Source organism: Dyadobacter crusticola DSM 16708 (assembly GCF_000701505.1).
Classification (GTDB): domain Bacteria; phylum Bacteroidota; class Bacteroidia; order Cytophagales; family Spirosomataceae; genus Dyadobacter; species Dyadobacter crusticola.
The window spans coordinates 115344-173014 of sequence record NZ_JNJB01000013.1 but is presented as its reverse complement, the minus strand read 5'-3'; the positions used below and the strand labels follow the sequence as shown (position 1 = coordinate 173014).

Annotated in this window: 50 protein-coding genes (2 of these 50 cut by a window edge); 25 read left to right on the top strand and 25 right to left on the bottom strand. The window is 47.4% G+C overall.

Going from position 1 to position 57671, the window contains the following annotated elements:
- The 7 genes from hslV to Q369_RS0117920 all read right to left on the bottom strand — a co-directional run.
- Positions 1-202, bottom strand: partial view of an ATP-dependent protease subunit HslV gene (gene hslV / locus Q369_RS0117950; protein ID WP_031529165.1) — the beginning only. 338 nt of this gene lie to the left of the window's left edge; only the first 202 of its 540 coding nucleotides appear in the window; it begins with the start codon at positions 200-202; its stop codon lies off the left edge, out of view.
- Between the two features lie 111 nt (positions 203-313).
- Positions 314-2020: a pyruvate dehydrogenase complex dihydrolipoamide acetyltransferase gene (locus Q369_RS0117945; RefSeq protein ID WP_031529164.1), complete on the bottom strand. Its 1707-nt coding sequence runs from the start codon at positions 2018-2020 to the stop codon at positions 314-316.
- Between the two features lie 114 nt (positions 2021-2134).
- The gene (gene lepA, locus Q369_RS0117940) at positions 2135-3922 is read right to left on the bottom strand and encodes a translation elongation factor 4 (protein WP_031529163.1); all 1788 of its coding nucleotides are present in this window, start codon (positions 3920-3922) and stop codon (positions 2135-2137) included.
- Between the two features lie 144 nt (positions 3923-4066).
- On the bottom strand, positions 4067-5080 hold the full coding sequence (locus tag Q369_RS0117935; protein ID WP_031529162.1) for a zinc-binding alcohol dehydrogenase family protein: 1014 nt from the start codon (positions 5078-5080) through the stop codon (positions 4067-4069).
- A gap of 34 nt (positions 5081-5114) precedes the next feature.
- Positions 5115-5903 carry an SDR family oxidoreductase gene (locus Q369_RS0117930; protein ID WP_031529161.1) on the bottom strand — a complete coding sequence of 263 codons (789 nt, stop codon included), beginning with the start codon at positions 5901-5903 and terminating at the stop codon, positions 5115-5117.
- A gap of 36 nt (positions 5904-5939) precedes the next feature.
- Positions 5940-7193, bottom strand: coding sequence for an L-fucose:H+ symporter permease (gene fucP, locus Q369_RS0117925; protein ID WP_031529160.1), 1254 nt, complete (start codon positions 7191-7193; stop codon positions 5940-5942).
- An 87-nt stretch (positions 7194-7280) separates the two neighbouring features.
- Positions 7281-8030, bottom strand: a complete 750-nt coding sequence (locus tag Q369_RS0117920; protein WP_031529159.1) for a LytR/AlgR family response regulator transcription factor — start codon at positions 8028-8030, stop codon at positions 7281-7283.
- Positions 8031-8275: 245 nt separating this feature from the next.
- Here Q369_RS0117920 and Q369_RS28415 point away from each other — a divergent pair, with 245 nt between their 5' ends.
- Positions 8276-9898, top strand: coding sequence for a tail fiber domain-containing protein (locus tag Q369_RS28415; protein ID WP_051664130.1), 1623 nt, complete (start codon positions 8276-8278; stop codon positions 9896-9898).
- 7 nt (positions 9899-9905) lie between these two features.
- On the top strand, positions 9906-10154 hold the full coding sequence (locus tag Q369_RS0117910; RefSeq protein WP_031529157.1) for a hypothetical protein: 249 nt from the start codon (positions 9906-9908) through the stop codon (positions 10152-10154).
- Position 10155: 1 nt separating this feature from the next.
- On the opposite strand, the gene Q369_RS0117905 is transcribed toward Q369_RS0117910, so the two are convergent.
- The 5 genes from Q369_RS0117905 to Q369_RS0117885 all read right to left on the bottom strand — a co-directional run bounded on the left by Q369_RS0117905 (position 10156) and on the right by Q369_RS0117885 (position 15413).
- Complete coding sequence (locus Q369_RS0117905; protein WP_031529156.1) at positions 10156-11169, bottom strand: cytochrome d ubiquinol oxidase subunit II; 1014 nt, start codon at positions 11167-11169, stop codon at positions 10156-10158.
- Positions 11170-11319: 150 nt separating this feature from the next.
- Positions 11320-12630 (bottom strand): cytochrome ubiquinol oxidase subunit I, encoded by a 1311-nt coding sequence (locus Q369_RS0117900; RefSeq protein WP_031529155.1) that lies wholly within the window; start codon positions 12628-12630, stop codon positions 11320-11322.
- 71 nt (positions 12631-12701) lie between these two features.
- Positions 12702-13703, bottom strand: a complete 1002-nt coding sequence (locus Q369_RS0117895) for a 3-hydroxyacyl-CoA dehydrogenase family protein (RefSeq protein WP_031529154.1) — start codon at positions 13701-13703, stop codon at positions 12702-12704.
- 89 nt (positions 13704-13792) lie between these two features.
- Positions 13793-13990 (bottom strand): CsbD family protein, encoded by a 198-nt coding sequence (locus Q369_RS0117890; protein ID WP_031529153.1) that lies wholly within the window; start codon positions 13988-13990, stop codon positions 13793-13795.
- 148 nt (positions 13991-14138) lie between these two features.
- Positions 14139-15413: a beta-1,2-mannosidase gene (locus Q369_RS0117885; RefSeq protein ID WP_031529152.1), complete on the bottom strand. Its 1275-nt coding sequence runs from the start codon at positions 15411-15413 to the stop codon at positions 14139-14141.
- A 233-nt stretch (positions 15414-15646) separates the two neighbouring features.
- Here Q369_RS0117885 and Q369_RS0117880 point away from each other — a divergent pair, with 233 nt between their 5' ends.
- Positions 15647-17371: a DNA polymerase/3'-5' exonuclease PolX gene (locus Q369_RS0117880; RefSeq protein WP_031529151.1), complete on the top strand. Its 1725-nt coding sequence runs from the start codon at positions 15647-15649 to the stop codon at positions 17369-17371.
- 77 nt (positions 17372-17448) lie between these two features.
- Here the strand turns inward: Q369_RS0117880 and Q369_RS0117875 are convergent, their stop codons facing one another.
- The gene (locus tag Q369_RS0117875) at positions 17449-18381 is read right to left on the bottom strand and encodes a hydrogen peroxide-inducible genes activator (protein ID WP_031529150.1); all 933 of its coding nucleotides are present in this window, start codon (positions 18379-18381) and stop codon (positions 17449-17451) included.
- 90 nt (positions 18382-18471) lie between these two features.
- On the opposite strand from Q369_RS0117875, the gene Q369_RS0117870 reads away from it, so the two are divergent.
- The 5 genes from Q369_RS0117870 to Q369_RS0117845 all read left to right on the top strand — a co-directional run bounded on the left by Q369_RS0117870 (position 18472) and on the right by Q369_RS0117845 (position 23485).
- A complete protein-coding gene (locus Q369_RS0117870; RefSeq protein WP_031529149.1) occupies positions 18472-18693 on the top strand; it encodes a hypothetical protein in 222 nt (73 codons plus the stop codon).
- Between the two features lie 103 nt (positions 18694-18796).
- On the top strand, positions 18797-19366 hold the full coding sequence (locus Q369_RS0117865; RefSeq protein WP_031529148.1) for an RNA polymerase sigma-70 factor: 570 nt from the start codon (positions 18797-18799) through the stop codon (positions 19364-19366).
- A 6-nt stretch (positions 19367-19372) separates the two neighbouring features.
- A complete protein-coding gene (locus Q369_RS0117860; RefSeq protein WP_031529147.1) occupies positions 19373-20365 on the top strand; it encodes a FecR family protein in 993 nt (330 codons plus the stop codon).
- 15 nt (positions 20366-20380) lie between these two features.
- Entirely contained in the window at positions 20381-22201 is a 1821-nt protein-coding gene (locus Q369_RS0117855; protein ID WP_051664129.1) for an STN and carboxypeptidase regulatory-like domain-containing protein, read from the top strand.
- Between the two features lie 183 nt (positions 22202-22384).
- Positions 22385-23485 (top strand): hypothetical protein, encoded by a 1101-nt coding sequence (locus tag Q369_RS0117845; RefSeq protein WP_031529144.1) that lies wholly within the window; start codon positions 22385-22387, stop codon positions 23483-23485.
- A 287-nt stretch (positions 23486-23772) separates the two neighbouring features.
- On the opposite strand, the gene alaS is transcribed toward Q369_RS0117845, so the two are convergent.
- From alaS to Q369_RS0117830, 3 genes are all read right to left on the bottom strand, one after another.
- Positions 23773-26433 carry an alanine--tRNA ligase gene (gene alaS, locus Q369_RS0117840; RefSeq protein WP_031529143.1) on the bottom strand — a complete coding sequence of 887 codons (2661 nt, stop codon included), beginning with the start codon at positions 26431-26433 and terminating at the stop codon, positions 23773-23775.
- Between the two features lie 15 nt (positions 26434-26448).
- Positions 26449-27024, bottom strand: coding sequence for an RNA polymerase sigma factor (locus Q369_RS0117835; protein ID WP_031529142.1), 576 nt, complete (start codon positions 27022-27024; stop codon positions 26449-26451).
- 109 nt (positions 27025-27133) lie between these two features.
- Complete coding sequence (locus Q369_RS0117830) at positions 27134-30301, bottom strand: glycoside hydrolase family 9 protein (RefSeq protein WP_051664128.1); 3168 nt, start codon at positions 30299-30301, stop codon at positions 27134-27136.
- A 245-nt stretch (positions 30302-30546) separates the two neighbouring features.
- On the opposite strand from Q369_RS0117830, the gene Q369_RS0117825 reads away from it, so the two are divergent.
- The 11 genes from Q369_RS0117825 to Q369_RS0117770 all read left to right on the top strand — a co-directional run bounded on the left by Q369_RS0117825 (position 30547) and on the right by Q369_RS0117770 (position 44906).
- Positions 30547-30933 carry a hypothetical protein gene (locus tag Q369_RS0117825; RefSeq protein WP_031529140.1) on the top strand — a complete coding sequence of 129 codons (387 nt, stop codon included), beginning with the start codon at positions 30547-30549 and terminating at the stop codon, positions 30931-30933.
- A gap of 503 nt (positions 30934-31436) precedes the next feature.
- Positions 31437-34514, top strand: coding sequence for a SusC/RagA family TonB-linked outer membrane protein (locus tag Q369_RS0117820; RefSeq protein ID WP_229206883.1), 3078 nt, complete (start codon positions 31437-31439; stop codon positions 34512-34514).
- Positions 34515-34551: 37 nt separating this feature from the next.
- Positions 34552-36210, top strand: a complete 1659-nt coding sequence (locus Q369_RS0117815) for a RagB/SusD family nutrient uptake outer membrane protein (protein ID WP_031529138.1) — start codon at positions 34552-34554, stop codon at positions 36208-36210.
- A 124-nt stretch (positions 36211-36334) separates the two neighbouring features.
- Positions 36335-37240, top strand: coding sequence for a sugar phosphate isomerase/epimerase family protein (locus Q369_RS0117810; protein WP_031529137.1), 906 nt, complete (start codon positions 36335-36337; stop codon positions 37238-37240).
- A gap of 166 nt (positions 37241-37406) precedes the next feature.
- On the top strand, positions 37407-38771 hold the full coding sequence (locus Q369_RS0117805; protein WP_031529136.1) for a 3-keto-disaccharide hydrolase: 1365 nt from the start codon (positions 37407-37409) through the stop codon (positions 38769-38771).
- A 112-nt stretch (positions 38772-38883) separates the two neighbouring features.
- Entirely contained in the window at positions 38884-40224 is a 1341-nt protein-coding gene (locus tag Q369_RS0117800; RefSeq protein ID WP_031529135.1) for a Gfo/Idh/MocA family protein, read from the top strand.
- A gap of 42 nt (positions 40225-40266) precedes the next feature.
- Positions 40267-41307 (top strand): DUF6807 domain-containing protein, encoded by a 1041-nt coding sequence (locus Q369_RS0117795; protein WP_035333674.1) that lies wholly within the window; start codon positions 40267-40269, stop codon positions 41305-41307.
- 81 nt (positions 41308-41388) lie between these two features.
- Positions 41389-41859 carry a DUF6934 family protein gene (locus Q369_RS0117790; protein ID WP_051664127.1) on the top strand — a complete coding sequence of 157 codons (471 nt, stop codon included), beginning with the start codon at positions 41389-41391 and terminating at the stop codon, positions 41857-41859.
- A gap of 189 nt (positions 41860-42048) precedes the next feature.
- Positions 42049-42612: a DUF1697 domain-containing protein gene (locus Q369_RS0117780; protein ID WP_031529132.1), complete on the top strand. Its 564-nt coding sequence runs from the start codon at positions 42049-42051 to the stop codon at positions 42610-42612.
- Between the two features lie 74 nt (positions 42613-42686).
- Positions 42687-43100: a Dabb family protein gene (locus tag Q369_RS0117775; RefSeq protein ID WP_031529131.1), complete on the top strand. Its 414-nt coding sequence runs from the start codon at positions 42687-42689 to the stop codon at positions 43098-43100.
- Between the two features lie 81 nt (positions 43101-43181).
- Complete coding sequence (locus tag Q369_RS0117770) at positions 43182-44906, top strand: glycoside hydrolase family 9 protein (protein WP_031529130.1); 1725 nt, start codon at positions 43182-43184, stop codon at positions 44904-44906.
- Here Q369_RS0117770 and Q369_RS0117765 read toward each other — a convergent pair whose 3' ends face one another.
- Positions 44907-45113: a hypothetical protein gene (locus tag Q369_RS0117765; RefSeq protein ID WP_031529129.1), complete on the bottom strand. Its 207-nt coding sequence runs from the start codon at positions 45111-45113 to the stop codon at positions 44907-44909.
- A gap of 143 nt (positions 45114-45256) precedes the next feature.
- Between Q369_RS0117765 and Q369_RS0117755 the strand changes: the two genes are divergently transcribed.
- Positions 45257-46615, top strand: a complete 1359-nt coding sequence (locus Q369_RS0117755; RefSeq protein WP_031529128.1) for an acyl-CoA dehydrogenase family protein — start codon at positions 45257-45259, stop codon at positions 46613-46615.
- A gap of 22 nt (positions 46616-46637) precedes the next feature.
- Here Q369_RS0117755 and Q369_RS0117750 read toward each other — a convergent pair whose 3' ends face one another.
- A complete protein-coding gene (locus tag Q369_RS0117750; protein ID WP_157488234.1) occupies positions 46638-47351 on the bottom strand; it encodes a hypothetical protein in 714 nt (237 codons plus the stop codon).
- A 164-nt stretch (positions 47352-47515) separates the two neighbouring features.
- Here Q369_RS0117750 and Q369_RS0117745 point away from each other — a divergent pair, with 164 nt between their 5' ends.
- Both Q369_RS0117745 and Q369_RS0117740 read left to right on the top strand, forming a co-directional pair.
- Positions 47516-47914, top strand: coding sequence for a DoxX family protein (locus Q369_RS0117745; protein WP_031529126.1), 399 nt, complete (start codon positions 47516-47518; stop codon positions 47912-47914).
- A 22-nt stretch (positions 47915-47936) separates the two neighbouring features.
- The gene (locus Q369_RS0117740) at positions 47937-48695 is read left to right on the top strand and encodes a DNA alkylation repair protein (RefSeq protein ID WP_051664126.1); all 759 of its coding nucleotides are present in this window, start codon (positions 47937-47939) and stop codon (positions 48693-48695) included.
- A 3-nt stretch (positions 48696-48698) separates the two neighbouring features.
- Here Q369_RS0117740 and Q369_RS0117735 read toward each other — a convergent pair whose 3' ends face one another.
- Entirely contained in the window at positions 48699-49655 is a 957-nt protein-coding gene (locus Q369_RS0117735) for a 3-keto-disaccharide hydrolase (protein WP_031529124.1), read from the bottom strand.
- A gap of 290 nt (positions 49656-49945) precedes the next feature.
- Between Q369_RS0117735 and Q369_RS0117730 the strand changes: the two genes are divergently transcribed.
- A complete protein-coding gene (locus Q369_RS0117730; RefSeq protein WP_031529123.1) occupies positions 49946-51202 on the top strand; it encodes a sensor histidine kinase in 1257 nt (418 codons plus the stop codon).
- A 38-nt stretch (positions 51203-51240) separates the two neighbouring features.
- On the opposite strand, the gene Q369_RS0117725 is transcribed toward Q369_RS0117730, so the two are convergent.
- The 5 genes from Q369_RS0117725 to Q369_RS0117700 all read right to left on the bottom strand — a co-directional run bounded on the left by Q369_RS0117725 (position 51241) and on the right by Q369_RS0117700 (position 54059).
- Complete coding sequence (locus Q369_RS0117725) at positions 51241-52194, bottom strand: aldo/keto reductase (RefSeq protein ID WP_031529122.1); 954 nt, start codon at positions 52192-52194, stop codon at positions 51241-51243.
- Positions 52195-52204: 10 nt separating this feature from the next.
- Positions 52205-52612 (bottom strand): DoxX family protein, encoded by a 408-nt coding sequence (locus Q369_RS0117720; RefSeq protein ID WP_031529121.1) that lies wholly within the window; start codon positions 52610-52612, stop codon positions 52205-52207.
- Between the two features lie 25 nt (positions 52613-52637).
- Positions 52638-52892 carry a DUF3072 domain-containing protein gene (locus tag Q369_RS0117715; RefSeq protein ID WP_031529120.1) on the bottom strand — a complete coding sequence of 85 codons (255 nt, stop codon included), beginning with the start codon at positions 52890-52892 and terminating at the stop codon, positions 52638-52640.
- A 98-nt stretch (positions 52893-52990) separates the two neighbouring features.
- Positions 52991-53416 (bottom strand): VOC family protein, encoded by a 426-nt coding sequence (locus Q369_RS0117710; RefSeq protein WP_031529119.1) that lies wholly within the window; start codon positions 53414-53416, stop codon positions 52991-52993.
- Between the two features lie 238 nt (positions 53417-53654).
- A complete protein-coding gene (locus Q369_RS0117700; RefSeq protein WP_031529118.1) occupies positions 53655-54059 on the bottom strand; it encodes a response regulator in 405 nt (134 codons plus the stop codon).
- Positions 54060-54192: 133 nt separating this feature from the next.
- On the opposite strand from Q369_RS0117700, the gene Q369_RS0117695 reads away from it, so the two are divergent.
- A complete protein-coding gene (locus tag Q369_RS0117695; protein WP_031529117.1) occupies positions 54193-54384 on the top strand; it encodes a hypothetical protein in 192 nt (63 codons plus the stop codon).
- 1 nt (position 54385) lies between these two features.
- Here the strand turns inward: Q369_RS0117695 and Q369_RS0117690 are convergent, their stop codons facing one another.
- Positions 54386-56740, bottom strand: coding sequence for an ABC transporter permease (locus tag Q369_RS0117690; RefSeq protein WP_031529116.1), 2355 nt, complete (start codon positions 56738-56740; stop codon positions 54386-54388).
- Positions 56741-57162: 422 nt separating this feature from the next.
- Between Q369_RS0117690 and Q369_RS0117685 the strand changes: the two genes are divergently transcribed.
- A protein-coding gene (locus Q369_RS0117685) for a porin family protein (RefSeq protein WP_031529115.1) crosses the window boundary here: on the top strand, positions 57163-57671 show its 5' portion. The gene runs 67 nt beyond the window's last position; only the first 509 of its 576 coding nucleotides appear in the window; its start codon is at positions 57163-57165; its stop codon lies beyond the right edge, outside the window.

The following is a 57671-nucleotide window of genomic DNA, read 5'->3' as shown; positions in this document are numbered from 1 at the left end:
CTTCAAAGCGCTCGATCAATGTAAATGCGTCGGCTGTGGAGCCTGCAAAGCCGGCCAGGATTTTTCCTCCCATCAAGACTCTGATTTTTTTAACATTGCCTTTGGCAACTGTATTCCCCATTGTCGCCTGCCCGTCTGCTCCCAGCGAAACTGTTCCATTATGTAAAACCCCAAGTACGGTTGTTGCGTGTATTTTCTCCATGAATATTGGCTCTGAGTAATTCGAATTTGGTTAGTACTTCAAAACAAAAGTGCCAGGCCGGTTAGCCTGACACTTTGTGCATTTATTAATATTGATAAACTGATTTTGTCATTAAACCAGCATGCTCATCGGCTCTTCCAGCAACTTTTTAACCGTTAGCAGGAACTGCGCAGCGGTAGCTCCGTCCACTACGCGGTGATCAGCAGAAAGTGTTACTTTCATGACGTTGGTCGGGTAAACCGTCCCATCTTCTTTGAAAGCAGCAACCTTCTTGATTCCGCCTACTGCGAGAATACAAGAATCCGGCGGGTTGATGATCGCAGTAAATTCATCTACTCCGAACATACCCAGGTTGGATACAGAGAATGTGTTTCCTTCCCAGTCTTTCGGCTGCAATTTTTTATCCTTCGCTTTTCCAGCCAGGTCTTTCACTTCTGTTGAAATTGCGGAAAGCGTCTTTTTGTCAGCGTCACGTACCACAGGAACGAGCAAACCTTCGTCTACCGCTACTGCAACACCTACATTGACATAATTATATCTTCTGATTTTATCACCCAGCCAGGCAGAGTTGACAGCAGGATGTTGTTTCAATGCAACCGCACAAGCTTTGATCACCATATCATTAAAGGAGATCTTGGCAGGACTTACCTCATTCAGCTGCGGACGAAGCGACATGGCTTTGTCCATTGTGATTTCCATGGTAACATAGAAGTGCGGCGCAGTGAACAAGCTTTCGCTCAGGCGGCGCGCAATTGTTTTGCGCATTTGCGATACCGGCGTGTCTGTAAAGTCGCCTGTTGCAGGTGCGCTGGTTGCTGCCGGTGCAGTTTGTTCAGCTTGTTTTGGTTTTTCAGCAGGAGCAGCTGAGGCAGTTTCCGGTGCAGCTTGCTTGGCAGCAGGCTTAAACTCATCTACATCCCGTTTCACAATCCTGCCATTATCACCGCTGCCTTCGATCTGACTCAGGTTGATTCCTTTTTCATCCGCCATTCTCTTTGCAAGCGGCGAAGCTTTGATACGGTCACCTGAGTCTGCTACTGAAACGGATTTATCTGCTTCTTTCTCACCAGCAGGTGCAGCAGCATTTCCTTGTGCAGGAGCGCTTTCGGCGGCAGCATGCGCTTCCCCGTTTTCACGGGCGATCAATGCATCTACATTTGCACCTTCTTCACCGATTACTGCAATAATCGCATCCACCGGCACTGATTCACCTTCTTTGATCCCGACGAAAAGCAAAGTCCCGTCTTCATATGCTTCGAGCTCCATAGTGGCTTTGTCGGTTTCGACTTCGGCCAGGATATCACCGGATTTAACTTTATCTCCCACTTTCTTCTGCCAGGAAACCAGAGTTCCCTCTTCCATTGTATCGCTCATTTTAGGCATGCGAACAACAGCGGCATTGATTTTCTCGGCAGGGGCATTTGCAGGGGCAGGAGCGGGTTGTTTAGCTTCCTGCTCCGGAGTTACAGTTTCAATTGCGGCTGCTTCCGGTGCTGGTTTTGTATCCTCTTTGGGTGCGGCGTTTCCGTTGCTTGAAGCGCCATTGCTGCCACCTTCAAGCAGCGATTTATAATCTTCACCTTCGTTTCCTACAACCGCCATAACTCCGTCAACAGGCACGGAATCACCTTTATTAACTCCAATGTAGAGAAGCGTACCGTCATAGTAAGATTCCATCTCCATCGTTGCCTTATCGGTTTCTACCTCAGCCAGGATATCGCCGGATTTTATTTTATCACCTACTTTTTTGTGCCATTCCGCGATAACACCCTCTTCCATGGTGTCGCTCATTTTGGGCATACGAATTACTTCTGCCATATCGCTCGTTAAGGTATTTTAGTTTCTTCGGTCTTAAATTAGATTCAGGTCAAAATTACAATAAAAGGCCAATTCTGCACCCAGTTTTGAGATAATTCTAAAACCCGGAACGTATTAATTGATCTTCAATACAGCCATAAATGCCTCTTGCGGGATCTCTACGCTGCCGACCTGACGCATGCGTTTCTTTCCTTTTTTCTGTTTTTCAAGCAGCTTACGTTTCCTTGAAATATCACCACCATAACACTTGGCCAGTACGTCTTTACGCATTGCCTTCACAGTTTCGCGCGCAATGATTTTCTGACCGATCGCAGCCTGGATTGCAATTTCAAACATCTGCCGCGGGATCAGCTCACGCAGTTTTTCGCAGAGTTTTTTACCCCATTCGTAAGATTTCGACCTGTGTACAATGGCAGATAATGCATCCACCGGCTCGCCATTGAGCATCACGTCCAGTTTCACCATATCCGACTCCTGGTAACCTGCCAGTTCGTAATCAAGTGAAGCGTAGCCGCGGGAAATGGTCTTCAATTTATCGAAAAAGTCAAATACCACTTCTGCCAGCGGGATCAGGAATTGCAGCTCCACACGCTCAGAAGTGAGGTAAACCTGGTTTTTCAGGATCCCCCTTTTATCCATACACAGGTTCAATATCGGGCCGATATAGTCCGACTTCGTGATGATCTGTGCATTGATGTAAGGTTCTTCAATGACCTTGATTTGAGTAGGATCAGGCATCTCGGAAGGTGCGCTGATGTTCAGAAGCTTATCTTTTGTATTGATTACCCGGAACTGCACGGAAGGAACGGTTGTGATCACCGTCATATCAAATTCCCTTTCCAGCCTTTCCTGGACGATTTCCATGTGAAGCATGCCAAGGAAGCCGCAACGGAATCCGAAGCCCAATGCGGCAGAAGTTTCCGGCTCCCATACAAGCGCCGCATCGTTCAGCTGCAATTTTTCCATTGCTTCACGAAGTTCTTCGAATTCACTCGTATCTACCGGGTAAATACCTGCGAAAACCATTGGCTTTACTTCTGAAAACCCAACAATAGCTTCTTTGGCAGGACGGTCGATATGTGTGAAAGTATCACCGACCTTCACTTCTTTGGCTACTTTAATACCTGAAATCAGGTAGCCTACGTCGCCACATTCCACTACCTGCTTTGGAATTTGAGCCAGCCCGAGCGTGCCGATTTCGTCGGCGATATATTCTTTGCCGGTCGCCATGAACTTAACCCGGTCGCCTTTCCTGATACTTCCGTTTTTCACCCGGAAAATAACTTCGATCCCGCGGTAAGAATTGAAAACGGAGTCGAAGATCAGCGCTTGCAAAGGCGCTTCGGGGTCGCCCACGGGAGCTGGGATACGTTCAATAATTGCATTCAGGATATCTTCAATCCCGATCCCTTCTTTTCCGCTTGCAGGAATGATATCTTCCCGTTTGCAGTCAAGCAGGTCCACCATTTCGTCTTTGATCTCTTCGGGCATTGCACCCGGAAGGTCAATCTTGTTAAGGACCGGAATAATGACCAGATCGTGATTGATCGCAAGGTATAAGTTGGATATGGTCTGAGCCTCTGTGCCTTGTGATGCGTCCACAAGCAGCAATGCGCCTTCGCAGGCAGCAATGGAGCGGGATACTTCGTATGAAAAATCGACGTGCCCGGGCGTGTCGATCAGATTGAGGATGTACTCTTCTCCCTTGTAAATGTAGTTCATCTGGATCGCGTGGCTCTTGATCGTGATGCCTCGTTCGCGTTCCAGATCCATATTGTCCAGCAGCTGCGCCTGCATTTCCCGCTGTGTTACTGTTTTGGTAAATTCAAGCAGACGGTCGGCCAGCGTACTTTTGCCGTGGTCAATATGGGCAATAATGCAAAAATTACGGATTTTCTTCATGAAAATAGTTACTATTCAAATGCTTTGCGGTACAAACTCGGTTCAAAGCAATCACAAAATTACGAGGGGATTTAATATTTCAACTGCTTTTCTCCGGTAACTTGAAAGTATTACCGCGGTAAGGTGTTTTTCAGGAAAATTGGCCTAGTCCAGTGCGGCCATCGCCTTGATCACGCCATTCGCAGGATCAAGCCAGCTTTCGAACGTATCTTTCACTTCGCCGAAAGTCACCCGGTGGGTAATGTACGTTTTAGGGTCAACCTGCCCGTTTTTTATGTTTTTAATTACATGCTCGAAATCTTCCCGGGTCGCATTGCGGCTGCTCATTAACGTGGCTTCCCGCCTGTGAAACTCGGGGTGGCTGAATGTAATATCGCCCTTCTGCAAACCTACAAGCACATAACTGCCTCCATGTGCGAGATAAGTAAAGGCAGTGTTAATTGCACGCAGGCTTCCCGTTGCGTCAATGATCACCGTCGGCATTTCGCCGTTTGTAATTTCAGCTAACTGATCAGGTACGTTGTCAGTCAATGCATTGACAGTGTGCGATACACCGATTTTTTCGCGGCAAAATGCAAGTCTGCCATCGTTGATATCTAATGCAATCACATTGCCGCCCGCTATTCTGGCAAATTCCATTGTGCCCAAGCCAATTGGTCCTGCGCCTACTACCAGCACGTTTTCACCTTCCCGTATACGCGCCCGCCGCACTCCGTGGGCACCGATTGCCAGGGGTTCCACCAATGCGAGCTCGTCGAAGCTGAGCCCGTCACCATGCACCAGGGAGTAGGAGGGTACAGGGAGGTACTCGACCATTCCGCCATCGATATGCACACCCGAAACCTTCAAAGTTGTGCAGCAATTTGGCTTACCATTCCGGCAGGCTACGCATTTCTGGCAATTGAAATAAGGAATGAAAGTAACAGCCTCGCCAACCAAAAAGTCGGTGCGGTCTGTACTGACAACTTCCCCGGCGAGTTCGTGACCGAGGATTCTAGGATAGTTAAAAAAAGGTTGTGTTCCTTCAAAAGCATGCAGATCGGTTCCGCATATTCCTATTCTTCTGATGCGGATCAGCGAGTAACCCGGCGGGGTTTCAGGTTCCAAAGCGTCCTGGTACTCGAAGTGACCGGGTGTAGTGCAGACAAGTGTTTTCATTTCGCGAGGTTCCGCTGAGTTTAAATGAGTAAGGTTAAGAATTAGCAAGTGCGCGGTCCAGGTGCACATAGCCGCCATCTACATAGATCAGCTGACCGGTTGTGTGGCTGGAACGTTCAGAAAGCAGGAATACAGTCGTATTTGCAATTTCTTCGGCAGTTGTCATCCTATTTTCGAGCGGAATATTCGCAGTGATGGAAGCCAGTTTTTCAGCAGGGTTTGGTAATGTTTGAATCCAGCGTTCATAAAGCGGCGTCCAGCATTCTGCCACTACCACTGCATTTACCCTGATCCCGTATTTCAGCAGTTCGACGGCCCATTCTCTTGTTAATGCATTCCTCCCACCGTTGGCAGCCGCATAAGCCGAAGTGCCTCCCTGTCCCGTATCGGCAGTTTTTGAGGTAATATTTACGATTGCACCTTTTGATTGCTTCAATGCAGGCAATGCATAGTGCGCCATGAGATAATAGTGAACAACGTTTTTATGCAAAGAAGCGATGAAGCTGTTGTAGTCGCCATTTTCCAGACCTACGCCGTCGTTTACACCTGCATTGTTAACCAAACCATCAATTCGCCCGTATTTTTCAAGAACAGCATTAACTGCGTTTTCGGATTCTTCCGGCTGAGTAAGCTCGGCAGCTACCTGAAAGGAAACAAATCCTTTGGAAGCGAGATCATCTACCACTTTCTGGTTATCCTCTGAATTTCGCCCCACTATCACGGGAATGGCGCCTTCCTTTGCCAAAACCTGGACGATCCCTTCGCCGATTCCTTTGGCGCCGCCTGTTACGATTATGATTTTATCTTGAAGTTGTAAGTCCATATTGTTCAACAAATCAGGTTGATGTTTTTTAGTAAATCAGTGCGAAGTCCCGAGTGTAACTTTTTTGATCGAATTGTTTTTAATGGCAAAATAGAGCACTACCAGAAAGCAAACAGCAGGCACAATGTAGGCAGTTTGGATAGAAGAAATATCCGAAACCTGCCCCATGATCACCGGAAAGAATGCGCCGCCAACGATGGACATAATCACCAGTGAGGAGCCGATTTTAGTCTTTTCACCCAGTCCGCGGATACTTAATGCAAATATCGTCGGGAACATGATTGACATGAAAAATTGCACGCCGACCAATGCATATACCGCCGCCATTCCTGTGGTAGTTACTGCTATTGCCAGCAGGATTACATTCAGGACACTGTACAATGCAAGCAGGCGCGGAGGTGCTACAAAGCGCATCAGGTAAGTGCCGATAAAGCGACCGATCATGAAGCTCAGAAATGCGCCGGAAAGGAGGTAAGCTGCCGTTTTTTCTTCAATTCCGGCCACTTGATCAGAAAAGCGGATAAAGAAACTACTGATACAAACCTGCGCTCCTACATAGAAAAATTGCGCCGTAGCCCCAAGAAGCAGGTTTTTCTCAACCCAGATCGAGCTGCCCGCCACGTTGCCGGTTTCGTCTTCATCTTTGATCTCCGGGAGCGAAGTCCGCCAGATCAGCGCCGCTACCAGCAATACTACCAGACCGATTATGATAAAAGGCACCTGAACGGAAGCCGCTTCCGCATTGAGATACGAGTCGAGTGCTTCTCCCGACATTGCCTGCTGCTCCTGCTCTGACAGCGTTTTACCTGACAATATGAAGGTGCCGCCCACCAATGGCGCCAGAAAAGCAGCAAGCCCATTGAAGGATTGTGCGAAATTCAGGCGCTGTGTCGCTGAATCCGGGTCGCCTAAAACGGTAATATAAGGATTTGCAGCGGTTTCCAGCATGGTCAATCCGCTCGCAATGATGAACAACGCAATCAGGAAAAAGCCGAAGTGGCGCATTTCCGCAGCCGGGTAAAAGAGGAATGTACCAAAAGCAAATAGCAGCAATCCTAATGTAATCCCGGCTTTGTATCCGTATTTTTTCATAAACAACCCGGCCGGGAATGCAATGAGGAAATAGGCTATATAGGAGGCCGAGTCGATCAGTGCAGATTCGAAATCGCTGAGCTGACAGGCTTTCTTCAAATGCGGAATTAAGATGGGATTGAGGTTGAGGGCAAAACCCCAGAGAAAAAACAATGAAGTGATCAGGATAACAGCCAGCCGCGTTCTACGATCGGTCATAGGAGGTATAATTTGAGTTCAGGAACGGGTGTAAAATAAAACAAAACAATTCAAAGGAATTATATTTTTTTGCCCGTGAAACCAAACCTACCTGATGTTCAGGTGCTGCTGTACCTCGTCCTTTCGCCGGCGGGATACTTCGACCCGCGACCCGTCTGTCAGTACCAGATACTCGTTGTTGCTGCTGATGCGTACAATGTAGTCGAGGTTAACCAGATGTGATTTGTGCGTGCGGACGAACTTGAAGTCCACGAGCATATCTTCGAAATACTTCAGTGTTTTGCTGGCTATGAAGGTTTTCCTGTCTTTCAAATGAATAACCGTGTAGTTCCGGTCGGCTTCAAACCTGAGAATTTCGCCAACCATGAAGAAGAAGATGCCTTCGGTGGATGCAACTGCCAGCTTGAATTCCTTGTACTCCTTCTTCTCAAAATTGCCGACCAGATTTTCGTAGCGCTGTATCTTCTGTTTGGCCGTGTCCCGCTTGAACAAGTGCCGTCTGACTGCCACCACGAGATCTGCGGGATCAATGGGTTTTAGCAAATAATCGACCGCACTGAACCGGATCGCCTGGATTGCATATTGGTTGTATGCAGTGGTGAAAATGACATTGAAGGTGGGCTTAGAGATTGCTTTAAGAAGTTCAAATCCATTCTGGTGCGGCATTTCGATGTCCAAAAAAACGAGCTCAGGCGAATACACGGACAGTACACGTTGTGCTTCTGCTACGGACGATGCAATTCTCAGCTCCACGATCTCCGGTACGTATTCCCTTATGTACTTATACAAAATGCTTCGGGATTTAAACTCGTCATCGACTATCAAAGCTTTGATCATGAGGGAGGTATTTAGTTGATTGATGAATGTGTACTTATTTCTAAGCAGGTCCCGCAAGGTAAGTTGCTTCGGACATCAGCGCTGCGGGAATGTGCAATCGGTACCGCTGGTTTATTTGGTGGATTGTATCTGCGAAGGCGGCGATTTCCTTTTATTAAGTGGATTTCACCGGCAGCTAATCGGAATAGCGGGCTGTAAAAGCATAGGTTTAGTTTGGCAGCTCATGTCAAACTCAATCGTCTTTTATGAACCACCTTATCAGATTTTTCACCCTTTTCTTCATCGCAGGCACCATTTACGCGCAGGTGCCACAAAAGTTCACTTTCCAGGGCGTAGCGCGGGACGCGAGCGGTAAGCTGCTGGCTGACAAGAATGTCGGGCTACGTTTATCCATCAGACCGGTTACCGCCCTTGGCACTCCCGTATATCAGGAAACCCACACAACTCAGACTTCTGCCAATGGAATTTTCAATATCTCTGTTGGAGGAGGAACTGTTCAAAGCGGCCAGTTCTCGGAGATCAAATGGGCCAGTGAGAAGTTTTTCCTCCAAGTAGAGCTGGATCCTAACGGAGGAAGTAATTATGTCAATTTAGGGGCCACTGAATTATTGAGCGTGCCGTATGCATTGCATGCGGAGGAGGCGGGGAGATGGAAGAATTTTGATCCGGTAGTACATAAAGGAAAACTAGATGAGGGAGGCCTTTTGTCGGTGAACCAAACTGCCGGAAACGAAGCAAGTAACGATGCATTTCTAATTTGGTATCCACGAAAAGCGGCTTTTAGAAATGGTAGCACCGACAATTACGAAACGTTTAAGGACGAGAATATCGGACTTCGTTCATTTGCTACCGGTATGAACGCGATTGCTAAAGGTGCTATGTCAGTAGCAATGGGGGTTGATGTAGAGGCACTTGGCCATAGATCTACGGCAATTGGCGACTTTGTAAAGTCGCTTGGGGAAAATTCACTTTCACTTGGTGATGGTTCTGTTGCATCTGCGGAAAACTCAGTTGCAATTGGGAATAGTGTTAAATCAATAGGAAACTATTCTATTGCGCTAGGCTACAATCTTCAAAGCAACGCTAGATATGGAACTACAATAGGGATGAGTAATGATATTTCAGATGCTTTCGATAACGAAATTAAACCTACGCAACGGCTCTTTCAAATTGGAAACGGTGATGCACCAATTAACGGCGTTGGATCAAGAAAAAATGCGCTTACAATCTTACGGAATGGCAATGTCGGAATTGGCAATAATGTGCTGTTAGCAACCCACATTCTTGACGTAGGACATCGAATTCGACTGCGCAGTAACCCCGGCTATACAGCTGGCTTGTGGCTGGACGATGCTGGTGGGGCGCAGTACTGCTTTATAGGAGGTGTAAATGATTCGCAAGCGGGCTTCTATTTTGCGGCTAGTAATGCATGGCGTTTCAACGTGCATAACAATGGAAGTGCCTGGCTAGCCGGTACTCTGACCCAAAACTCCGACTTCCGCCTCAAACGAGATATCGTTCCACTTTCTGCCAACTTTGAAAAGCTATCTTCCATTTCGGGCCGACATTATTACTGGAAAGATCCGCAGCGTAGTCAGGGTTTACAGACCGGTTTGATCGCCCAGGAAGTTGAGGGTGTTTTTCCTGAGCTGGTGGAGACTGACAAGGATGGATATAAGTCAGTCAACTACATTGGGTTGATCCCGCATTTGCTCGAAGCAGTAAAGGAGCTAAAACGGGAAAATGCGCGGTTAGGCAGCGAGAATAAAAAACTGACTGCCGACGTAAATAAATGGGCTGATTTGCAGAAAAGAATAGAAGCTATCGAGGCAAGTCTGGTGCAATCGCAGGCAACTTTATCTAAATAAGCGCGCTATGATCATTCTAATCTGGATCTGTATTGTAGCAGATGTTGTCGCGGCGGTTTTCCTTCTGATTACTTCTGTGACTTCAAACCAGGATGCAGCTGGTGCGGGAATGGTGCTGCTGCCCGCCATTCTGCTGATCGGACTTGCTGTATTGTCCTACTTTTTAATGCAGAAACATCACAACGGCTGGGCGCTCGTGGCCAGTGGTTTGCCGGCTATTATTCTGCTATATCTGCTTTTCATTTCTGTAACCTGATTCAGGCATGTTCCTGATAAGGTTTGCTTTGAAAGCTGTAAATAAGATAAAACAATGCAGGCAGGATAAACACACTGCCCAGTAGCAAAGCCATTCCAAGTGCCTGCATTGTTTTCTCCTGACCACTGTGCTCGACAAGCGACAAATACCCGTTCTTCAAAATTACGATATTAGGGAAATGGCGAAAAGTGGTTGTAAGTAAAATCATGGTCACCTGAAAACCAGCCAGCGGACGAAGCAGCTTGATTTTCCCCTGATAAAGCTGCTGCCACATATACACAAGTGAAAGCGTCGCTGCCACAATGGAAATTCTGCCCACCCAGTTACCAAAGACCCATTCAAATAAAGGTATCTTCTCAAAATAGGCAGACGTGAATACCAGTGCACCGCATGCCACCGCGGCAATATTGAAGAACTGCGCCTTGTGCGCGAAACGCAGTCTGTCATTTTCATTGTCAGTTTCGCCGATCAGGTATACCGAGGCTAGAAAGCCGCAGATTGCCACAGTGAACAAGCCAACCGCCACGGAAAACCAGTTGAGCCAACTCATAATGTAGGCTTCCATAAAGCTTTTTGCCTCCGGATTGATGTGCCCGGAAACTGCACTCCCGGCAATTATTCCCAAAAACAACGGGGTTATAAAACTAGAAACAGCAAAAATGGTGTTGTAAATGCTTTGCATATCGTCCACCACCGCGTCGTAGTGCCGGAATGTAAAAGCAGTACCTCTCGCGATAATTCCCATTAACATGATCGTCAACGGAATGTGCAGGAATACCGACATTGTTGAATAGATAACCGGGAAACCGACAAACAGAATCACAATCGCAATAATAAGCCACATGTGATTAGCCTCCCATATCGGCCCGATTGCCGAATAGAGCGTCTTACGGGTAACCGCCTTGTTCTTCTTCGACGTAAACAATTCAATAATACCAGCACCAAAATCCGCCCCACCCATCAACAGATAAAGCAAAATCGATGTCCAAAGGAATGTGATGACGACGTAGAGCATGTTCAATGAGTGAATGAGTGAATGAGTGAATGACTGAATAAGCGGTTGTGGAAACTTTCCTCCTTTTCCCGCCTTTCCTGATATACCTTCAAGCGAGCCTCCATTTTGTCACCCTGAGCGGACCGGGCCGCCGGGCGGTCGAAGGGCTACTCAATACTTATCATAAAGCGTTCCGACCATCTTAATCTGGCGATACAGCATAAATATTACAAAAATGGCGAGGGATACGTAGACTGCTGTGAAAAGGTAAAATGAGTAGCTGATGCCGGGCATGGGCGTTACTGCGTCGGCGGTTCGCATGACTTCGTATATGATCCAGGGTTGGCGGCCTACTTCTGTGACTGTCCAGCCTGCTTCCACGGCGATGAAGCCTAGTGGGGTGGCGAAGACAAAAAGCTTTAACAGCCATTTCGCGCTAAGCCAGTCCCGCTTTTTCCACAAAGCCAGGAAGTAAATCGCCGAGATGAGCATCATCGTCATTCCCATTCCGACCATAATCTGGAATGCATAATGGGTGATTGCTACGGGTGGATGATTTTCGGGTTTGATCTTGTCAAGACCTGTTACTTCCGACTCAAAGTCACCATGAGCAAGAAAGCTCAGAAATCCCGGAAGCTTGATCGCATATTTTACTTCCTTCGCTTCCTCATCAGGGATTCCTCCAATGATCAACGATGCGGACTTTTCAGTTTTGAAGTGCGCTTCCATTGCCGCGAGTTTGGCAGGCTGTCTTTCAGCTACATCTTTTGCCGAAATGTCTCCGCTGAGCGGTTGTATCAGTGCTGCCGCACAGCCAAAAATCGCCGCAATCTTAAACGATTTGGAATGAAAAAGGACATTGTTGCCGCGCATGATCATCAGTGCATGCACACCGGCAACTGCAAAGCCCGTCGCGACAAAAGCAGCTATCGTCATGTGCAAGGCTTGTGAGAACCAGGCTTTGTTAAACATTGCCTGAATAGGATCAATGTTCAGGTATTGTCCGTTTACAAAGTCGAAACCGGCCGGACTGTTCATCCATGCATTCGCAGCTACCACGAGTATGCCGGATGCAAGGCCGCTTACCCCTACGATCACGCCCGTAAACCAGTGAAACCACTTGTTAAACCGATCCCAGCCGTAGAGAAAGAAGCCCAATGCAATCGCTTCAATAAAAAATGCCGTTCCTTCTAGAGAAAACGGCATTCCGAAAATCGGTCCTGCGTGCTTCATAAATTCCGGCCAGAGCAGCCCCAGCTCAAAGCTGAGTACCGTGCCCGAAACAGCGCCGGTCGCAAAGAAAATCGCGACGCCTTTGCTCCAAGCTTTGGTAACGTTCTTGTAAACAGGTTCGCCTGTCCTAAGCCAGTAGAAGTGGGCCACTGCCATGAAAAATGGCATGACCATACCAATGCAGGAAAATATAATATGAAATCCCAGAGATAGGGCCATTTGGGATCTCGCAGCAATGAAATCGTCCATTTGGAGTAGTAATTAAGGTGCTTCAAAGCTAATGAAGTATCCCCTAACTACCGCCCTCAAATTGAAAAGAATCAAGAATCCAGAGAATCCGAAGACTTGTTTTTCTTGGCCAGTCGGCGCTTTACAATGTCCGCGGGGTATTTCAATGCAAGCTCGCGGATCTCGTATGTGAATTCCTTGAAAGTTTCTTCCCACACTTCCGCCTCGCCGGGTTCATACTCATAGAATCCATGTGAGTTGAGGATACCTTTGCCGCCTTCACGAACTACTTTATCAATGAGCTCGGGCACTTCGGTGCTGTTGTTCAAAGTTGGCAGCAGGTTTTTCATTACTGTGTGATAAGCAGGGACACCCGTAAGATCCATCCAGCGGAAAATACCCACCATTGTCATGAAATATCCCGCATTGTTGCGGCAAGAGCGGTCTACATCTTCTATGGTCGCATACCCATTTTCGACCAGACTGATCGCCTCCCGGTACATGGCGTACATCAATCTGTTGGTAATAAAGCCCGCAATATCTTTCCGAACCAGAATCGGCTCCTTACCCCATTCCTGCGAGAGTTCATACAAATACTCGCCGTATTTGATATCAGACTGATCTCCGCAGATGATTTCCAGAAAGCGGGTGGTATGTGCGGGCTCTGTCCAGTGTAATCCCAAAAATCGCTCCGGGTGCTGCGTGAGTTTTTGTAGCTGACTGATAGGAATGGCGGAGGTATTGCTCGACAGGATTGCGTCCGGTTTGATCACGGCCTCGATCTTCTGATATACCGATCCTTTTACGTCAATATTCTCGATTGTGCATTCATTCACCAGCTTGCACGGGTGCAGTATACTGTAATCTTCGGTGATAATCAGCCTTCTGAGATAGTACTCCGGCTCGTTTTCGATCAGCCCGTTTTCCCAGGAATTCTGTAAATGTTCGCGGATCCTTCTTTCGGCATGATCCATATCCGCATTGAGCGGTGCAATTGCCGCAACCTGGTGGCCAGCGATCAGCAGACCGGTTACAATGCTGCAACCCATCAAACCCAGGCCAACAATGCCGACGGGTATTTCATTCGTGTTCATAAATAGCAGGGGTTAGGGGTATCAAAAATGCTATTTACGAAAAAAGCCCCGAAATCATTGATTCCGGGGCTCTTACCTGTTTCTAAAAGCTATTTTGACCAGCTGCTCACTTCTGATTCTACTTCCTCTCTAGTCTTACCTAGTTTTTTCTGAAGCTTTCCAAGAAGTTCGTCTTCTTTTCCGTCTTCGTACAACAGGTCGTCGTCAGTCAAATCTGCATATTGCTGCTTGAATTTTCCCTTAATCTCGTTCCAGTTTCCTTTTACTTGTTGTGTGAATGCACTCATGACTTTAGTTATTTAGTTTGTAAAAAATACTTTTTAACGTCAGTTGAAAAAGCTAGTTCAAGAACTATACCAAACGTCCTAAGATGCTACAATGCGGGTTTTTTGATTTTCTTCTGAGCAACAAATTCCCGCAACTGTCCAAGTTTTTCTAAGATCCGGACTGGATCAGCTTGTCAAGCCGTACAATCCCCTGCACCATCGAGCGGACCGAATGGTAGTTCACCTTCCAGGAGTGGCTCATGTGTTTCCAGATCGGCTCGCCCTGGCGGGTAAGTAGCGGCAGCCACTCGCCAACTTCTGAATGGATCATGTGGTCAAACACAAAGCGGTGGGTCGCATCGTAAGCTTTCAGGTATTTCTCGTCCCCATAAACGCGGTATGCATCCAGCATTCCGATAATTACTTCTGCCTGCTGCCAAAATTCTTTTTCCCTGTCGTAAACTTCGCCAGCATGCGAACCTTCTACATATACACCCCCAAATTCCCAGTCGATACCATGTTCCACCGCGTGATCGAATGAGGCCAGCAACTGTTCGCGGTAGTCATCATAAGAGATTCCGGCGATGTCCAGCGCGTGCATCAGCAGCCACGCAAACTCTACATTGTGACCGTAACTAGTATTGTCTTCCGCTGAGCTCTTCATCCCATCTTCACTAAACCGGTCCCAACCCCAGATAATGTCGAACTTGATCTGAGGCGCTACCGTCCAGTCTGCCCAAAATTGCGGGATACCCGTTTTATAAACCGGGTGCATGATCTTGTTGATCAGCAATTGGATGATTTCGAGCAGCTTGCGTTTGTGTACCTGCTGCTGGCTTGCTTCATACAATGTTGTAAAAGCTTCCATTAAATGCATGTGCGCATCAAGTGTCTTGCGATCGCCGCCCGCCGGGCCAGGCCCTTTCAGTTCCCAGTTACGGTGGAACATTTCAAAATATCCGCCATAATAGGTATCTGCTCCATGCTTTTGAAGCAGGTCAAAAACCTTCTCTGCATATTCCAGCCCACGCGGGTCGCCTGTGGCGAGCGTGTACTCGGCCAGGCTGTACATCGCGAAACTATGACCGTAAATGATCTTTTCGTCAATTTTAACATTGCCTTTGCGGTCCATTAACCAGTAAAAACCACCGTGTTCCTTATCCCACATTTTATCAATCAGAAAATCGACGCCGTGCCTGGCTATTTCTACATATCTTCCCTCGCCGTAACCTGCCCGGTGCGCAGACGAAAATGTAAAGACAGTGCGGGTTTGCGCGATCAATGATTTTTCATCTTCGCCTGAATCATTACCTGCATTGTCGAAGTGTGTGATAAATCCGCCGTTTTCTTTGTCAACACATCGAGTTTCCCAGAACGGTAAAAGTTCATTTGTCAAATGGTTGTGAATTTCGGCTCGGTAGCTTTTTAATTGTTCAATGTTCATCGGGTATAAAAAGGTAAGTTTTTGATTTAACTGCGGTTTTGTTCAAATGGGCTATCTGCCGGATTTTATTGCATTAAAACAACTCAGTTCCGCGCGCAGGCCGGATCTACTAGGTAAGTCAGACCGATAAAATAACTACTGAGACACTTTCGGTGCCGAGGTAAGCGGCGATTGATTTGCAAATGCTGGTACATACTTTTTAATTCGCAGAACATTCCTTTGATATACATCCTATGAGCAACTCCGAAATTGTCGAGATCCTTGAACTTACTGCCAAATTGCTCGAACTGCACGGTGCAGATCCGTTCAAAATCAAAGGCTATTCGGTAGCTGCATTTTACCTCGACAAATACAAGGAAGGCGAGCTGCAAAATATGAGCGAGGCCGAACTCACCAAATTGCAGGGTGTTGGAAAAAGTACTGCCGGTAAAATCGCGCAGATCGCCCGCACAGGCACATTCCCGGAGTTGGAAGAGCTGATCAGCAATACGCCGCTGGGAGTAATGGAAATGTTCAATATCAAGGGAATCGGGCCGAAAAAAATCGCTGTGCTCTGGAAGGAGCTGGGCATCGATAACCTGCACGAGCTGGAACTCGCATGCTTGAATGGGGCTGTCGCAAAGCTGAAAGGTTTTGGGGGAAGTATCCAGCAGAAAATACTCGACTCGCTCGCTTTCCTGAAAGATCAGGCCGGAAAGCTTAGAATGGATAAAGCAGAGTCCGTAGCTAATGCGATTATCGCCGAGTTAAGGAAAACGTTTGAGCCGGTGGAAGCAGCGGGGGATATCCGTCGCAAGTCGGAGATTGTCGATACGATCCGCATTCTGGCAGTGACAGATTCGCCTGCTTTGTTACAAAATACAATCGGTGAAATTGACTGGCTGGTGCAGAATGAAAAGAAATCTTCGCCATTTGTGTGGCGGGGTAATGTTCAGGATGTAGCAGTGGCAGTTGAAATTGTAGCCGTAAAACCTGAGCGCGCGATCAATGAGCTGTTTCTTGAAACTGCAGACGCGGAACATCTAGGTTTTCAAAATGCTTCCGGCACATCGATCTGGCGGCAGGCTTATTATGAAAGTGCCGATTCTGAGGCAGCTATCTACGAAAAAGCGGGATTTCCATATATAGTACCCGAAATGCGTGAAGGCGCTGAGGAATTTATCTGGGCCGAAAAACATAAAACCGAAGAGCTGGTAACCTGGGACGATCTCCGCGGTATCCTGCATAACCACAGTACTTACTCCGACGGGCAGCATACATTGGAGCAAATGGCGGTGCATTGCCGGGACCTCGGTTTTGAATATCTTGGAATTGCCGATCACTCGCAGACTGCCGTTTATGCGCAGGGACTTTCCATTGAGCAGGTAATCAGCCAGCATCAGGAAATTGAAAAACTAAATGCACGCTTTGCCGCAGAAAACCCGGCCAAACCATTCAAGATATTAAAAGGCATTGAATCCGATATCCTGGGCGACGGCTCGCTCGACTACCCGACAGATATACTTGCTTCTTTCGACTACATTGTCGCGTCTGTGCACAGTAACCTGACGATGTCACAGGAAAAGGCGACAGCACGTTTGTTGAAAGCCATTGAAAATCCATATACCACGATACTTGGTCACCCGACAGGCCGACTCCTGCTTTCACGTGAAGGTTATCCCATTGATCATAAAATGATTATAGATGCCTGCGCTGCAAACCAGGTTGTGATTGAAATCAATGCATCACCCTGGCGGCTGGATATTGACTGGCGCTGGATTTCGTATTGCATGGAAAAAGGCGTCTTACTCAGCATCAATCCCGACGCCCACGCAATGGAAGGTTACCAGGATATGCACTACGGCGTAGCAAACGCCAGAAAAGGCGGACTAACAAAGGATATGACGTTCAATGCATTTGATTTGGGGAAAATGGAAGCTTATTTGGTGGGAAGGAAGACGAGAGTAGGAGGGGCGTAGATTAAACTTCAAACCTCAGACTTCGGACTTCAAACTTCGAACTTCAAACTCATGAACTCTAAACTCATGAACTCTAACTAAAACACCTTCAACACATGTTCCTGCTGGTAAATCTCTGCCGGAAGATGATTGATAATCCCTTGCTTCAAGGCGTCGATTAACCTGGTTTTCATTTGCTCGCGGTTGACGATCAGACAGACTTCGCGGGCTGGCTCGGGGAAGCGGAAGTTGCGAATGTGTTTTTTTCGTTCATCGGAAAGCTCCATAACTGCCATTTCAGGCAAAATTGTGATGCCGCCATTTCGCTCAACCAATCTGATCAAGGTTTCCATACTGCCCGAGCGATAGCTGAAACTGCTTCCAAACTGACTGTTCCGGCTCAGTTCGCAGAGGCGCTGGATCTGGGTCCTGAAACAATGTCCCTCTTCAAGCAGCCAGAGATCATTTGGCTCTATATCCGTTGGTAAAATGTATTGCTTATTATACAAGTCTGTGTTTTCGGAAACAAATGCGAAAAACCGTTCCTTATATAAAGGTAGCTCCTGCAAGCTGCTCTCTTCCGATAGAGAAGCGATAATGCCCACGTCGAGATTGCCCATTTTTAGCTCTGAAATAATCTTCTCAGTGATCATTTCGGAAACGTGCAGCTTGATATCGGGATATTCCGCTATAAATGGATTTACGAAATGCGGCAGCAGGTAAGGTGCAATGGTCGGGATTACTCCCACGCGCAGCTCTCCGGAAAGATCGCCATTGAAATGCTTGGCTATCTCGTTCATCCGTGAGGTTTCGCGTAAGATGGTTTTGGCCTGATCTATAATCTCGCGGCCGATTCCGGTTGGTACGATAGGTTGTTTCGTACGGTCGAAGATCTTTACGGAAAGTTCTTCTTCCAGCTTCCGTATCATCATTGACAAAGTAGGTTGCGTAACATTGCAATGCTCAGCTGCCTGCACGAAATGCCGGTAATTGTCCACGGCGACAATATATTCCAGTTGCTGGATGTTCATGGATTGCTTAGAAAATCTATGTTGCGAAGTTAGGAATAGATTTTGCTTATATCTTGCTCAGAAACTATCGCTCACTTTACATTTCTAATTATGAAAAATCTGAAAGCACTTATCCTTCTGGCGTTTCTTGCATTTGCCGGTCCCACTATGGCGCAAAAAGCGGCGCAGGATCAGGATAAAACAGCAGTTAAAATGAACAAGGACACCATGCCGGATAAAAGGTATGCGAACAAGAACTTGAAAAAGGACGGAACGCCGGATAAACGCTACAAATCAAACAAGGCGGATTCCACGAAAGCAAAGAAGAACTAAGTAACAATTTCTTCCTGGAAAATTAGGGTAAGCGCCCGACTGGTTGTCATTTCAATGAACAACCCAAGTCGGGCGCTTTTCTATTTTTAAATCAATCAATGCAATGGATGCAGCCATAGCCGATCATGCAACAATTCTGAGCAGGGACAGGGAGTCGGAGTTTGAGCGGATTTTCAAAAAACACTTTAAAGGACTTCATGCTTACGCCTGTACGATCCTGCGAGACGATTTCATGGCAGAAGAAATGGTACAGAATGTCTTCTGCCGGCTTTGGGAAAAAGCTGAGCAGCTTGAAATCCGCGAATCGCTGAGCGGCTATCTGTATCGTTCCGTCTACCACGAAAGTCTGAACTATATCAAGCATTTGAAGGTGCGCGATGCTTATCAATCGTACGCGGTCCACCAAACGAGCCACACCGAAAATGCGTCTCACGGCATTGAGCTCGCAGAACTGGAACGAAGGCTGGATAGCGCATTGAAGGAACTTCCTGAGAAATGCAGGACCATTTTCCAGATGTCACGCTTCGAAGAGCTGAAATACCAGGAGATAGCCGAGCGGCTTGACTTGCCCGTCAAAACCGTTGAAAACCAAATGGGCAAAGCATTGCGCCTTTTAAGATTAAAGCTGGTCGACTTTCTGCCAGCGTCATTCCTCATATTTTTTCTTAGTTAACCAGTCATGAAACAAGAATTAGACCGGCCAATAGATGATCTGCTCGTCAAGTCGCTGCTTGATGAAGCCTCGGTCGCCGAACAAATGGAAATCAATCAGTGGTTATCGGACAGCGATGATAACCTGCGTTATTTTGAACACTTCGAACTGATCTGGAATGAGAGCAAACAGCTCGAAAGAGTCAGTCAGGTAGATGAAAATGCGGCCTGGGAAAGGTTCAAAAATCGTGTAAGCAAGTCGCAGCAGGAGCCTGAGCGGATTATACCATTGCATTCAAAATCCGGTTTCTCGCTATTCCGGATCGCCGCGAGTATTATGTTTGCAGTTTGTGCAGGCTGGCTAACCTATATGTTGGTTCAGAATCAGCATCAAACCCAGCAGATCACGATGAGCTCGGGAGAGCAACCGCTGACAGATACTTTACCCGACGGTTCTGTGGTAACCTTGAACCGCAACTCTTCTATTTCTTACCCGAAAGAATTCAAAGGCGCGAGCAGGCAGGTAGCGCTGACGGGAGAGGCGTTTTTCAATGTAGAGCCAGACAAAAGCAAGCCATTTATTATCTCGGTCAACGATGTGACGGTGCGCGTTGTGGGTACTTCATTCAATGTAAAGGACAATGCAAAGCAAACGGAAGTGATCGTGGAAACCGGACTTGTGGAAGTGGCGCAGCATGCAAAAAAGGTTAAGGTGAAACCAAGGGAAAAAGTCACTGCATCTCACGAAACGAGAGATCTGGTGAAGCAGGAATCGGAAGATGAATTTTACAAATACTACCGGACCAACAAGCTTGTCTGCGACGACACGCCGCTCTGGCGACTGGTTGAAATTCTGAATGAAGCTTATGATGCCGATATTGTAATTGAAAACGAGAAGATCCGTAACCTGGCGATCAATACCACTTTTGAGCAAAAATCATTAGAAAATATCATCGCCGTGATCAGCGAAACTTTCGGGATCGACGCGCAAACTAAGGAAAAGCAGATCATTTTGAAATAGCCCTTATCTTTCGGAATGAATTTGACTTTTAGCTTCATTCGTACTTTACAGCTGGCGATTATTCTCATTGTAATTCCTCTTACAAGCTTTGCCCAGCAATTACTTAACAAACCGGTTGCCATTTCTGTGAAAGGGCAACCGGTTTCCGAGGTTTTGAAGACAATAGGTGTCCAGGGCAACTTTTACTTTTCATACAACAGCAACATTATTTCCGGCGATAGTCTGGTAAGCCTGAATGTGAGCCAAAAGCCGGTACGAGATGTTCTTTTCCAGCTTTTTGGAGATAAATACCAGTACAAGGAAAAAGGAGATTATCTGATCATACTTCCGGCAGCACGCGACAAGTCGGTCGTTCTGACCGGCTATATTATTGACCAGGAAACCAATGCACCTGTGGATTATGCGAGCGTCTACTCGCGGCAACTACTGATATCGACCATGTCGGAAGATGACGGACGTTTTCGTTTGAAAGTAAGAGAACGCTCATTTCCGGTGAATGTGGTGGTAAGTAAGGTAGGCTACGCGGATACTACGATCGTTTTTGATTATCCGGGAAAAACGGAAATACGGGTGTTGGTCAATCAAAAAGCCGTAGACCTCGATCCGCTGATTGTTCGCTACTCAGAAGGAGAATCAACTTGGCTGGGAAGGTTGTTCCTGTCGGCCAGAACGCGTATGCAAAGCCGAAATATCAGCCGGTTTTTTGTGGCATTACCGTATCAGGCTTCTCTCACACCGGGTTTGGGAACGCACGGAAGAATGAGTCCGCAGGTTGTTAACAAGTTTTCTCTCAATATTTTGGGTGGATATACTGCCGGTGTCAACGGAGCTGAGATCGCGGGCGGCTTTAACATTTCCCGTCAGAATGTACGATATCTGCAAATAGCGGGTGTATTCAATGTGGTATCCGGCAAAGTGGATGGTGCGCAGGTCGCAGGTTTTCACAATCAGATCATCGATTCGCTGAGCGGCGTACAGGTTTCAGGGTTTAGTGGAATTGTCAAAAAGCGTATGGAAGGCGCACAGATCAGCGGCTTTCTAAGTCGCGCCCGTGCAGGAATGGGCGGCGCGCAGATTTCCGGCGCATTTAATTTGGTTGAAGGAGCGAGCAGGGGTACTCAGATCGCCGGGGCGTACAATCAGGCTTCGGATAACTTCAATGGGGGCCAGGTAGCAGGCGCGGCTAATTATGTGAAGGATACGATGTCGGGAATGCAGATCGCGGGAGGTTTGAATGTTGCTGGTGCTGAGGCGCGTGGCATGCAGCTTGCGCCTATTAATTATACCAAAAACCTGAAAGGCTTCCAGTTGGGTATAATCAATATTGCGGATAGTTCGTCGGGCGCCAGCTTGGGACTGATCAATATCATCCGAAAAAGTACATCGAATATCTCGGTTTTCGCAATGGAAACAGCGCCATTCAACCTGGCCTGGAAAATGGGCACGCACCGTTTTTACAGCATTCTCACTGCCGGAATGAATACGGGTGCTGAAAAGCGAACCTACCAGTTCGGCGCAGGATTGGGCAAAGAGTTTTTCCCATTCAGGAAATTCGGGTTTTTTACTGAGCTCGTCAGTCTGAACATGTTTCAGGGTGATTGGGAAAATACGCCTTCTTTAAGTCGCTTCCAGGCAGCTGTCACCTGGAAGCCTTCGAAGCGGATTGTTATTTTCGCCGGGCCAGCTTACTCTTTGCTTTACGATCACCAAAAAGAAGGCAACCTGGGCTACAAGTCCTACCCCCCGAAAAACTATCCTTCCAGCCAACTGAGCGACAAAGTAACTTCGTGGCTGGGCTGGCAAGGCGGTATTAGCTGGCGCTATGGGAGGCTATAGCTTTTCACTGCCAGCAAGTATTCTGCTATATTTTTTAAAAAAAATCTCCCCAACTTTTTAGGGTTTCCCGCCTTCGCGTTGTCAGTATTGTACATACGGCGGCGACAGAGCATTGAAGGCCTGCAATTGAATTCATCGCGACTGGCTGTATGTATTTGAATCATCTGTTTTAAATACATTATCATGAAAACTCCATTAGCAATACTGTTCAAAGCATTAATCATCAGCGTGATAGTAGCTAACTTATCAACAAACGCAATCGCTCAGAAAGACACTACTTCCCTCGCTCACGTGGGTTTAATATATCCGATTAGTTCAAACGGACAACGCGCCGCTGAGTATACCAACCACTTTTCATTGCACGTCATAGCCGGCTTATCAGCGAATGAAACTGGTGCTGCAATCGCCGGTGCTGCCAACGTGATCAAGAGGGACGCGAGCGGGGCACAAATTGCGGGTGCTGCCAATGTGATCGGAGGATCAGCAAAGGGCGCTCAAATCGCGGGTGCAGTAAATGTCATCGGGAAATCGGCTCAGGGAATGCAGATAGCAGGTTTTTCCAATGTGGTTAAAGAGAAAGCAGGCGGCGCGCAGATCGCCGGGTTTATGAACTTGTCGGGCAAATCGAACTCGACGCAAATCGCCGGTTTCACCAATATTGTCAAAGACAGCGCACAGGGGGTACAAGTAGCCGGCTTCCTCAACAAAGCAGGAACGACCAATGGACAGATCTCCGGTTTCATCAACATCGCCAGGAAAGTAAAAGGTGTCCAATTAGCAGGTTTGATCAATATTGCCGACAGCAGCGATTACCCGATTGCATTGTTCAATTTTGTCAAAAATGGAGAGAAATCCATTGCCTTCACATTAGACGAATCCATGACAGGCATTGCATCGTTCCGCTCCGGAGGGAAAGTTTTGTACGGGATCGCAGGAGTAGGATACAACCTGAAAGACAATGATAAGCCTTTGTATGCAGTGGAGGCGGGATTGGGGGCACATATTGGTATTGCACAGCAATTTCGGATCAACCTGGAAGCAGTGAGCCAGTCACTTTCAGACTTCCATGGAGGTAACTTCTTTAAGAATTCAATCCGCATTTTGCCTGCATACAGGGCAGGAAGCCGCTTCGAGATCTTTGCAGGGCCCACGATCAACTACGCAACTCACGAGCGCGGCGAGGAGTTCAGCTTTGTTAACAAGTATCTCTGGAAGGGTAAAAAGTCTGAGAACTTCCAGGGGCTATACCTCGGATTTAATGTAGGCGTACAGCTTGTCTTGTAGCCCAACTTGTTTCTTTACTCCAAATTGTTGTAAAATTCAGCAGAAGGTAGCACTTATCTACAATCACCTGCCTTGCTATCAAAATATCAATTTTCTCATAACCAGTTGTTTGTTGGTCTGACCAGGCGGGGGTATCATTTTTGTTATAATGAGAATAACCAGCAGGAGAAATACGCGGGCAGCTCAAAACATAAGATTTATACTCAACGTTGCGTAAAGACACGCTGCAAAAAAAAGAGCGGTATCTAACCAGATCCGCTCTTTTGCATTTTATGTGTTGATACTTTTTAAAACAGACCTTTTGCTTTTGCAAGTGCATTGTCAAGGCCGGAAGCGTCTGATCCGCCGGCAGTTGCAAAAAACGGCTGACCGCCGCCGCCGCCGCGAATTTCCTGCGCCAGCTCTTTCACAATCTTACCTGCATTTAACCCGGTTTCCTGCACAATATTTTCAGCAATAAACACTGAAAGCTGAGGTTTGCCGCCGATCTCCGCACCGAAAACAGCAATCAGATTTTCAACCTGGTCGCGGAGCTCGTACGAAAGCTGCTTCAATGAGTCAGCTGATGGTACGCTTACCTTTTCTACAATCAGGTTAAATGTCCTGTGCGTCTCCATGTTCTCAATCAACGCAGCTTTAAGCGACTGTATCTTCTCGTTTTCGAGATAGGTAATTTTTTTCTGTAATGCAGTACGCTCGTCAATCAGGCTTTCCACCGCTTTAACCAGGTCGGTTGGATTTTTCAGCAGGTCTTTGATTTTAGTCAAAACAGCCTCTTGCGCACGCAGCAGTTCCAGTGCTTTTTCGCCAGTAACAGCTTCCACCCGGCGAACACCCGCTGAAACTGATCCTTCGGAAACAAACTTAAATACACCGATCTGACCGGTAGATGGTACGTGCGTACCACCGCACAGCTCAAAAGAATAGCTTGGATCAAAGATGATCAATCGAACAAAATCACCATATTTTTCTCCGAATGTAGCAGTAGCGCCTTCATTCAGCGCTTGCTGGATCGGTACGTTGCGGCGCTCTTCCAACGCGATATTTTCTCGGATCTTTTCATTAACGCGATCCTCAATTTTCGCGAGTTCTTCGTCAGTTACTTTCGTGAAATGCGAAAAGTCAAATCGCAATACTTCATCGTTCAGGAAAGATCCTTTCTGACCTACATGCGAGCCAAGCACCTCCCGCATCGCCGACAACATCAAGTGCGTCGCCGAATGGTTTGATTCTATTTTCGCGCGGCGGCCAGTGTCAATTCTCGCGGTCACAATACCCGCATTCTGCAAAATCTCATCCAGTTGCTTGTCACGTGAAATGTGAACAAAAAGATCGTTTTCCTTCTTGGTATCAACGATTCGGATGGTTTTTCCTCCATTCGCTATCTCCCCTCCATTTACCAGAATTACGCCGGTATCTCCAACCTGCCCGCCCATTTCGGCGTAAAAAGGAGTGCGATCCAATACAATGTGGTATTCTTCGCCTGTTTTGGTCTTTACTTTTCTGTATTTGACAATGTGGCTGTGGGTTTCTTCAAAATCGTAACCCAGGAATTCAATGCCGTCAGCTTCTCTTACTTCAATCCAGTCCGTAGCTTCTTTGGCGGCATCCTGGCGCGATCGTTTTTTCTGTTCTGCCAGCGCCTCCTGAAATCCTGCTTCGTCGATCAGCAAGCCTTTTTCTCTCGCGATCAATGCAGTAAGGTCAACAGGGAAACCGAATGTGTCGCTCAATTCAAAAACCTCGTCGCCCGGTATTGTGTTAATTCCTTTGCCTTTCAATGTAGCCGTGATCGAATCCAGTCTTTTCAACCCGGATTCAAGTGTACGCAGGAAGCTTTTTTCTTCTTCCAAAATCACCTTTGCCACAAATTCTTCCTGTGCTTTCAGTTCGGTAAAAACATCCTTAAACTGATCGGCCAGCACTGCGACCAGCTTGTAGAAAAATGGCTCCTGAAAGCCGAGATAGGAGTATCCGTAGCGAACTGCGCGGCGCAGGATCCTGCGGATTACGTAGCCAGCCTTCACATTGGAAGGTAGCTGGCCGTCGGTAATCGCAAATGCGACTGCGCGAATGTGATCTGAAATCACGCGCATGGCAATATCCGCAAAAGGCTCTTCACCTGATCCGTACTTTTTGCCTGAAAGTGTTTCCAAAACCTGAATGGTATTCTGGAAAACGTCAGTATCGTAATTGGAAGTTTTTTGCTGGATCGCCATGCAAAGCCGCTCGAAGCCCATTCCGGTATCGACGTGCGTGGCAGGAAGCGGAATCAAAGAACCGTCGGCTTTTCGCTCGAATTGCATGAATACCAGGTTCCATATCTCGACAACCTGCGGATGGTCATTGTTAACCAGCAACTTACCCGAAACCTCTGCAACTTCTGCAGGACTTCTTAAATCAACGTGAATTTCGGAGCACGGACCGCAGGGACCGGTATCGCCCATTTCCCAGAAGTTATCTTTTTTGTTACCGAGAATAATGCGATCCTCACCAACAATGCCCTTCCACAAATCCCACGCTTCCTGATCGAAAGGCACACCATCACTTGCATCGCCTTCGAAAACGGAAACATACAGCCTGTCTTTCGGCAGCTTGTAGACCTCTGTCAAAAGCTCCCACGCCCAGGCGATCGCCTCTTTTTTGAAATAATCACCAAACGACCAGTTTCCGAGCATTTCGAACATGGTGTGATGATAGGTATCGAAGCCAACGTCCTCCAAGTCATTGTGTTTACCGGATACACGCAAGCATTTCTGCGTGTCGGCAATTCTCCTGGAAGGCGGTGTTCCATTCCCTAAAAAAAAGTCTTTAAACTGCGCCATTCCCGAGTTGTTGAACATCAGCGTGGGATCATTTTTGGCTACCAATGGAGCCGAAGGCACGATGAGGTGTTGCTTACTGCGGAAAAAATCGAGAAAAGCCTGACGTATTTGATGCGAGGTCATTGTATAATTGTTGTACTAAGTCTCCTGAAATGAGCCGCAAAGGTAAATAAATTTACGGATTGCCCTCGTCGCTTTCACGATATGATCATTGATTGTACCAGTGCTCACACCCAGTTCTCCGGCGACCTCGCGGTGACTTTTTCCCTCTATTTTACAAAGCCAGAAAATGCGCCGCCGCCGCGGAGGCAGCTGCTTAATGGCCAGTTTTAGCAGCAGCTCCTGTTTTTCATTGCGCGGCGATTGTTCAACTTCTGCGTAAAACGGTTGGATTTCAGCTCCCAGCTGTTCTTTAATCCGCTGCTCGCACGCGGCACGCGTCTGCATGGTCAGCGAGGTGTTTCGGCAGATCGTGTACAAATACCTTTTTACATGTTTTACTTTCGAGAGGCTCTTCTTGTTCTCCCACATTTTTAAAAAGACATCCTGCGCAATATCCTGCGCCTGCTCTCTCGACTGGGTAAGCTTATGCGCATAGCCGAAGATCTTGTCGTGATAAGCGATGTAGAAAGCTGTAAAAGCAGAACTGCTGTCTGCTTTTACCAACTCCAGAAGTGTTTCCTCGCAAAGGTCTGATTCGTGATGCAAGTCCATGATGAGTTTAGTGTGCCGGGTCAAATTAGGTACAAATCTGACTGGCTGATCATGCAGGAATTGCGAATGGAACCATGGATTATTTTATGGTATTGGCCAATGTGCAAGATTAGTATATAATTAATTTTTCGGTAAAGACGGGCTCTTGCGCTCCATTTTGAACCTTTAAAATGTAAATACCGGGATGTAATGCATTGCCCTGAAAGTAGGTTGAGCCTGTCGGATTTACTTTGAATGAATGCCTTTTAGCCCCTGAAATGTCGTATAGGGTGCCCGTCAGTAAATCACTCTTGCTGTTTTCTGACGGTTGTGCATTAAGCTTGAAAACGCTGCGTTCCACATAGGCAAGCTCGAACTTCGGATCGCATCGCTGCGCGGAGAAGCGGATTGCCGAAATGGTTGTTTTTCCATCGAAGTCAACCTGTTTGAGACGATAGTAATTTTGTCGCTCAGGCTCAGGATCCGCAAATCGGTAGGTCAGGTTCTTGCTGCTTTCCCCGGCTGCCTTTACCTTTCCAATCTCCGTAAAGTGCCGGGAGTCGGCGCTTCGCTCGACTGCAAAGTAATCTGCATTCGCTTCTTCGGCCGTCACCCATTCCAGGTTAGTCTGGCAATTCTTTGAACGTACATGAAAGCTGAGCAGCCGCACAGGCAGCGCGCCATTTACCACAGAACTGAAAAACGCAAAGACAGCGGCGGTTACCGCCATTTCCTGTACCGTAAATTCCGACATCTCAACTGCTTCCCGCGCATCGGTATACCTGCGTAAAACTGGATAAGGATCTTCTTTTTTGAATCCATAAGGGTACCTGTTCAACGAATCCTGGATTGCGAAGCTCGAAGGCCGGTTCATCACCAGCGAGGCTGCCGGTCCGAAAACAGGTACGCCGGGCACGGGCGCTGCAAACTGGCTTGTGATGGTTGACCAATGCAGCGGAGCGCGTGGGGTATTCTTGCCAGCGCCTGTAATAAAGGTTTTGGACAATGGATTGTTGCCTAACGGAATGTCGATCTGTATTTTGGCAAGGTCCAGCAGTTCAGGTTTTTGAAGTAAATAGCTGAACATGATGTAATCAAATGCATAGCTCTGCGCCATTCCGAATGTACCGTAGCCTATATAATTCTTAAAAGGATGGTAAGCGCCTCGGTACGCGTGAATGTTCATGGTACGGTCGTAGTAGCTGGCCAAAACTTCCGTTTCCAGCTTTTCTTTGAACTCTGCGACAATCGTCCCATCCGTCGCAAACTTCGTGGTTGCATAAGCCCACGCGGCTTTCATGGTATGCTGCTGCCAGCTCATTGTTGCGTGAAACTCGTGTGGTATCTGGCTGTAAAGGCTCAGGAAATCTGCATTGTAGCCTACCTGGCCCGTTGCTTTGTATAATTCCGCAGCAGCCCAGGCGCGGTTGTCACGATCTTCGGGATCAGGGTAGGGGCCGGCTGAAATGCCTGGAACGCTCACTGGCGCTGACGCCTGCGGATGCGCTGCCAAAAAGGCCCAGGCTTTGGTGGCCCTTTCAAGACAGGAATCTGCATACACCGGAAAGAACTTTTTCAGGTTCCGGTAAGCCATCGCCATTACAGCAGCGAACATCGCAGTTGATTGTGTCGTTTTCTCAGAAACAAAAAGCGTCTTCGTCTCCTGTTCAGGCAGCCCGGTCGACCATAGCGCTGGTGTAACCCGGAAGTAAACGCCGCCGTCAGGCGCCTGCATTTGTTTCAGCCAATCGAGCTCGTATTTAGCTTCATCCAGTATGTCTGGGATCTGGTTTCCGCTTTCAGGAATGTTGAGGTGGGAATCAGGGAATTTTTCCGGATACAGTTCAAATGCAGTAAATAGGGCGAACACCGCGCTGGCGGCAGTAGGTACGTACCTGCCATAATCACCCGCATCGAGCCAGCCGCCCTGCATCGGGATTTTTGTTCCGGGGGCGAAATCTGTGTCGCTGTAAAGCGGGGAATTAATGTGGCTTGCATGTATCTCAGCTTCCCCGCCTGGCAGACCATTTCTCGCCCATTCTCCTGCATTTGCCTGATTCAGCGTGCCGGCTCTCTGAAAGAAAAGCCCGCGGGCGGTATGAAAGTAGGTTTCATTGTAAATATCCGGCTTGATCTCGAAACTTTCTGACCTGCCCAGACCAGCAACATATATATAGTATTTTCCGGGTGTAGTGAATGAGGAAAAATCAAGCTCAAAGACCATTTCTCCGCTAAAAAGTGGGTCGATTTTCAGGAAATTACTAGCTCCTTCAAAAACAACTTCGTCTTGCTCATTAAAAATCTTAAAACCGGGCGGGCTCATGGTATCAATGGAAAGCGGCCCTGCATCGCCCAGGAAATTGCCGAACCTAGCCAGCTTTGGGCTATTCGGCAGATATCCGACCTGATTCACCTTCACGTTTCCCAGAGCTACATGATCCGAAAATGTGAATGTGGTGTCGAATGTGCCTGTGTTACCGGCAGGATCTCTGAGCTCTGAAACCTGCAAGGTGTAAGCAGCGCCATTGGTCAGCGGTTTGTCGAAAATCAGAAACAGCTCATGCTGTACGATCGCACTTCCCGACTGTGGCGCCAGCGCCGTCACAAACGAATGTCGGCCTATTTTGACAGGATGTGCAGCGCTTTGATAATCCGGATCTGTGGGGCTGCTGATGCTGTAATTCGTTAAAGTGTAGCACGTTTCCTTGTCCGGTCGCTCGCTGATGTGGAGTTTGGCGACCTGGTTTGATACGGGCTCAAATGTAATCTTGGGCGGTGTTTGGTCGCGAAGGGAGATATCATCCACATAAAACATCACCTGAGCGGCCGAAGTCCCGAATTCAAGAAATTCAATGGAGCCCAGATTGTAAGTTTCTGTTTTCAGGGCTTTCAACGGAACTATTACCTCCTGGTAATCAGTACCGATAGCTCCGCCCCCCTGCAGGTACGGCTGCAAGTCTACCCAATTTCCCTTGGCGAAATACGTGGTAAAGCGAATGGAAGTGGTTTGTCCGGGTTTGCTGGATTTGATAAAAAAGCGGAGCTCGTCAAACCTCGAAATATCAGCCCGCCACATGCCAGTACAATTGAATGCAATGCGGGGAGAATGCGAATTGTCGGGTTCTGCCCGGAAGTAATAATCGCCTTCGTGCGCGTCCGGGCCCGACAGTATCGAGCCGTAAGCTGTGGTACAATTGGTGGTTCCGGTATTTTCTCCGTTCCAAAGTAACTTGTTCTGTGCTGCTGCCGCTTGCTGCAACACTAAAACCACAATAATTGAATGAAGTAGCTGTCTCATAAGCCTGCTGGTTGGTGCAATCAATGCTATGACTGACAACCGCGGCAGGATATATGTTTTAGCGGGAAAAAGTTTGCGCGGTTTTGGCGAGCGTTTAGTCCAGGTTGGTAGCAGAAGACCGTTTTGCAGTGAGTATAAACAGCTGACGGGCCTCTTTTTTGATCAAAAGCTTAACAGAGAATTAATACAGACGCATTGCGTTGATTTAATTTTTGAAAAGCTGTAAACCTTAACGCGCTGCAAAAATGAAACCGTTTTCAGAGTTATCGGCTGAGGAGTTGGCGATGGAAAACCTCTTCATTCGCTGGGTGCGTTTCCCGGATGACCAGGCTATTCGTTCGTTCTGGGAAAACTGGATTATCAAGTATCCATCCAGGCAGGAAACTGTGGAAAAGGCGCGGGAGCTGGTACTCATCGCGTCGGACTGGAAGCCGGAGTCACTTACCAGCCAGGAAGTGAATTCCATCTGGGGAAGAATTCGCAGCTCTCTGGATATGATCAGTGATCGTGAAGCAAAAAAATCTACCGGAGAAATTTCAGGTAGTAACTCCATTGCAAGAAGCATCATTCTGATCCTGATGTCTGTGACCTTTCTTTTTTTTTTATTCTACTTCATTTTTAGCAGCCGCTAAGCACATCAAGTCTCTCCCTGGTAAGCAGCTTCGTAAATAGCAGCTTTTCCCAAGCGCGAGCATACTATCTGATCTCTTCTTTTAAAACTATTTCTTGAAATAGTTCAATTTATGTACATTAACTTTCGGGATTATATGTATATATTTTTGTACTATATGGTAAAATTTTACAATAAAACATTTGTAAATGTCTATCTTGACAACGTTCCCGACAACGATTGCATAAATAAACTTCCCTGATTATTTCCGTTTTTCTTGCCTTATCTCTATCCTGATGCTGAGTTTCAGATTGTACTTTAAGTTTAAAAAATATGGTTATTAAAATTGTTCAAAAGTGCACTCAAAGATCTCCGCCCCAAGTATCCTGAATCCTTACAAGTCACCACCTGTTTATATTAAATAAATATTTCAAGAAAAAATTTACTTTTTCTTGTAGGGGTATTGTGCCGGAAAACCGTCGATTAATTATTTAAATAAACCTTAATGAAAAATCATGTAAGCGTATGAAAAAAAACTTTACAACTGTTGGTCAGATACTTAGGAAGCTAACAATGATGGGTATCATTGTTACTGGCTTTACTGGCCAGGCGCTTGCCGTGCGGCCTGCGGAAAAAGTGGTCGCGGCAATCGATCGCACCGTAACCGGGAAAATCCTGGCGGCAGAAGACAATATCCCCATTCCCGGAGTATCGGTGGTTTTAAAAGGTAGTCGCAACGGTACCAATACCGACGCAGATGGAACATTTAAGATCGATGTGCCCGACGATGGTGGGGTGCTCGTGTTTTCTGCTGTGGGATTTGTGACGCAGGAAGTTGCAGTGGGTAACAGAAGCGTGGTCGATATCGTGCTCGCAAGTGATCTGAAAACGCTGGGAGAAGTGGTCGTGGTAGGTTACGGAACTCAGAAGAAAAGTCAGACAACCGGCGCGATTTCGTCGGTCGGATCGAAAGAAATCGGAGAGTTACCTATAACGAATGCGCGTCAGGCTTTGCAAGGCCGGGCGGCGGGAGTGGATGTGGTACAAGCCAGCAGCAAACCTGGTGCCGGACCCACGGTGAGGATACGCGGTAGAAGATCGATCAATGCTTCCAATGATCCGTTGTATGTAGTGGACGGAATCCCGCTGGCAGGTAATATCGACGATTTCAACCCAAATGATATCGCCTCGATGGAAGTTTTGAAAGATGCTTCTGCGACCGCAATCTATGGTTCACGCGGTTCAAATGGCGTAGTACTGATCACTACCAAACGCGGTAAGCCAGGCAAAACAGTTGTGAGTTACGACGGTTACTACGGTTCTTCCAAAGAGCTTGGGAAAATTGATGTAATGAATGGTCCTGAGTTCGCGGAGTACAAGCGCGAATCCAGAAGAGCAGTGATTGACGCTAAGACTGGTCTGCCACTTTACCCGGCCGGACCGGCAACTGCGGAGGCGGATGCGAAATTGTTTGAGCCCATTGAATTGGATGGTATCAAGAACAACCGTACAACTGATTATCAGTCTTACCTGCTGCGCCCGGGCCACATTCAAAGTCACCAGGTTGGTTTGCAGGGTGGAAATGAGAAGACCCAGTTTTCGATTTCAGGTAACTATTTCAATGATAAGGGGATTATCTACAATCAGGACTTTACGCGCTACACTTTCCGCATTAACCTCGATCACCAGATCAGCAAGAGGATCAAAATCGGGACTTCTACATTGGGTGTATACAGTACCAGAAACGGAGAGAACTTCAACCCATTCGGCGGTGCGCTGGCCGAAAACCCACTCGGTAAGCCTTACGACGACAATGGGAAATTGATCTTCCTGCCAACGACCGACGGTTTGAGAACCAACCCGATTGCTGAGATCATACCAGGAGCGCAGGTCGATCTGACCAAGCGTTTCCGGATCTTCAATAGTATCTACGGAGAATGGACAATCCTGGAAGGGTTGAAGTACCGCGTCAATTTCGGGCCTGACTTGAACAACCGCCGTGTCGGCCGATTCGTGGGCAGCCAGACCAATGCAAGGCGGGGCGGAGATCCGACCGGTTTTCAGTTCAATGAGTACCAGTTCAACTATACATTAGAGAACATCCTGATGTATAACAAGCAGCTTGCAGGTAAGCACAACCTGGGCGTGACGCTGCTACATTCGGTACAGAAAGACGATCTTGAAAGAAACCAGTTCAGTGTAACCGGAGTACCCGCAGAATCGCAGCAGTTTTACAATCTGGGGCAGGCATCCATTGTCAATGGAGTAGGATCTGAATTGTGGAAATGGGTGCTGAACTCCTACATGGCGCGTATCAATTATGATTTTAACGAAAAATATCTGCTTACAGTAACAGGCCGGTACGATGGATCTTCCCGATTCGGCGCGGATACGAAATACGGATTTTTCCCGTCGGTTGCATTGGGCTGGAATATCAGCAATGAGCCTCTTTTGAAAAATGTAAACTGGGTGGATGAATTGAAACTTCGCGCCAGCTACGGTTCTACCGGTAATACGGCCATTGATCCATATCAAACCCAGGCATTGTTGAGCAGGACTTCCTATGCATTCGGTACAGCTGCGGGCTTCGGTTATGCACCGGGTTCACTGGGTAACTCCCTGCTGAAATGGGAAACTACCACTACCGCCAACGTCGGCCTTGATTTCAGTGTGTTCAAAGGCCGGGTTTCTGGTTCTTTGGAATACTACCAGGCAGATACGAAAGACCTGCTTTTGCTCGATCAGCTTCCTATCACAAGCGGTTTCAGCCAGGTTCGTCGTAATGTCGGAAGTACCCGCAACACAGGTATAGAACTAACACTCTCGACTGTGAATGTGGATGCACCAAATGGACTTCGCTGGAATACCGATTTTCAGTTGACAAAAAACAAAGAGAAAATTCTTGAACTCTTTAATGGAAAAGTGGACGATATCGGCAATGCAAGATTCATCGGGCAGCCGCTTACCGCTTATTTTGACTACAAAAAAATTGGTATCTGGCAGTTAAACGAGGTAGAAGAGGCTAAGAAATACCAGAGTGCGCCCGGTCAGATCAAGATCCAGGATACAAATGGGGACGGGAAAATCGATCCATTTGACCGCGTGATCCTGGGCTCGCAGGTACCTAAGTTTTCCGCAGGTATGACCAACCGTTTCGAGTTCAAAGGATTTGATTTGTCGATCTTCGTTTTCGCGAGATTCGGAAGTATGTTCCGCAGCTTGTTCCACCAGGACAATATGACATTGGCAGGCCGCTATAACAACCTGGACATTGATTACTGGACTCCGGAAAACCCTACTAACGAATTTCCAAGACCAAACCAAAGCCAGGAGTTTCCTCCGTTCCGCTCGACAGTACTTTATTTTGACGGTACATTCATTAAAGTGCGTAACATCAACCTGGGATACAATTTCCCGTCCAAGCTGACGGAGAAAATGAGAATCGGCAGTCTGCGTGTGTTCATGAGCGCCCAGCAGCCATTTATCTTCTCAGAATACAGGACTAAATATAAAGGGATCGACAACGAAACGGACGGGGATATCAACGCTGACCAGACACCGGCTGTTAGACAGATTACATTTGGTATTAACCTGAAAATCTAAGTTCAACTAGTCGCTTACTATTATAATCATTATAGATATGAAGGTATTATTTCGATTTAAAATATTGCTGGCTGCTACGCTGTTATTGGGAAGCCAATCTTGCAGCGACCTGCTGGAAGAGACTCCGGTCTCGCAGGTAGGCAGCGAATACATCAATACGCCGGCTGGCTTTGAAGCGGCGGTAAAAGGCGTGTATTCTTCGCTGCGCAACTACTATGGAACTGAGGATGCGATGACATTAAGTATTTTCGGAACAGATACTTATACAATGGGCGCCGACGGTTCTTTTAAGTTTGTGAACCAATACACCTCGCAGATCGACGGGAGGCTAGGGGTGACCAATGCAATCTGGAACGCCTTTTATCCGGCAATCAATACGGCTAATATTGTCATTGATGTATCGCCGAATATTACCGGTCTGGATCCGGCTCTTGTGAAGCGCCGCGTGGCCGAGGTAAAATTTTTGAGAGCGCACCATTATTTTATTTTGGTTCAAATGTTTGGTCCCGTTTCTCTTGTTACAAAGGGTAATCTGGTAGCTAACAAAGAATTCACACGTGCGCCGGTTCCGGAGATTTACGCGCAGATCATCTCCGATCTTGAATCTGCATTGCCTGACCTGGGACTGGCAACTTCGGATTACGGCCGGGTTACTAAGGCGGCGACGGAGCATTTGCTGGCGAGGGTTTACCTCACGAAAGGCACATCGGAGGCCAAAGCAGCGGATGATTTCGTGAAAGCGGCAACTTACGCACAGAATGTGATCAAAAATTATTCGTTCTCCCTGCTGCCTGATTTTGCAAGTGTTTGGGTACAAGGCGGAGGCGAGATCAATAATGAAGTGATTTTCGCGACGCAGTATACTTCCGATCCATTGACAAATGGAATTGGTAACCGTACCCACCTCTATTTCGGGATGGAATACGATACCCAGGCAGGAATGCAGCGGGATACCGAAAACGGTCGTCCGTTCAAACGCTTTAAACCAACTACTTACATGTTGGAAACCGTTTTTGCACCAGCTGATCGCGTGAATGATTCTCGTTACAAAAAGACTTTCAAAGACACCTGGCTGAGCAACAAACCAGGTAAGTATACCAACCTTTTCGACACCTCGAAGAAGGAGCTGACATTTGCCGCCGGCGATACAACGATCTTCATTCCCGGCTACGAAATGTCGGAAGCCGAGCGTGCGAAGCGACCGTACCAGGTACTTACACCTAGCTTGTACAAGGCGAATTTGTTCCCGGTACTGCGGAAGTTCCTCGATGCACTTCGTCCCGACAGGACTTACGAGCAGGGAAGCCGCGACTTTTTGATGTTCCGCTTGGCGGAAACGCATTTGATTGCCGCGGAGGCACTGATTCGTCAGGGCAAAAATGCGGAAGCTGCCGAGCACATCAATGTAGTACGCCGCCGCGCCGCGTGGCCCGGTAAAGAAGCTGCAATGGAAATTACGCCTGCAAAAGCAACAATGGACTTCATCATGGAAGAACGCGAGCGCGAGCTGGCAGGAGAAATGTTCCGCTGGTTCGACCTGAAACGTTGGGGTAACCTGGTGGAGCGCGTAAAGCTGCACAATCCTGACGGTGCTGCCAATATCAAAGAGTTCCACAACCTGCGCCCCATTCCACAGGATCAGATTGACCGTACAGCAGGCGGACCTTCTGCATACCCGCAAAATCCTGGATATTGAGGGACTAGTATTTGAATGCAGCCTATAATTTAATGCAAGATCAAAGAGGAAAGTCCCTGGTTCAGGGGCTTTCTTTCTTTATACAGTCTATGAATGTGAACCGACATTGACCAAATATTAGATCATGAATGCTACAAACCGCCGCGATTTCATCAAAACCGCGGGAATAGCCGCCGCAACCTTGCTGTCGGCCAGCTCCCGGGCTGAATGCCTGCTGAAAAAAGGCGATATCAGGATCGCGTATTCTTCCATTACCTGGGGCGGAAAAGACGAGCAGGCAATCACCGAGCTGGCAGGTCTTGGCTTCCGTGGAATCCAGCTGCGCGCCAATACCTTCGGGCCTTACCGCAACAAACCTTCGGAGCTGAAAGCGCTTCTGGAAAAAAACAACCTGACACTGGCGATGTTTTCCAGTGGCAATGTAGAAACTGATCCAGCGAAGTTGCAAAGTACCATCGATACGCACGTGGCGCACGCCAGCTTTGTGAAGGCGCTGGGCGGAAATGCATTGCAGCTGACCAACAGCCTGCGCCCGAAAGACAGGCTCCCGACTACGGAGGAGTTGAAGAAGCTGGCGGAGGTAATGAATGAGATCGGTAAGCAAACGGCAGATCTGGGTGTGCAGGCTGTTTACCACAACCACATGAACCAGCTTGGCGAAACCCCGGAAGAAGTGGACGTGATTGTGCAGGCAATGGACCCGCGCTACATCAAATTGCTGCTCGATATTGCGCATTACAAACAGGGAGGCGGCGAGCCGCAGGATGCAGTTGTCAAATACAAAACCATTCTGCATTCACTGCATTTGAAGGATACCAAGCCAGCGGAGACTAAAAACGGCTATAAGTTTGTGGAGCTGGGGCAGGGCAGGGTGGATGTTCCGGCTGTATTTGCTTCGCTTGAAAAAATCAAATTCAAAGGTTGGGCTGTCGTTGAGCTTGACGGTGTCCCGGATCCCGAAAAGTCGCCACTTGTGTGTGCCGAGATCAACAAAAAGTATATTACCGGAAATTTGAAATATCCATTGTAATTCAATGAAGAAATTCAGTTTTCAAGACCCTGGCTGAGCTTCTTTGCGGCATTTGCTAGTCCAAATTGATTTTGTAAGGGTAGTTATTGAAATAAATCGTTTAAATGTTTACAGCGGGAAGACGTTATTCTAGTCTGTCCTGATTACATCACCATTCTTGTTTAAAATGAAAAAAATCAAAATTGCCATCATCGGGCTGCTGTCGCTGGCGGTATTTTCGCCGGCATTCTCCCAGAAAACGAAAGGCGGCTGGCAGAATCTTTTCAATGGAAAAGACCTGACCGGCTGGAAACAGCTGAATGGGCAAGCTAAATACGAAGTAAAAGACGGAGCAATTGTAGGTACATCTGTCATGGGCACGCCCAACTCTTTTCTCACCACCGAGAAAGATTACGGCGATTTTATCCTGGAAGTAGATGTGAAGGTAGATAACAAGCTGAACTCCGGAATCCAGATCAGAAGCTTGTCCAAGCCGGATTATCAGAATGGCCGTGTCCACGGTTACCAGGTGGAAATTGACCCAAGTGACCGCGCTTACTCAGCCGGAATTTACGATGAAGCGCGTCGCGGCTGGCTCTATCCGCTCGACTTGAATCCGGATGCAAAAACTGCATTTAAAAAAGAACAATGGAACAAATACCGCATTGAGGCAATCGGAAATTCTATCCGCACTTTCCTGAATGGCGTGGCAGTGGCGCACGTGATCGATGATATGACACCGAGCGGCTTCATTTGTCTGCAAGTGCATTCCATAGGAAGCAAAGATCTTGAAGGTACCCAGGTGAGTTGGAAGAATGTCCGCATTCAAACCACAAACCTGAAACCAAGCCCCGCCTCTAACATTCGCATTGTAAACCTGATCCCGAATGCATTGGATGCGGCGGAAAAGGCGCAGGGCTGGTCACTGTTATACGACGGCAAGTCACCGGATCAATGGCGCTCTTACGGCGGCACAGACTTCCCCTCCAAGCGGTGGGCCTACGATGATGGTACCATTACCATTTCAAAATCCGACGGATCGGAAACCGGAAATGACATCGTCACTAAAAAATTGTACGGTCCGGCATTCGAATTTGAATTCGAGTTCAAGCTGACCGAAGGCGCAAACAGCGGCGTGAAGTATTTTGTAGACCAGAAATTCAATTCGAAAGGTAAGTCGGGGATCGGATGTGAGTACCAGGTGCTCGATGACGAAAAACATCCTGATGCGAAAATGGGAAAAAACGGGAACCGTACAATTGCTTCTTTTTACGATGTGATACCAGCCGACAGACCCAAGAATTCAGTCAAGAAGATCGGAGAATGGAACCAGGGCCGCATTGTGGTACAAAAAGATGGTACCGTGCAGCATTTTCTTAATGGCTACAAAGTAGTGGAATACGTGCGTGGCTCGCCGCAGTTCAAGGATTTTGTGATGAGTTCTAAGTTCAAAAATTTCGAAGGATTCGGCATGTCGCAGCAGGGAAATCTGCTGTTGCAGGATCATGGCGACAATGTTTCTTTCCGCAGTTTGAAAGTGCGTGAGCTTTGATAAAGTGCAGTTTAAAAAAGATTGAAAATTACAGTAGATAATCTGACAAGTCCTATTTACAACTGATTGCCGTCGCAATCGGATCTGACAATCAAATTAACCTCTTAATAAAATGACAACCAGAAGGGATTTTCTCAAAAATACAGCACTGGCATCCGCAGGTGTGGCCGTAGGTGCGAATGCATTCAGTGCAGCCAGCTACCGTCGCATCCTTGGTGCGAATGACCGCGTTCGTGTTGGTATCATAGGGTTTTCAGACCGCTTCCGCAGCTCACTGGCACCCAGCTTTTCTGATCATGCCAAAGAATTAAATTTCGAGTTTATGGGCGTTTCCGATCTGTGGAACCGTCGGCGCGACGAGGCGGAAGCATTTATGAAAGGCAAGCCTAATGTGTCCAATGAATTCGTGAAAGCGCGTAATAACGAGGAATTGCTCGGCCGGAAGGATGTGGATGCGGTGATTATCAGTACTGCCGATTTTCAGCATGCATTGCATTGCGCCGAAGCGGTGAAATCCGGTCGCGACGTGTATGTGGAAAAACCGTTTGCCGAAACACTGGAAGATGCCAAAGTCGCATTGAAAGCGGTGGAAGCCTCCAAGCAAATTGTACAGGTAGGCTCACAGCGCCGCAGCGCGCCCAATTACTGGGCTGCTTATGAATATATCAAATCCGGCAAATTCGGCGACATTACTACGGTAGAAATGACCTGGAATGTAAACCAGCCGGGCAGATGGAGAAGAAAAGAGCTCGTGTCACAGATCAGAAAGGAAGATACAGACTGGGCGCGCTTCCTGATGAACCGCCCGAAAGTAGAGTGGAACCCGCGTTACTACCTGGAATTCCGCCTTTTCTATCCATATTCATCGGGTATCCCAGGACAATGGATGGCGCACCAGATTGATACGGTGCACTGGTTTTCGGGACTGGACGCACCAAGGAACGTGGTTGCAAATGGCGGGATTTATACCTGGAAAGACGGCCGCACAAATGTAGATACATTCAGCGCTGCTTTCGAATATGGGCCATTTGATGATAAAAGCAAAGGATTCCAGGTGATCTATTCTTCGCGTTTTAACAATGAAGCAGGCGGGGTAAAAGAATACTACTATTCAAATGGCGGTATGATCAACCTCGATACCAACAAAATCACACCGGAAGGCGGCTTGAAGGCAAGAGATGCAAAATCGATGGGATTAGAGGCAAACCTGTTGCCGGAAATGTCTTTGAAAACAGGCGATAAAATCGCGACAGACGCCAATACCGGGGCCGATCCGATGACTTCCCTGCACATGCGCAACTGGATGGAATGTATCCGCAGCCGCAAAGAGTCAAATGCGCCTGCACGCGTTGGGTTTAATCACTCGGTAGCCAACATTATGGCAACGCAGGCTTTGCATACGGGCAAGCGCGTAAGCTGGGATAACAAGAAAAAGGAGATTGTTTTAAGCTAGGTATTGATCTGTTTGGGTTTCAACAACTTAAATGCATTTACGGTGAAATTTAAAAACACGGGTTTAATACTGGCCACACTGTCGCTCACTGCACTGGCGGCGAGCGCACAAAAGGTTGATCTGATCAAGAATGAGAAGGAGAAGAAGGTGGAGGTGAAAATTGACGGCAAACCTTTTACTTCTTACTACTATCCGGGAGAAAGCGTCTTGAAAAAGGCAGTTCTCTATCCTGTTCATACTGCGAAAGGTACGGTGATTACCAGAGGCTGGCCGCTCGATCCGCGGGCTGGCGAGCGGGTGGACCATCCGCATCATGTGGGTATCTGGCTGAATTACGAAGATGTGAACGGGAACGATTACTGGAACAATTCAGATGCGGTAGACCATGCAAAACGTGCATACGGTACAATCCTTCATACCGGGATTACTTCGGTAAAGAGCGGGAAAGACAAAGGCGAACTGACAGTCACAGCTGATTGGGTTGATAAAAACGGAACGCTGACTTTGAAAGAAGTTACCAAGTACACATTCAGTGGCAAAGGCGATCAGCGTTTAATCGACCGCAGCACTACACTGACTGCTGTCCTGGATGAAGTGGCAATGCCCGACATCAAAGACGGAATGTACGCAATTCGTGTGGCGCGTGAGCTGGAACTGCCTTCCAACAAACCCGAGATTTTCACCGATGCAAGCGGCATAGCAACCAAGGTACCTGTCATGAACAATGAGGGAATTACCGGTAACTACCGCAATAGCAATGGGATTGAAGGGGAAGCGGTTTGGGGAAAACGTGCAATCTGGTGCAACCTGACTGGCAAGATCAAAGATGAAAATATCAGCGTGGCAATCATTGATCACCCCAAAAACGTAGGCTATCCTGCTTACTGGCATGCGCGCGGGTATGGCTTATTCGCTGTAAACCCGCTTGGAATGAAAGCATTAAGCGACGGGAAGGAAGTACTCAATTTCAAACTAAAAAAGGGTGAGTCAACTACATTCCGTTACCGCATGGTAATTGCTTCCGAGCATTTGAAAGATGCTTCCTTGAATGACCTGGCCGCCGCCTACGCGAAGACAGAATAGCATTTATCTTGCAGGAATAACTACTCGAAGCTCCGGTTATGCCGGGGCTTTTTTGTTGAATATACCTGCACACAATCCACCATGAAGTTACCGAGGTATCCTGTTAATCAGCTAAATGATTGTACTTTTAAGTTTTACAGCAAAGGTCCACGTGGCAGATTCGAGCTGCGGGTGATCTTTACAAGAGAACTCTACGAAGGGCACCACGAGCTCTACAATCTGGCATTCGGTTGCTGGGACTCTGATCTGGAAGACATTGATGATAAAATTGAACTGAAAAACAAGGATGCTGACAAAGTGCTGTCGACTGTTGCTAACATCACATTTCACTTCCTGAAACAGAATCCGGCAGCCTTCGTCTTTGCACAGGGAAGCACGCCCTCACGAACTAGAAAGTATCAAATGGGAATTGCGAAGTATTTGAAAGACCTGCCTACGAATTTTAGAATAGAGGGATTGAAGCAGGACGACAACCCAGCGGTTGAAACGCATTGGGCGGATTTTGAGATCGGAACAAATTATCAAGCGTTTATTTTATACAGCAGAGTTTAGTTATATTTGAATTAGGCAAACAAGTGGATTATGGAAATTGCAAATACCAAAACGAAGAGGGTAAATGGGCGGCCAGGTGGCAAAAGTCAGGTAACAAGCTCTGAGCAAAAGAATTTAGAAAAGAAGCTGACTCAGATGCGAGAAACTTTGGCGCAGTACCCTTTCAAATTCGATAAGAGCAAAAGCTAAATGCCTGAAAAAACCTACATTGCAATGCTCCGCGGGATTAATGTGAGCGGGAAGAATATGATCAAGATGCCGGTTTTGGCGCAGCTCTTTACAGATCTTGGTTGTCAGAATGTGAAGACGTATATACAAAGCGGCAATGTACTTTTTAACATTACAAAAATCCCGGAGCCGGAGCTGGCAGTGCAGATCAGTAACGCGATCAAAAGGGTGCTTGACCTGGACGTAGAAACGATAGTGGTCAGTTTGCAAACTTTAACTTCGGTATTGAACGACAATCCATTTGTCAACGCGCGAAATGAGGATGTTGCAAAGCTTCACGCGACATTTCTGTATCAAGCTCCTGATCCCGCTAAAATGGCCAAAATTGAGCCCGGGAAGTTTTTGCCTGACGAATTTATCGTAGCAGGTAATATGATTTATATCTTCTGTCCGGAAGGTTATGGCCGCACAAAACTCACTAATAACTTCTTTGAAAATAAACTGAAAGTCACTGCAACCACCCGGAACTGGAAGACTGTAACCGAGCTCGTCCGGCTGGGGCAGGAAATGGAGGTACAAGCCTAGAACTTTGATAAGGGCCGAAGAAGTCGTATTCTTGATAGCTAATCTGCATTATCGCCATTTAGTTTTCAAAGAATATGAAAGACAATTCACGACGGAAATTTTTACAAAACGCCGGTCTGGCAACCCTCGCATCTGTAACTCCTCTGGCAGCCGAGCCGGAAAGGATTAAAGAGCTTTTCATCCATCATGTTTTCTTTTACCTCAAAGATCCCAACAATGCACAGGATGAAGCCAAGCTGCTGGAAGGCTTGCATAAGCTCGCCAAAGTGCCGACCATTCAATATGTGCACATTGGAAAACCCGCTGAAACAAGCCGCTCCGTGATCGTGCGCGACTACACATTTTCGTGGATGTGCTTTTTCAAAAATATCATCGAAGAGGAAATATACCAGACCCACCCGATCCACCTCGATTTTATCAAAGAGTATTCTCATTTATGGGAAAAGGTGGTTGTATACGATTCAGTCGGCCCGAAGAAAGTAGGGTAGGTGCGAAAGAAGCCTTTTAGTTTCAAAACTTTCAGCCCCGTTATGTTAAAAACGCTTTTGTCCAAGATCTGCACGGCCTCGATGCTTCTCTGTGCTGTGCAGACCCCAATACCTCTCCATGCTCAGAATGTAAGTGCTGATATCCGCCTCAATCAGGTGGGCTTTTATCCGAATGGGCCCAAGCTGGCGATTGTGGCGGGCGAGAAGTATACCCACTTTGAAGTGCTTAATGCAAGCTCGGGCAAAGTTGTTTTCAAAGGCAAGCTCGGAGCTCCTCGTACCAGCCAGTACTCAGGAAAAGTGACAAGAACGGCGGATTTTACAAGTTTTGTAAAGCCTGGCAAATATGTGATCGCGCTCCCCGGATCGGCGAGGTCCGCACCGTTTGAGATCAAAAAGAATGTGCACAGAAGTGTGGCGGAAGCTTCATTGAAAGGCTTCTACTTTCAGCGCGTCTCCGTTGATTTACCCGAAAAATATGCTGGAAAATGGGCGAGACCTGCTGGGCACCCGGACACCAAAGTACTTATTCACCCTTCCGCAGTCTCAGAAGGCAGACCCGAAAATTTTGAAATCAGCGCTCCCAAAGGCTGGTATGATGCCGGTGACTACAATAAATACGTTGTCAACTCGGGTATTACAATGGGAACTTTGTTATCGCTGTATGAGGATTTTCCACTCTATTTTGAAAATTTTAATACCAACATTCCGGAAAGCAACAATGCGCTCCCTGATTTGCTGGATGAAGTGATCTATAACCTGAGATGGATGCTAGCCATGCAGGACCCGGCTCACGGAGGTGTGTACCACAAGCTGACAAATCCACGATTCGACGGAATGATCATGCCTGATGCGGCCGACAATCCCAGGTACGTAGTTCAGAAAAATACGGTAGCTACCCTGGATTTCGTCGCAGTGATGGCGCAAGCCGGTCGTATATTCAAGAATTTCGAAAATAAGCTGCCTGGACTTTCCGACTCCTGCATGGTGGCGGCTGTGAAAGGCTGGGAATGGGCAAAAAAGCATCCCGACGTTTACTATGATCAGAATGAAATCAATAAGAAGTACGATCCGGACGTAGTGACCGGAGCCTACGGAGACAGAAGCGCTGCCGACGAGTGGCTCTGGGCGGCGACTGAAATGTATGCGACTACGGGCAAACCTGACTATCTCAAAGACATTGACCTGAAAACCGGCACGCCGATGCCGCTGCCCACTTGGAGTATGGTACAGGCGCTGGGATATTACACTTTGCTGCGATCAGGGGAAAGTCTGAAAACTGAGGCAGCGATTTTGGATCCGGTAAAAAAGAGCGTTACCGCATTCTCTGACGAGCTGCTGCAAGAGCTTGAAAAACAGCCGTATAATACGGTAATGGGTAAGAATGCAAAGGACTATGCGTGGGGCAGCAGCTCTGTGGCAGCCAATCAGGGCATCGCATTGCTGTATACATTCAAGCTCACGAAAGATAAAAAGTACCTGTTCGCTGCATTGGGAAATCTCGATTACCTGTTGGGCAGGAATGCTACTACTTACTGTTTTCTCACGGGTTTTGGGTCAAAAAGAGTGATGCATCCACATCACCGCCCATCTATTGCTGACGGGATCACGGACCCGGTGCCCGGGCTTTTATCGGGAGGACCCAATCCCGGGCAACAGGATAAATGTGCGACCTACACCAGCAAATTTGCTGATGAATCCTTTACGGACGACGATTGCTCGTACGCATCAAACGAAATTGCGATCAACTGGAATGCGCCAATGGTTTACCTGGCGGCAGCAATCGAGGCTTTAATGGAGAAGTAATTATTTGACGGGTACAGTTGGCGGTGTTTCGTTATACCCCTTCTTATCCGTCATATTTTCCTCTTCCGACTCTTCAATAGCATCCTTTTTTACTGTTTTTTGTGGCTTGGCACTATCGTCTTCGTGCTTCTGCTGGCCTTTGGGGCCTGGGCGGGAAGGGGAGCTGCCTTCAATATCTTTATTGTCTTCCTTTTCTTTCGTGTTCATAGTCTGTTTGTTTTTTGATTAAATAGCAAAATTCGTTCCTGCATATACGCGGGGGCGCGAAAATTGAAAAGGATAAAATAGATTCCGTCCCGGCGGACCTTTATTCTGAATACTTCAATAACCATTTACAAAACAACCAGCTTATGAGTATGCTTGATTCATTTTCGCAGATCCGAACCTTGTTGCAAAACATTGACATTGCCGCACTTAATAAACTTTCCAGGGAAGTTGACCTCAACCAGCTGATGGGGGTGGTTTCAAAAATGAGCGATGAGGATTTGGGGAAAATGTTGAAATTCATGCAAGCTGGTTCTGGCAAGAAAAAAGCGCCGCCTGTGGTTAATGGCGATTTTTATGAGCTGACTGAGACACTGCAACCCGAAGAAAAGCTGATCCAGCTGAAAGTGCGCGAGTTCATGGAGACAGAAATCAAACCGATAGCAAATCACTATTGGAACAATGCACAATTTCCAATGCACATTATCCCGTTGATGGCCAAGCTGGACATTTGCGGTTTGACCTACAAAGGTTACGGTTGCGCCGGGAGGTCTGCATTGCTGGAAGGCTTTATCGCGATGGAAATGGCCCGAATTGATTCATCTATCTCAACGTTTTTCGGAGTGCACAGCGGCCTGGCAATGGGCTCAATTTATCTCTGCGGTTCCGAAGAACAAAAGCAGTACTGGCTACCGATCATGCAAAAAATGGAGGTGATCGGCGCCTTTGGTCTGACCGAGCCGGAAGTTGGCTCCGGCGTTGCTGGCGGACTAACTACCACCTGCCAGCGGAATGGAGATGAATGGACGATCAATGGCCAGAAGAAATGGATCGGCAACGCGACATTTTCAGATATCACGATTATCTGGGCAAGGGACCTGGGTGATAATCAGGTAAAAGGATTTATTGTTAAAAAAGATAATCCTGGTTTCGAAGCGGAGAAAATGCAGGATAAAATGGCGCTGCGTACTGTTCAGAACGCATTGATCACGCTGACAGACTGCAAAGTCCAGGAGTCGGACAGGCTGCAAAACGCGAATTCCTTTAAGGATACAGCCAATGTGCTCCGCATGACGCGGGCTGGCGTGGCTTGGCAGGCCGTGGGTTGCGGCCGCGGGGCGTATGAGCTCGCATTAAAATACACCATGGAAAGGAAGCAGTTTGGGCGCCCTATCGCAGGTTTCCAGCTGGTGCAGGACCTGCTCGTTACCATGCTGGGAGACCTCACAGCAATGCAAACGATGGTTTTCAGGCTTTCTCAATTGCAGGACGGCGGGGTACTTACCGACGAGCACGCATCTTTGGCAAAGGTGTTCTGCACCCTGCGAATGCGCTCCATTGTGGATCACGCCCGCGAGCTCTTTGGCGGAAACGGCATTTTACTCGAATACGATATCGCGCGGTTCGTCGCTGATGCGGAAGCGATTTATTCCTATGAAGGCACTAAGGAGATCAACTCGCTGATTGTCGGCAGGGCGATCACGGGGGAGAGTGCTTTTGTATAACTGCAGATACTGGTAGTGGTGTTTAATTCAGATTTAAACCAACAACGAGTCCCGCATACGGTTTTCCATTGTAAATCCAGCTCTCGCGGTTTTTATCCAGGAGGTGATCAACGCCACCAACCAGGCCGAATGTAATTTGGTTCAAGCCCATCAGTACCGCGACGCCTTTTGACCAAACCATTCCGTCATATTCTATGCTAATCGCATTGTTGGTAACCCAGGGGTTCATGGCAGTAGCGCCAAGTCCCGTGATTAGTCCTGCCGAAAGCCCGTAATGCTTTACGTCCTGGGTAATCCTGCCGATCGGGTTTTTCTTGTAGGAAAGCCGGTAAATATCTGTGCGATAGCCGAGGTACACAACCCCATTCAGGTTATTGCTAAACTGTTTCGGGGATGATTCAGCAGTCGGGCGAAATTTGAGCGGAATTGTCAGTATATCCACATCAAAACCGTTCTGCCAGTATTTGTTTGCCCCAAGTGTTTCCTTGTCAGATTTCTGCGGATAAGACTTTTTCTGCAGAATAGTACTTTTCAGGTCCATTCGTTTCCAGCCTTTTTGCAGGGAATAAACGATGACAGAATCTTCTGTATTTTCTATGTAAACCTGCTGCTTTATCCCCTTCAACTCGGTATGATAAACACCATCGGCGAAATTAAACTTAGGGCTGTCTTTGGCGCTTTTGCAACCGTAGATCATGCAGCAGGCAATGAAAATGATTATTGTACGAGTAAGCATTATGGTGTTTTTACAGCCAAGATAAGCTTACGCCCGCATTCTTCTACTTGATGTCGCAAACGCCCCCTCTTATTGCCGTATCTACACAGCCTTCAAGGATCGCCGGGTGAGTAGCTTTGTGTTGTTCAAAGATTCAAACACAAAATTTAGACCTTGTAAAATCGATGGAAGCTGCATTTGAAAACGAGCCTGTAAAGGTACATTCTTCGAAAGGTGTGTTGGCCGGTAAAATCATCAGTGCCTTGTGTGTGTTGTTCCTTCTTTTTGACTCGATCATGAAAGTAATTAAAGAGTCGCATTCGATTGAGGGATCTGCGCAGCTCGGCTGGCCGGTGGATCAGGTGCAAAGCATTGGTATCGTATTGCTGCTAAGTACAGTTCTGTACATCATTCCACGCACTGCGGTGCTGGGCGCTATCTTGCTTACCGGCTATCTCGGCGGTGCAATCGCGATCATGGTACGCGCCGGGCAGCCGCTTTATTTTGCGCTCGTATTCGGTATCCTGGTGTGGGTTGGCTTGTGCCTGCGTGATGATAAGGTAAAAAGAATTATCTTGTCGTAGACAGCAAGCGCTACCCCAATTTATGGCCGCCATTTCCTCACCCGACATTCCCGCAAGCCCTACGGCCGCTGACTTCGTCAGGCAGCTGGAAGCCTATCAGTCGCCCGTAGAAGCAATGAAGCTGATGCGGTATTTCAAGACAGGTGAAGGGGAATATGGCGAGGGCGATACTTTCATGGGTGTGAGAATGGGTACAATCTTCACCCTGGCGAAAGCATATCTCGGTCTGCCGCTCACGGAAATAGAAGTACTCCTGCAAAACCCGGTGCATGAAGTAAGGACCGGCGCACTCAGTATCATTAATCAGCAGGCCAGGCTTAAAAAAACACCCATGCAGCAGCGCAAGGCGTTATTTGATCTTTACCTGCGCAATACCCGCCGGATCAATAATTGGGACCTCGTTGATATTTGTGCGCCTTATGTAATTGGCGGGTATCTGTACCTTTCGGGAGAATCGCGGGAAGTACTTTATCAGCTCGCCGGATCCGAGAACATCTGGGAGCGGCGTACCGCCATTGTCAGCACCGGGTATTTTATCAAACAGGGGGATTTGGGAGATACTTTCCGCATTGCGGAGCTGCTTTTGAAGGACAAGCACGATCTCATTCATAAAGCGACCGGCTGGATGCTGCGCAGTGCGGGACAGGTAAACCGCCCGCAACTGCTCAACTTCCTCGACCGCTATGCCGCTACAATGCCGCGGACTTTGCTGCGCTACTCTATCGAACATTTTGATAAGCCGCTGCGCAGCCACTATATGGGCTTGAAACTTGCTAAATAAGCATTACTTCGCAGGAGTAACCACAATGTTGCGGTATTCAACCGGGCCGTGGTCTCCTTGAATGTACAGCGGGCCTGGCTCTCCTTCGTTGCTATCCAGCGCCCCGCCGGTAATACCTGGGATTTCCTGGTTGCTGATCACTGTTTTTCCATTTGCCACAAGCGTCAGCATTCTGCCGATCAGGGTGATATCAAAAGAATTCCATTCGCCTGCATCTTTGGCTACCATTTCACTGGGCGTGATAAATCCGTAAACTGCGCCCATTTGGTCCAGCGAGGGTTCCATTCCTTTGCTGTCGGTTACCTGCACTTCATATCTTCCTCTCAGGTAAACCCCGCTGTTGCTTCCTTTCGGTATGCGGAATTCGATATGAAGCTTAAAGTCACCGAACTTCTGGTCTGTAATCAGATTAGCGCCAGATTTAGGGCTGCGCAGAATGCCATTCTCAGCAACCCACTGGTTTTCTCCTCCCACCGCGTGCCAGCCTTTGATTTCATTGCCTGCCGTGAGCTTCACTGGTGTGCCCCATGCAGGTGTACCTTTTCCGCGGAGTGAAGGAGCACGTACTCCTTTCCATGTGTAAGTTTTTCCTTCCGGCGTGGTCATCGAGCCGCTTAGCGTCTCTCCTGATAGTGATCCTTCCACGGACAGGTACTTGTCGCCGCGCTCCCATTGCGGCGGGATCTCGAATGTGAATTTTCCATCTGCAAATTTTACTTCTGCAATCGGCCTGGCGCTGCCGGAAAAGCCGGTAAACTGTCCTACCAGCGTTTTGGTGCCGGAGTGGCGTACTTCCAGCCAGGAGGGAGCAGGCTTTCCATCTCTGTCAACGGTAATGTCCCAGCGGCCTTCCAGTGTTGATGCGAGTGGTTTCGCGTCCAGCTGTGCAGCGAAGATGGACACGGTGGATAATGCAAGGCAGAAAAGCCTTTTCAGGTTAGGTCGGAATGATTTGATCATGATATTAGAATATTAAGAAAGGTCAATTTATGGATAAATTTCTAGAAAAATCTTGCGGGCTGAGCGTACATGTGCTTTCCGCATTTCCTGCTTGCCGCCGGGTGCAGTGGCATTGCCAGTTATAGCTCATGAGCCGGGTAGTTGATGCAATCGGCTCAAATATAATCAAAATGTGAGCCGATTAGCGTGAATAATCGGCTCACGTTCAAAGCATTTTTATTACTAAAACAACCTGAATTGCTTTTGATGAAGGTCGACTTTGTGTAGATTTGACAAAATGCACCTCAACAATGAAGAGTCTTGATAAGAATTTCCTTGATGATCTGGCAAGAATTGAGCAGATCCCGATAATTCCCAAAATGCTTGAAGTGATCTGCAATTCGACGGGAATGGGGTTTGCGGCAGTAGCAAGGGTAACAGATGAAAAGTGGCTGGCGTGCAGCGTCCGTGACGAGATTGAATTCGGTTTGAAGCCGGGAGAAGAATTGCCGCTGAAAACTACAATTTGCAACGAGATCAGGGAAAGACACGAGCTGGTGGTAATCGACGATGTGGATAAGGATGCCACGTACTGTAATCACCACACGCCACAGATGTACGGTTTTAAGAGCTACATCTCAGTCCCGATATATTTGAAGAACGGGCAGTTCTTCGGTACGCTCTGCGCCATCGATCCCAAACCTGCGGTGCTTAGCGGAGTGAAGACGGTAGGTATGTTTGAAATGTTCGCCGACCTGATTGCCTTTCATTTACAAAACGTTGAAGCCGTCGAAAAAAGCAGGCAGGCTGTAAGCGACCTGAACCACCAGCTTGCAGATTCTATCAATATCAATCACCAGTTCCATTTTATTTCCAACCACAACCTGCAGGAGCCGCTGCGGAAGATGCGCGTCTTTACCGGAATGCTTATCGAAGCGACCGAGAAGAACGATACTTCCAAATTGCGTATCTATGCCGAAAAAGTAGACTCCTGTGCGCAGCAATTTTCGTCAATCGTCACCGAGCTTTCCGAGTTTGCCGATTTATATAATGAAACCAATTTCGAAGCCGTAGACCTAAATGACGTGGTTTCCGAAGTAACAGAGCTGCTGGCTCCCAAGCTAGAAGCAGCCGAGGCCAGCGTGCGGGTGGAAGCACTTCCTACCATTTATGCCAATCGTTTTCAAATGGCGCAGCTTTTTAGTAACCTGATCACGAACTCAATGCAGTTTGCCAAAAACGATACGGCGCATTTGATCGAGATTTTTACCAAAACGCCACAGGAAAATAGCGCTGCTATCCGAATGGGGAAAAGCAAAGAAATGATAGAGTTGCGGATCCAGGACAATGGAGCAGGATTTTCCGAGACTCACCTGGAACGGATTTTCGACATATTTTCGAAATTTCCGGGTTACAAAGGCGGGCAGACGGAGGGGAATTCTCTCGCGTACTGCCGCAAAATCGTCAGCAATCACGGGGGACGAATTACCGCCCAGTCGGTGGAAGGAAAAGGTACAATCTTTGTGGTTACGCTTCCATTAAAACGACGCCCCGCGGTCAGCTACTAGCACTTACCACGGGGCGCAAAGCCACATTCTCTTTCTACTTATCTGTTTCTGCTTGCCTGATCAAGTCTTTCCAGATCTTCCTTGTCTAGCCGCAGTTCAGGTGCCTGAAAAATGGTTTCGAGCTGACTCTTGCTTGTAGCGCTCACAATGGGAGCAGCGATTAAAGGCTGGTGCAAAAGCCACGAAAGCGCGACTGTCGCCTGTGTCATACCGTGTTTTTCAGATACGTTGTCAAGTGCTTCCAGGATCGCGAAGCCTTTTTCATTGAGATAATCCTTCATCCCGCCACCACGCTGGCTCTTGCTTAAGTCAGCTTCCGAACGGTATTTCCCAGTAAGAAAACCGGCCGCTAGTGCAAAGTAGGGTAGTACTGCAAGGTTATGTTTCTGTGCAATGGGCGCATAATCGTTCTCGTAAGTACTTCTACTGATCAGGTTATAGTTTGGTTGTAACACCTGGTACACGGGCAAGCCGTTTTTCTCAGAAGCTTCAAAGGATGCATTCAGCCTGTCGGGGCTCAGGTTGGAAGCGCCGATGTAGCGGACTTTCCCTTCTTTAATGAGCTGCTCGTAAGCGGATAGCGTCTCTTCTACCGGTGTTTTCTCGTCATCAAAATGCGTGTAATACAGGTCAATGTAATCGGTTTGAAGCCTCTTCAACGATTCTTCGGCTGTTTTCAAAATATAAGACTTACTGATATCAGCCGGGTGCTGCCCATTTTGTGAGCCGACCTTTGTTGCCACAATAACGTCTTTTCGGTTCTGGCGGCTGCTCATCCATTTGCCGATAATCGTCTCCGACTCACCACCCGTGTTTCCCTCCACCCACCAGGAGTAAGTGTCGGCAGTATCCAGGAAATTGAATCCCGCGCCCGCAAATGCGTCCAGGATCTCGAAAGACTGTTTTTCATCCAGTGTCCAGCCAAATACATTGCCGCCCAAATTGACCGGCGCAATATGGAGGTCTGTTTTTCCTAATTGTACTTTTTGCATAAAGTGAATGTTATTTGATGCCGGCGCGCATTGTGTCTGCTGAAAACCGGTCGTGATGAACCAGCAGCAGTAAAGCGGCCATATATCCTGCGTGAATCAACTGAGGTGTAATCGCATCCCAGCTTTCAGTAGAGCTGCTGCCGAATATCAGCAGCGCCATTACCAGGAGGCCGGCTTGCAGGGATTGTTTTGTATATAAACCGATGATCAAAAGCAAACCGATCACCAGCTCGGCAATCGGCAATGCGTAGCTGAAAGGGACTACGAGTGCGTCCGGGATGAAAGACTTAGCCATTTTCTCAACCATCCAGTTGCTGAAACCAGCCAGCTTTGGAAGTCTTACCAGACCATGACCGAACATGGAAACAGCAACAGGAAGTTTGATAAAAAAGTAAGTGTATTTTGAAAATACCGGCATAGAAATTCGATAACGTGTGAGGCCCCTATAATCCGCGGCCTGTCTGATGCTGTAATTCGTCAATCCTTTTGGAAGCTTCTGCTTTGGTCAGCTTGTCGTCAAATTCAACTCCTGCTTCGTCCGAAAGTGTTTTCAGGTAGGATTGCTGCGCGCCTGTCATCGGTTCGTCGCCGGTAGTCCATTGATCTGGATCTTTCACGGTATTAGAGCCTTTGAGCGCAGCAGCGTCGTTTTGATCGTTTTCTTTTTGGTCTGATTGGTTTTTGTCTGAAGTAGCCATTTTGCTGATGTTTTTTCCAACTACAAACAAAAAAACCGAGCCAGTCAGCGGACCCGGTCTAAGTGAAAAAGGTGATCTGAACTACATTGCGTTCGGGATTAACCTTGGCTCGGATAGTTAATCATCCAGCTCACGCCATATTTGTCCTGAAAGCTTCCGAAATAGTCGCCCCAGAATGCATCTTCCATTGGCATTTCAATGGTTCCGCCCACCGACAATCCGTTGAAAAGACGGTCGGCCTCTTCGCGGCTTTCTGCGAACACGGAGATGTACGCATAGTTACCAAAGGTTAGCGTGTGGCCTGCCGAAGGCAGAATATCCGACGCCATTAAAACATCATCTTTACCGATCGGAAGGGAAATGTGCATCAGGCGGTTTCGCTCATTTTCAGGAAGCTGCTCAGCGCCGGGCATTTCCGACATGCGGTTTACGGCTTGAAATTCACCACCGAATACAGATTTGTAAAAGGTAAAAGCCTCTTCTGCATTGCCATCGAAGTTCAGGTAAGTGTTAAGTTTCGGCATGATGAGAATGTTTTTGGTTGACAGGTTTTGTTTTAGAATTTCTATAAATCGAAATTAGGCTGTCGGGACCAATTACATCGTCCCTAAAAAGGACATTCGCGGGGGGTGGTTAGGACAATGATTATCCACAAGGCAGGCGAACGCATTTAAAGTGAAGATGCCCCCGCTTTTTTTTCGGGAGACTGCGAGAGAAATGGTTTTGGAAAGCGGCCGGGAGGTCAGCCGGCTGCGTTTCTGATTATTTTCTTTTCAAAAATTTGAAGAGGATTTTATTAACTATTTCCAGCAGCACGCGGAAACTGCTGGGTTTTACGAAGAAATCGTCGGCACCGGCTGCTAACGCTCTTTTTTTAAGTTCAGGATTGTCTGAGGTGGAGAGCATTACTGTCGGCAATGCGGCAAGCTCCGAATCTGACCGGATCTCCTTGATAGCTTCAATGCCGTTCATTTTTGGCATATTCATATCTACCATCACTACCGTGTTGGAGAGATTGTCCGCATCCTTTACATTTTCCAGAAGCTCCTTACCATTCTCCGCCTCAATCACTCTTACATTTGCGTCCGCCTCTTCCAGTGCATCTTTGATCAACATTCTATCGTCTTCGTCGTCATCTGCAAGATGGACTGTCTGACCTTCTTCCATATCGTATTTGTATTTGATACAAAAATATCAAATATTCTTTATTGTTGATCAAACCGCGATGAAGTTGATTAGTAGTGCAATGCTTGCACAGCTCCGCTTCCATTTATTATCTTCGTAATAGAAACCGGAAGATATGATTAGCAAGATTTTTACTTTCCTCGTATTGGCAATGTCCAATATTCTCCTCTACTATTTAGTGATCGTTCTTGAACCGCAGGCTGACTATCGCGCGATGTTCATTGTAGTCAGAGCAATGCTGGTAACAAGCATTCTGATGCAGATTTTGACTGCAACAGGCTTCATGAAAGAAGAAAAGCTCTGGTAAGCTACTCGCTTCGCAAACTTTTTACCGGATTCAGCAAGGCGGCTCTTATCGCCTGGTAACTCACTGTGGCCAGCGAAACTGCAATTGCGAGCAAGCCCGCTGATGCAAATACCCACCAGGGCATATTCGTGTGGTAAGAGAAATCACTTAGCCAAAGATGCATTGCATACCAGGCTACGGGCACAGCGATCACGATCGAAATCAGTACCAACAGCAGGAACTCCCTCGATAGCAATGCAGTGATGCTCATCACCGAGGCGCCCAGTACTTTCCGTACGCCGATCTCTTTCACCCTGTTTTCCGCCATATAAGTTGCGAGTCCGAAAAGCCCTAGGCAGGAAATGAAAATCGTTAACCCGGCGAAAAGGCCGGTCAATGCGGCAATGCGGCGGGTATCTTCGAATTTCAGCGCATAATCTTCGTCAACAAAGTGGTATTCAAACGGATAATCCGGGTTGTAGCGGCGGAAGACAGCTTCGATTGCCTTTATATGATCCGCAGTTTCTTTGTTGTTAGTGAGCTTGATATGAATTACGTTGAAGCTGCTTTGTGCGCCTTCGATTACCATTGGTCTGAGATTTTCATAAGGCGAGCCTATCAGGAAATCTTTTACCACACCCACCACGTGATACGCCAGATCGCCGTCTTTCACAATCTGCCCGATCGGATCTTTTAAGCCCATTGCCCGCACAGCCGCTTCATTCAGCAGCATAGCCGACGAATCTGACGGGAATTTGGTGAGGTCCATATCGCGGCCTGCGATAAGCTGCAATCCTGCTGTTTTCACCAGATCTTCGTCCTCGCTAAACCGGTCAAAGTCAATTTTGTCACCTGGATTTTTTCCCTTCCATTCAATTCCCCAGGTATCGCTGTTGATGTAACTGAGCGGTGAAGCCGTTTTCGTCATAGACGCTGCTACGCCGCTACTTACCAGTTCGCGTTTTATCTGGTCATAGTTCTTTTCAAGATCACCCGTAATCCATTGGAATATAACCTGTCCGCGCTCGTAGCCAGCGTTGCGGTTTTGTGCATAGCGGATCTGCCGAACAACAACCAGCGTGGAAATAATAAGCACAATCGCGAAGCTGAATTGGACTACCACTAAAACCTTTCGCGGACTGACAGTCGCATTGGTCTTCTTAAAGGTACCTTTTAGTATTTCGATCGGTTTAAAAGAAGAAAGGAAAAATGCAGGGTAACTGCCGGCAATTATGCCGGTAAGTAGCACAAAAGAGAGCAACGCAAGCCAGAAAGCAGGACTGGCATACGGCATCTGAAGGCTTTTGCCGATCAACGTACCGAATGCAGGCAGCGTAAGTACAACAGCTACAAATGCGATCAAACCCGCAATGAATGAGATCAATATAGATTCGCCGATAAACTGACTTACAAGCCAGGATTTGTTAGCGCCAGCCGCTTTCCTGATACCTACTTCCTTAGCGCGTTTTTCACTTCTCGCCGTGCTGAGGTTCATGAAGTTGATGCAGGCAATAAGCAAGATAAAGCCGGCGATAACGCTGAACAGGCGCACAATAACGATGCGCCCGCCTGCGATTTTCCCGTTTTCAAAATTGGAATACAAATGCCATTTTTGAATTGGATGAAGAAATACTTCGTTGTCTTCGGTATTGGCAGAGTGCCTGATCGTAACATCCCTGATCTTTTGACCAAGCAATGCAGGATTTGTATGAGGTTTGAGCTGTACGTAGGTCTTCACGGAGTTGTTACCCCAGTGTTCGTCGTACTCTCCTGTCTTTTTCAGGTAGTCCCAGGGCAACAGAAATTCAAAAGTGAACGCGGTGTTGGTAGGCAGGTCTTTCATAATGCCCGTAACCGTGAAATTGTCTTTGTCTATCGTGATTACCTTGTTCAATGCATCTTCGGTACCAAACATTTTTACCGCCATCTTTTGGGTAACCACGATCGAGCTAACATGGCTGAGCGCCGTGCGGACGTCGCCTTGTAAGAGTGGGAAGTCGAACATCGTGAGAAAAGCGGCATCGGTGACCATTGCCTCACTTGACATTTTTTTTTCGCCCGCTTTCGTCACATACCAGCGCGAGTAGTTACGGGCTACGTCGGCGATTTCAGGAAATTCTTCTTTGAGGGTAGTACCCAGTATCTTGGGTGTACCATCCCAGCATTGCAACTTACCATCAAACGTTCCGCGGTTCCACGCTGTATAGAGGTACGGTGCATTCCGATGAAACCGGTCGTAGCTTACTTCATTGTAGATCCAAAGAAGGATCAGCATCGCGCTGGCCATTCCCACAACAAGGCCCAGAATGTTGATAGCAGAAAAACCCTTGTTTCGCAGGAGGTTTCTGACCGCAATCTTGAAATAGTTTTTGATCATGGATAACAAATATTAAGTAAAAACCGGGGCATGTTTTCCGCAGAAAAAATACGTGTTGCTTACATTGTTGCTGATTCTCACTAAAATAGTCTGCCAACAATTAAGGCGCTGATTATTAATATATTAATCATTTATCTTTCCCGAAAGTTGTTCATTTATGAACAAGGAACGTCCAGAAGGGAACGTGTGAATATTTCGAATTCAGTCCAGTCGGCAAAAGGATCGTATGTAGAAACAGCATATTCGAATTCAGTGGAAAGCTTCTTTGGTTATTGACAAACGAAAGCGCTTTTAAGCCGGAAATCCATTTGGCATGAGATTTGAAATGTAACCGATATCCAGGTTAATTAACCGGGTCGGTTGTCATCCCGGAAGTACGATATTCGGGCACATCCGAGATCATTTTTAATCACTTTACTATTATGAAAAAATTATTATTCGCTGCGGTACTCTTCTTGTCCGTACAATCAGCATTCGCCCAGTCATTCAGCATCGGCCCAAAAGCAGGGTTAAACATCAGCAACTACACCGGCGGGGACATTCAGTCAGACGCTTTGGTAGGTTACCATCTTGGCGGTATCATCAATTACGGATTTGGAAATGTATTCTCCATTCAGCCGGAAGTATTGTTTTCAACACAGGGTGCTAAGGTTGACCGTAACGGAAGCAGGTCTGATTTCAAGATCAGCTATGTTACTGTACCTGTCATGTTGAAGTTCAAGACAAATGGAGGCTTTTATGTAGAGTTTGGCCCGCAGGCGGGTTTCAGGACTTCATCCAACATTCCTGATCAAACGATCAATAACTTTGCAAAAAACCTTGATCTGGCAGCAGCGGGTGGCATTGGTTACCAATCGCCGATTGGCTTGGGAGTAGGTGTACGCTACGTAGCGGGACTTTCCAAAGTGGGAAACTTCACAGGTCAGAATAT

What these genes read in the sequence shown, in the direction of transcription:
- Q369_RS0117945 (WP_031529164.1), bottom strand. Translation starts at nt 2,020, where the DNA reads ATGGCAGAAGTAATTCGTATGCCCAAAATGAGCGACACCATGGAAGAG.
- lepA (WP_031529163.1), bottom strand. Translation starts at nt 3,922, where the DNA reads ATGAAGAAAATCCGTAATTTTTGCATTATTGCCCATATTGACCACGGC.
- Q369_RS0117935 (WP_031529162.1), bottom strand. Translation starts at nt 5,080, where the DNA reads ATGAAAACACTTGTCTGCACTACACCCGGTCACTTCGAGTACCAGGAC.
- Q369_RS0117930 (WP_031529161.1), bottom strand. Translation starts at nt 5,903, where the DNA reads ATGGACTTACAACTTCAAGATAAAATCATAATCGTAACAGGCGGCGCC.
- fucP (WP_031529160.1), bottom strand. Translation starts at nt 7,193, where the DNA reads ATGACCGATCGTAGAACGCGGCTGGCTGTTATCCTGATCACTTCATTG.
- Q369_RS0117920 (WP_031529159.1), bottom strand. Translation starts at nt 8,030, where the DNA reads ATGATCAAAGCTTTGATAGTCGATGACGAGTTTAAATCCCGAAGCATT.
- Q369_RS28415 (WP_051664130.1), top strand. Translation starts at nt 8,276, where the DNA reads ATGAACCACCTTATCAGATTTTTCACCCTTTTCTTCATCGCAGGCACC.
- Q369_RS0117910 (WP_031529157.1), top strand. Translation starts at nt 9,906, where the DNA reads ATGATCATTCTAATCTGGATCTGTATTGTAGCAGATGTTGTCGCGGCG.
- Q369_RS0117905 (WP_031529156.1), bottom strand. Translation starts at nt 11,169, where the DNA reads ATGCTCTACGTCGTCATCACATTCCTTTGGACATCGATTTTGCTTTAT.
- Q369_RS0117900 (WP_031529155.1), bottom strand. Translation starts at nt 12,630, where the DNA reads ATGGACGATTTCATTGCTGCGAGATCCCAAATGGCCCTATCTCTGGGA.
- Q369_RS0117895 (WP_031529154.1), bottom strand. Translation starts at nt 13,703, where the DNA reads ATGAACACGAATGAAATACCCGTCGGCATTGTTGGCCTGGGTTTGATG.
- Q369_RS0117890 (WP_031529153.1), bottom strand. Translation starts at nt 13,990, where the DNA reads ATGAGTGCATTCACACAACAAGTAAAAGGAAACTGGAACGAGATTAAG.
- Q369_RS0117885 (WP_031529152.1), bottom strand. Translation starts at nt 15,413, where the DNA reads ATGAACATTGAACAATTAAAAAGCTACCGAGCCGAAATTCACAACCAT.
- Q369_RS0117880 (WP_031529151.1), top strand. Translation starts at nt 15,647, where the DNA reads ATGAGCAACTCCGAAATTGTCGAGATCCTTGAACTTACTGCCAAATTG.
- Q369_RS0117875 (WP_031529150.1), bottom strand. Translation starts at nt 18,381, where the DNA reads ATGAACATCCAGCAACTGGAATATATTGTCGCCGTGGACAATTACCGG.
- Q369_RS0117870 (WP_031529149.1), top strand. Translation starts at nt 18,472, where the DNA reads ATGAAAAATCTGAAAGCACTTATCCTTCTGGCGTTTCTTGCATTTGCC.
- Q369_RS0117865 (WP_031529148.1), top strand. Translation starts at nt 18,797, where the DNA reads ATGGATGCAGCCATAGCCGATCATGCAACAATTCTGAGCAGGGACAGG.
- Q369_RS0117860 (WP_031529147.1), top strand. Translation starts at nt 19,373, where the DNA reads ATGAAACAAGAATTAGACCGGCCAATAGATGATCTGCTCGTCAAGTCG.
- Q369_RS0117855 (WP_051664129.1), top strand. Translation starts at nt 20,381, where the DNA reads ATGAATTTGACTTTTAGCTTCATTCGTACTTTACAGCTGGCGATTATT.
- Q369_RS0117845 (WP_031529144.1), top strand. Translation starts at nt 22,385, where the DNA reads ATGAAAACTCCATTAGCAATACTGTTCAAAGCATTAATCATCAGCGTG.
- alaS (WP_031529143.1), bottom strand. Translation starts at nt 26,433, where the DNA reads ATGACCTCGCATCAAATACGTCAGGCTTTTCTCGATTTTTTCCGCAGT.
- Q369_RS0117835 (WP_031529142.1), bottom strand. Translation starts at nt 27,024, where the DNA reads ATGGACTTGCATCACGAATCAGACCTTTGCGAGGAAACACTTCTGGAG.
- Q369_RS0117830 (WP_051664128.1), bottom strand. Translation starts at nt 30,301, where the DNA reads ATGAGACAGCTACTTCATTCAATTATTGTGGTTTTAGTGTTGCAGCAA.
- Q369_RS0117825 (WP_031529140.1), top strand. Translation starts at nt 30,547, where the DNA reads ATGAAACCGTTTTCAGAGTTATCGGCTGAGGAGTTGGCGATGGAAAAC.
- Q369_RS0117820 (WP_229206883.1), top strand. Translation starts at nt 31,437, where the DNA reads ATGAAAAAAAACTTTACAACTGTTGGTCAGATACTTAGGAAGCTAACA.
- Q369_RS0117815 (WP_031529138.1), top strand. Translation starts at nt 34,552, where the DNA reads ATGAAGGTATTATTTCGATTTAAAATATTGCTGGCTGCTACGCTGTTA.
- Q369_RS0117810 (WP_031529137.1), top strand. Translation starts at nt 36,335, where the DNA reads ATGAATGCTACAAACCGCCGCGATTTCATCAAAACCGCGGGAATAGCC.
- Q369_RS0117805 (WP_031529136.1), top strand. Translation starts at nt 37,407, where the DNA reads ATGAAAAAAATCAAAATTGCCATCATCGGGCTGCTGTCGCTGGCGGTA.
- Q369_RS0117800 (WP_031529135.1), top strand. Translation starts at nt 38,884, where the DNA reads ATGACAACCAGAAGGGATTTTCTCAAAAATACAGCACTGGCATCCGCA.
- Q369_RS0117790 (WP_051664127.1), top strand. Translation starts at nt 41,389, where the DNA reads ATGAAGTTACCGAGGTATCCTGTTAATCAGCTAAATGATTGTACTTTT.
- Q369_RS0117780 (WP_031529132.1), top strand. Translation starts at nt 42,049, where the DNA reads ATGCCTGAAAAAACCTACATTGCAATGCTCCGCGGGATTAATGTGAGC.
- Q369_RS0117775 (WP_031529131.1), top strand. Translation starts at nt 42,687, where the DNA reads ATGAAAGACAATTCACGACGGAAATTTTTACAAAACGCCGGTCTGGCA.
- Q369_RS0117770 (WP_031529130.1), top strand. Translation starts at nt 43,182, where the DNA reads ATGCTTCTCTGTGCTGTGCAGACCCCAATACCTCTCCATGCTCAGAAT.
- Q369_RS0117765 (WP_031529129.1), bottom strand. Translation starts at nt 45,113, where the DNA reads ATGAACACGAAAGAAAAGGAAGACAATAAAGATATTGAAGGCAGCTCC.
- Q369_RS0117755 (WP_031529128.1), top strand. Translation starts at nt 45,257, where the DNA reads ATGAGTATGCTTGATTCATTTTCGCAGATCCGAACCTTGTTGCAAAAC.
- Q369_RS0117750 (WP_157488234.1), bottom strand. Translation starts at nt 47,351, where the DNA reads ATGCTTACTCGTACAATAATCATTTTCATTGCCTGCTGCATGATCTAC.
- Q369_RS0117745 (WP_031529126.1), top strand. Translation starts at nt 47,516, where the DNA reads ATGGAAGCTGCATTTGAAAACGAGCCTGTAAAGGTACATTCTTCGAAA.
- Q369_RS0117740 (WP_051664126.1), top strand. Translation starts at nt 47,937, where the DNA reads ATGGCCGCCATTTCCTCACCCGACATTCCCGCAAGCCCTACGGCCGCT.
- Q369_RS0117735 (WP_031529124.1), bottom strand. Translation starts at nt 49,655, where the DNA reads ATGATCAAATCATTCCGACCTAACCTGAAAAGGCTTTTCTGCCTTGCA.
- Q369_RS0117730 (WP_031529123.1), top strand. Translation starts at nt 49,946, where the DNA reads ATGAAGAGTCTTGATAAGAATTTCCTTGATGATCTGGCAAGAATTGAG.
- Q369_RS0117725 (WP_031529122.1), bottom strand. Translation starts at nt 52,194, where the DNA reads ATGCAAAAAGTACAATTAGGAAAAACAGACCTCCATATTGCGCCGGTC.
- Q369_RS0117720 (WP_031529121.1), bottom strand. Translation starts at nt 52,612, where the DNA reads ATGCCGGTATTTTCAAAATACACTTACTTTTTTATCAAACTTCCTGTT.
- Q369_RS0117715 (WP_031529120.1), bottom strand. Translation starts at nt 52,892, where the DNA reads ATGGCTACTTCAGACAAAAACCAATCAGACCAAAAAGAAAACGATCAA.
- Q369_RS0117710 (WP_031529119.1), bottom strand. Translation starts at nt 53,416, where the DNA reads ATGCCGAAACTTAACACTTACCTGAACTTCGATGGCAATGCAGAAGAG.
- Q369_RS0117700 (WP_031529118.1), bottom strand. Translation starts at nt 54,059, where the DNA reads ATGGAAGAAGGTCAGACAGTCCATCTTGCAGATGACGACGAAGACGAT.
- Q369_RS0117695 (WP_031529117.1), top strand. Translation starts at nt 54,193, where the DNA reads ATGATTAGCAAGATTTTTACTTTCCTCGTATTGGCAATGTCCAATATT.
- Q369_RS0117690 (WP_031529116.1), bottom strand. Translation starts at nt 56,740, where the DNA reads ATGATCAAAAACTATTTCAAGATTGCGGTCAGAAACCTCCTGCGAAAC.